The organism is Pseudomonas sp. URMO17WK12:I11, assembly GCF_007677725.1.
In the GTDB taxonomy this organism is placed as follows: Bacteria; Pseudomonadota; Gammaproteobacteria; order Pseudomonadales; family Pseudomonadaceae; genus Aquipseudomonas.
On sequence record NZ_VEDF01000010.1, the window covers coordinates 167,353 to 215,299 of the forward strand.

Genomic DNA, 47,947 nt, shown 5'->3' on the forward strand with positions numbered 1-47,947 from the left:
CTTCATCGATTCGACCGGCAGCGCGCGCTTCGACGATCTGCTGCAACGTCTGGAGCGATTGGAGGCGGATTATCGGTTGCGGCTTGACGAGGCCCTCGGGCGAGGCCTCGAGGCCGATACGGCAGTGTCCCGCGCTGCCCAGGCCAGCCTGGCCACGGTCGCGCAAGCGGCAGGCGTATTCGAGGAGCAGGTCGTCGTGGCGCAGACCTTGGATACCCCATGGCCACGGTTCTACCAGCAGGTCAGCGAGCTGCTGGTGCCGACCGAGCACTTGAACGATGCGCTGCTGGCGCAGCTGCGCGACCAATTGCAGATACGCCTGGACCACCAGCGCCTGCGCATGCTGGCCCTGGCTGCGCTGCTAGGCGGTGTGTTTGTGCTGATCGTCTACCTCTACGGTGGCTTCTACGCCTCGACCCGCACGACCCTGCGCGGCTTGGGCACGGCCATGGGCCAAGTGGCCGCAGGCGACATGACCGTCAGCTTCCGAGCGCGCAGCCGCGATGAGCTGGGCGCGCTCGGCGAGGATTTCAGCGAAACCGTGCGGCGCATTCGAGGGCTGATCGATCAGGTCGGGCAGACGGTGACAGCTGTCGAATTGCAGGCCGGGCAGGTGCTGGCAGTGTCAGCACGCAGCAACCAGGCCATCGGCGGGCAGCGTGAGCAGATCGAACAAGTGGCCACGGCCATGAGCCAGATGAGCGCCACCGTGCAGGCGGTGGCGCGCAGCGCAGCGCTGGCAGCCGATGGGGCGCAGCAGGTGAATCTCGAGAGCGCCAATGGCCGCAGCCTGGTGCAAGGCCAGCAGGACAGCATCGGTCGGCTTGCCGGCGAAATCGACAGCAGTGTGCTGGCGATCAACCGCCTGGCAGACGACAGCCAGGCGATCGGCCAGGTACTGGAGGTGATACGCGGTATTGCCGAGCAGACCAACCTGCTGGCCTTGAATGCGGCCATCGAGGCGGCGCGCGCCGGTGAACAGGGACGCGGTTTTGCCGTGGTGGCCGATGAAGTGCGCACCTTGGCCCGGCGTACGCAGGACTCTACTGCGCAGATCGCGCAGATGATCCAGCGCTTGCGCGAAGGCGTGGCGCAGGCGGTGCAGGCCATGGCCGGTAGTCACCAGATGGCCGCGAGCACGGTCGATGAAGCGCAGCAGGTGCAGCAGGCGCTGGGCACTATTCTTGGCGCCGTGGGTGGGATCGTCGAGCAGAACCAGCAGATTGCCGCCGCGGTCGAGCAGCAGACCGCCGTGGCGCATGACATCGACCGCAACCTTGTGGCGATCAACCTCGCCGCCCAGGACACCAGCCAGGGCGCTTGTCAAACCGAGGACGCCAGCCGCGCCTTGTCGCAACAGGTGATGGAGCTCAAGCGCTTGATCGGTGCGTTCAGGGTGTAGCGCGGTGGCGGCGCTGCACGGCTACCAGCCAAACAGGGCGCAGGCATTGCGAGTGCTGGCCTGCGCCAGCGCGTCGGCGTCGACGCCCAGCAATGGCGCCAGTGCTTGCGCGATCGCCGGCAGGTGCTCGGGGCTGTTGCGCTGGCCGGCGAACATGGCCGGGGCCATGTCGGGCGCATCGGTTTCCAGGACCAGGCCCTCCAGTGGCAGGCGCGCGAGGGTCTTGCGCAGCCGCAGTGCCTGCGGCCAGGTCGCGGCGCCGCCAAGGCCCAGGCGAAAACCCAGCTTGAGGTATTCACGCGCCTCTTCGTAACTGCCGGCGAAGGCGTGGATCACGCCTGCCCGTGCAGGTTTGTAGCGCTTGAGGGTGGCAATCACCTGGGCATGGCTGCGGCGCACGTGCAGCAAGGACGGCAGCTCGAACTCGCAGGCCAGTTGCAGCTGCGCCTCGAACAGGGCCTGCTGGCGCGCTCTGTCCAGGCCCTCGAGGTAATAGTCCAGGCCGTACTCACCGACCGCGCAAAGCCGCTGAGCGCCGTGCAGGCGCTCGAGCCACTGGCGCAGTAGCGCCAGATGCTCAGGCTGGTGCTGGTCCAGGTACACCGGATGCAGGCCCAATGCCGCGTAAACGTTATCGTGCGTACGAGCCAGGTCCCAGACCCGCTGAAGATTGTCTGCATGAACGCCTAGCACCACCACACGCTCGACGCCGGCGGCAGCGGCGTGGGCCAGCACCTGGCTGCGGTCGGCATCGAAGTCGGGGAAGTCCAGGTGGGTGTGCGTGTCGATCAAGCGCATGGTCAGGCCGCGGCGATGCGTTGCTTGAAGGTGCGGCCGATGGCGTGCACACCGGGCTCGTAGCGTTTCTCTTCAATCGCCGCCAACGCAAGCTCCAGGGCGGTGGCGGCGATGGCGCCGTGCTGCTGGGCCATCGCGTTGACCGGCAAGGGCAGGAAATCGAGCAATTGGTTGTCACCGAAAGTGCCCAACTGCAGCTGGCGCGAGTCGGCGGGGCGCGCTTGCAGGGTATCGAATACCCCCTGCAGCAGCACATAGGACGTCGTCACCAACGCGTCCGGCAAGCCGCCGTGTTCCTCGATCAACTGCTGCATCAGGCGTTGCCCGCATTCGCGGCTGAAAGCCTCGCCGGCATAGCGACGCACCACCCCTTGATAGCCCTGCATGGCTTCGTCGAAGCCGCCGGCGCGGGCCTGGCTGACCGACAGCTCCGGGCGTGCGGCTATCAGGGCGATACTGGCGGGCGCAGTGGCCAGCAAGCTACCGGCCAGTTGCCGACTGGCCTCACGGTCATCGCTGATGACCGAGCAGAAATGCCGGGGGTCCAGACGTCGGTCGATGGCGATGACCGGCAGGCCCTTGTCCAGCAGTTCGAGGTAGCTGTCATCCTCAGGGGGCAGGCAGCTGGCGACGAACAGCGCATCGCAGCGGCGGGCGCGGAACAGCTGCTGCAACTGGCGCTCGCTGTCGGGGCGATCATCGCTGCTGGCGATCAGCAGCTGGTAGCCGCGGGCACGCGCCCCTTGCTCGAGCTGTTTGGCGATACGCGCGTAGCTGGGGTTCTCCAGATCCGGGAGAATGAAGCCCAGCGTACGGGTGTGCCGGCTGCGCAGGCCAGCGGCTTGCGGGTTGGGGGTAAAGCCATGGGCCTCGACCACGGCGCGCACGCGCTCGACCGTGCTGGCGCTGATGCGCTGCTGCTCGGCCTTGCCATTGATGACGTAACTGGCAGTGGTCACGGATACACCGGCCAGACGGGCGATATCGCTGAGTTTCACCGAATTTTCCTTGTTATTGCCGGGGCTGGCTACGGCACCAGCCCCGGGTAGTTTGACCGCGAACGGGCGCTGCGCGCAGGCGACCATTGTCGCAATTGTCCGACAGGATGGGGCTTTTGCCTCGGGAGATTATCGAGTAACGTGGCCGCCTGGTCAGATTAAACGTTTCAGCTAGCCCATTTTTCTGCCTCGATGGCGCCTGTGCAAAGCCGTCGAACTGGCTGATTCTGTGAATATCACAACAATACCTCAGTACCTGGCATCAAAATCAAATCCGGGACTGCAAAAGGAGAAGGTCATGCTCGAGCTCGCCACAGGCCAGATAGCCATGGGCCAGACGGCTGTCGACAAGCAGGCGGCATTGCGCTTGCTGGCCGACCGCCTGGTCGCCGATGGCCTGGTCGCCGAAGGTTATCTGCAAGGCCTGCAGGCGCGTGAAGCGCAGGGTTCGACCTTCCTCGGTCAAGGCATCGCGATCCCCCATGGCACGCCGCAGACCCGCGACCTGGTGTTCGCCACCGGTGTGCGGCTGCTGCAGTTCCCCGAGGGCGTGGATTGGGGCGATGGGCAAATCGTCTACCTGGCCATCGGCATCGCTGCGCGGTCCGACGAGCACCTGCGGCTGCTGCAACTGCTGACCCGTGCGCTGGGCGAGACCGACCTGGCCGAGGCATTGCGCCGGGCCAGTTCGGCCGAAGCGTTGCTCAAGCTCCTGCAAGGTGCGCCGCAAGCACTGGCGCTCGATGCGCAACTGGTAGGGTTGAATCTGCCAGCCGAGGATTTCGACGAACTGGCCTGGCGCGGCGCACGCCTGCTGCAGCGCGCAGGATGCGTCGACAATGGCTTTGCCGCAGTGTTGCAGCAGGCCGAACCGTTGCCGTTGGGCGAAGGGTTGTGGTGGCTGCACAGCGAGCGCCAGGTGCGCCAGCCTGGGCTTGCCTTCCTCACCCCACAACAGCCGCTGCGTTACCGCGACCAACCGCTCAATGGCCTGTTCTGCCTGGCCAGCCTTGGCGCTGCGCACCAGGCGCTGCTCGAGCGCTTGTGCGAGGTGCTGATCGAAGGCCGAGGCCAAACCCTTTATCAAGCCACCAGCAGCCGCGCGGTGCTGGAAGTGCTGGGCGGTGAGGCGCCGGCCGACTGGCCGACGGCGCGTATCGTGCTGGCCAACGCCCACGGGCTGCATGCGCGCCCGGCGAAGATTCTCGCGCAGTTGGCCAAGGCCTTCGAGGGCGATATCCGCTTGCGGGTCCTCGACAGCGCGCAGCCGGCGGTGTCGATCAAGAGCCTGAGCAAGCTGCTGAGCCTGGGCGTGCGCCGTGGCCAGGAACTGGAACTGAGCGCCGAGCCGTCGATTGCCGGCGATGCCCTGCCCGCGCTGCTGGCGGCTATCGAGCAAGGCCTGGGTGAAGAGGTCGAAGCGCTACCGCCCACCGCCGGCAGCGAACCCGCAACAGCGGTCGAACATCTTGAGGCGCCGGTGGCAGGCAGCCGCGTCCAGGGTGTCAGCGCTTCGCCCGGGATTGCCAGTGGCCCGGCGCATGTATGCGTCGAGCGCGAGATCGATTACCCGCTGCGCGGTGACTCGCCGGCCCAGGAGCGCGCCAAGCTGCGCGATGCCTTGCAGGCCGTGCATGCAGAGCTGCAAGCCCTTGTCGAACGCAGCGACAAGGCGATTGGTGAAATCTTCGTCACCCACCAGGAGATGCTTGCCGACCCCGCGCTGACTGACGAGGCCGAGCTGCGCCTGGCCCAGGGCGAGAGTGCAGCTGCCGCGTGGATGGCGGTGATCGATGCGGCAGCGCGCCAACAGGAGGCGCTGCACGATGCCCTGCTGGCCGAGCGCGCGGCCGACCTGCGTGACGTCGGTCGCCGGGTGTTGGCCCAGTTGTGCGGGCTGCAGGCGCAAGCCGAACCCGAACAACCCTACGTACTGGTGATGGCGGAGGTCGGCCCGTCCGATGTCGCGCGCCTGGACCCTGCCCGTGTCGCCGGCATCGTCACCGCCTACGGTGGCGCCACTGCACACAGCGCCATCGTCGCCCGGGCCCTGGGCATTCCGGCTGTGGTCGGCGTCGGCCCGGCGGTCCTGCTGCTCGCGGCCGGCACGCCGCTGTTGCTCGATGGACAGCGCGGCGCAGTCACCGTCGCGCCGCCAGCAGAGGTGCTGCAACGGGCATTGGCCGAGCGCGAGCAGCGCGAGCAGCGCCTGCAGGCCGCCTGGGCGAAACGCCACGACCCGGCGGTGACTCGCGATGGCCACGCCGTCGAGGTGTTCGCCAACATTGGCGAAAGCAGCGGCATCGACAAGGTCGTGGAGCAGGGTGCCGAGGGCATTGGCCTGCTGCGCACCGAACTGATCTTCATGGCCCATTCGCAGGCGCCGGACGTCGCTACCCAGGAAGCCGAGTACCGACGCGTGCTCGACGGCCTCGGCGGTCGGCCGCTGGTGGTGCGCACGCTCGATGTAGGCGGTGACAAACCACTGCCGTATTGGCCGATCGCGGCCGAGGAAAACCCGTTTCTCGGGGTGCGTGGCGTGCGCCTGACCCTGCAGCGGCCGCAGATCATGGAGGATCAGCTGCGCGCCCTGTTGCGCGCCGCCGATCAGCGCCCGCTGCGCATCATGTTCCCGATGGTTGGCCAGCTGCATGAGTGGCGCGAGGCCCGCGCCATGGTCGAGCGTCTGCGCCAGGAAACGCCGGTTGCCGACCTGCAGGTCGGCATCATGGTCGAAGTGCCTTCGGCCGCCTTGCTCGCCCCGCAGCTGGCCCGTGAAGTGGACTTCTTCAGCATCGGCACCAACGACCTGACCCAATACACCTTGGCCATCGACCGTGGCCATCCGAGCCTGTCGGCTCAGGCCGACGGCCTCGACCCGGCGGTGCTGAGCCTGATCGACATGACCGTACGCGCAGCCCATGCCCAGGGCAAGTGGGTCGGTGTCTGTGGCGAGCTGGCGGCTGACCCGCAGGCGGTGGCAGTACTGCTGGGCCTGGACGTCGACGAACTGAGCGTGGCCGCCCGCAGTATTGCCGAAGTCAAGGCGTTGGTACGCCAGACCGATCATCAAGCGGCTCGCGCCCTGGCGCGCGAAGCCCTGCAACAAGACAGCGCCGCTGCGGTTCGCGCGCTGGTGGAGCGTTTCTGAATGGCCAAGATCCTCACCCTGACCCTCAACCCGGCACTGGACATCACCGTCAGTCTGGAGCGCTTGCGCCCAGGGCAGGTCAACCGTGCCCAGGCGCAACTCAGCCATGCTGCCGGCAAAGGCCTGAACGTGGCGCAAGTGCTCGCCGACCTGGGGCATGACGTCACCGTCGGCGGCTTTCTGGGCCGCGACAACCTGCAAGCGTTCCAAGCGCTGATCGCTCGTCGTGGCTTTGCCGACTGCTTCGTGCATGTCGACGGCGAAACCCGCAGCAACCTCAAACTGGTCGAGGCCGATGGCCAGGTCACCGACATCAACGGGCCTGGGCCTGTGGTGGATGAAGCGGCCTGCGCCGAGCTGCTGCGCCGCCTTGAACAGGTGGCACCTGGGCATGCGGCAGTGGTGGTGGCCGGAAGCCTGCCGCGAGGCATCAGCCCTGCCTGGCTGCGGCAGTTGCTCGAGCGCTTGCAAGCATTGGGATTGAAGGTGGCGTTGGACAGCAGCGGCGAGGCCCTGCGCGCCGGCTTGCAGAGTGCGCCCTGGTTGGTCAAACCCAACACCGAAGAGCTGGGCGAAGTGCTTGGCCTGAGCGTGCAGAGCGCCGCTGAACAGCGCGCGGCGGCCGAGCGTCTGCTCGCCAGCGGCGTCGAGCATGTGGTGGTGTCGGCCGGCGAGCAGGGTGTGCGCTGGTTCAGCGCCGCTCATGCGCTGCAGGCGCGGCCGCCCAAGGTGTCGGTGGCCAGTACCGTGGGTGCCGGGGATTCGCTGGTAGCTGGCATGCTCCACGGCTTGTTGGCCGAGGAAGACGCGCAGCAGACCTTGCGCCGCGCCACCGCGATCGCCGCCCAAGCCGTGACGCAAATCGGCTTCGGCATCTGCGATCGCCAGCAACTGGCGGCGCTTGAAGCCGCCGTGCAACTGACAGAACAACAAGAGGGTTGCTGATGAACATCGCCATCGTCACCGCCTGCCCCAACGGGCAGGTTTCCAGCGTCCTCAGTGCCCGCCTGCTGGCGGCCGCGGCCCAGCGTCGCGGCTGGAGCACCAGCGTCGAAGTGCTCGATACCGAGCATCCCGAGCGCCAGCTCAGCGCCGCGCAGATCGCCGAGGCCGACTGGGTGTTGGTGATCAGCACCGGCCCGGTGGATCTGGCGCGCTTCGCCGGCAAGCGGGTCTACCAGAGCACGCCTGCACAGGCGCTGGCCGACCGCGAGGGTTTTCTCGACGAAGCGGCAGCCAAGGCCGAGATGCTGACGGCGCAGGCCAGCGCTGCTGCGCCGGTGGCGGCAGTGCGCATGGTTGCGGTCACTGCCTGCCCGACCGGCGTGGCACACACCTTCATGGCTGCCGAGGCACTGCAGCAGGCAGCGCAGCAGTTGGGCTATGAGCTGAGCGTCGAAACCCAGGGCTCGGTGGGTGCGCGCAACCCGCTGTCGGCCGAGACCATCGCCGCTGCCGATGTGGTAGTGCTGGCTGCCGACATCGAAGTGCCGACGGCGCGCTTTGCCGGCAAACGCATCTACCGCTGCGGCACCGGCATTGCGCTCAAGCAGGCGCGTGCCACCTTGGACAAGGCCCTGGCCGAGGCCAAGGTCGAGAGCGCGGCCGACGGTGCCACAGCAGCGCCGGCCAAGGCCGAGAAGGCCGGGGTCTACAAACATCTTTTGACCGGCGTGTCTTTCATGCTGCCGATGGTGGTGGCAGGGGGGCTGTTGATTGCCCTGTCCTTCGTGTTCGGCATCGAAGCCTACAAGGAGGCCGGCAGCTTGCCGGCGGCGCTGATGCAGATCGGCGGCGAGGCGGCCTTCAAGCTGATGGTGCCGCTGCTGGCGGGCTACATCGCCTGGTCGATCGCCGACCGACCGGGCCTGGCGCCGGGCATGATCGGTGGTCTGCTGGCCAGTACCCTGGGCGCCGGCTTCATTGGCGGCATCGTCGCCGGTTTTCTTGCCGGCTACAGCGCCAAGGCCATTGCCCGCTGGGCGCGCCTGCCGAGCAGCCTGGAGGCGCTCAAGCCGATTCTGATCATTCCACTGCTGGCCAGCCTGTTCACCGGCCTGGTGATGATCTATGTGGTCGGCCAACCGGTGGCAGCGATGCTCGAGGGGCTGACGCAGTTTCTCGACAGCATGGGCACCACCAACGCCATCCTGCTCGGGCTGCTGCTTGGCGGCATGATGTGCGTGGACCTCGGTGGGCCTATCAACAAGGCCGCCTACGCCTTCTCGGTGGGGCTGCTGGCGTCGTCCAGCTACGCGCCAATGGCGGCGACCATGGCAGCGGGCATGGTGCCCCCGATCGGTCTGGGTATTGCCACCTTCCTGGCCCGGCGCAAGTTCGCCCAGAGCGAGCGCGAAGCCGGCAAGGCCGCGTTGGCCCTGGGCCTGTGCTTCATTTCGGAGGGGGCGATTCCGTTCGCCGCGAAGGACCCGCTGCGGGTCATCCCCGCCAGCATCGCCGGGGGCGCGTTGACCGGTGCATTGTCGATGTATTTCGGCTGCAAGCTGATGGCGCCGCACGGCGGGCTGTTCGTGCTGCTCATTCCTAATGCGATCAATCACGCGCTGTTGTATCTGTTGGCGATCGTCGCCGGTAGCCTGGTGACGGCAGTGGTGTACGCCGTCATCAAGAAAAGCGAACAGGTGGAGCTGGCCGTGGCACCGGCGAAGGGCTGAAACCTGCTCACGCTCTGCGATCGCCCTGTCGTCGCGTGAAACCGCTGCGATAGGGCGTTTTCGATCAGCCTCGGCGCTTGTGCCGCAATGGCACGAGCAAGTCACCCAGGCCGTTGTGGTCGATCTCATGCATCAACGCCAACAGTCCGCCCAACTCGCCGGCTGGAAAGCCCTTGCGGGCGAACCATGCCAGGTAGTCACCCGGCAAATCCGCAATCAATCGCCCTTGGTATTTGCCGAAGGGCATGTTGCGCGTCACCAGCAGTTCCAGTATCTCAGGTTTCATCACCAGCCTCTTCATCGAGCGGGTGGCGACGATACTGCAATCTGCACGGTCCTCCCAGGGCAATCATGCAGAAAACCGTGCCAAGCGGGTTTTTATGAGTAGCTAAATCGCTGATTTATATAGAAATTAACTTTATAGCCGATTTGGCACGATGCCTGCTCCTCTCCTAGTGACTATCACCTGCCACGGAGTTTGTGCGATGAGCAATGCAAACAAAGAAGTGATCGATATCCTCAACGACCTGATCGAGTACAGCAAGGACGGTGAAAAAGGCTTCAAAGAATCGGCCGATGATGTCAAGAACTCGGAACTCAAGGCGTTCTTCGTACAGCGTGCCGGCGCCTGCGCCAACGCAGCGGCTGAACTGCAGGCTGAAGTGCGTCGCCTGGGCGGCGATCCAGAGACTTCCACCAGCGTGACCGCCGACCTGCACCGCGGTTGGGTCAACCTGAAGTCCATGCTGACCGGCAAGGACGAAGAGTCTGTGCTCAATGAAGTGGAACGCGGTGAAGACCACGCGCTGAGGGCTTACAAAGAAGCCCGTGAGAAGCTGGTCAAGCACGGCCACGCTGCCGGTAACTCGACTTATGCGCTGGTCGAAAAGCAACTGCAAGGCGTGCAGCAGAATCACGACCAAGTCAAGGCGCTGCGTGACGCGGCCCGCGCTCGTTCCTAATCGAGCGGTCCTTCTACCCGGTCGCGGCCGTTAGCCTTGGCCCGGTAGAGGGCTTCATCTGCGGCGCTCAGCAGCTGAGTCAAATCGTGCTGAGTGCCGGGGGTGAAGACTCCAATGCCTACGCTTACCGTTATGCCCTGGCTGTCACCCTCGAACGGCGTTAGCGCTGCCACTTCGGCACGGATCTTTTCAGCCAGTACCCTGGCGCCAGCCAAGCCCGTCTCCGGCAACACCACCTGAAATTCCTCGCCACCATACCGTGCAGCCAAATCGGCTGGACGCCTGATGCAACGCCCCAGGGTTCTGGCGACGTTGTGCAGTGCCTTGTCGCCGCCCGCATGCCCATGGCGTTGATTGAACGCTTTGAAGTGATCGACATCCACCATCAGCACTGCCAAAGGTTGGCGATTGCGTTGGGCGCGTGCCCATTCCAGACGCAGCACCTGGTCGAGCTGGCGTCGATTGGCCAGACCGGTCAGGCTGTCGGTGGCCGCAAGCGCTACCAGCCCCTGTTCGGCGTGATGCCGACGACGCAGCTCGCGTCCCAGCAGCAATGTCAGCCAGACGATGCCGATGCACAGGACTCCGGTGGCCACACTCACCAGAATCGCGGTACGGCGCCATGACTGAAACACTTCATCGCTTGAATTGATCACCAGTACGACCAGGGGCAAGTCGCCGACCCTGGCGAAGGTGTACATCTTCTGGCGCTGCGTGACGCTGGAGCGGGCCGTGAAGCTGCCCTCGGTTTGGCTGAGAATGCGCCGGAAGTTGGGCCGCTGTGCATAAGATGCGCCGACCGCGGCGTCTTGCGCAGGGGCTGGCTCACGGGCCAGCAGTTGGCCGTTGACGTTGAGCAGGTTGATGCTGCTGTCGGCGCCGATGTCCAAGCGTTTGAACAGCTCGCTGAAATACGACAGACGCAGGGCGCCTGCTGCCAGTCCGGCGAAATTGCCGTGGGCGTCGTCGATGCGCCGACTGAAACTGATGCACCAGTCCAGATCCCCTAGCCTGGCCTTGAATGGGGGGCCCACCAGCAAACCCAGCCGTGGGTCATTCAGGTGTGCCTGGAAGTCGCCGGTCTCGGCGAAGTTGGCCTGGCGCGGCACCGCGCTGCTGGAATCGCCGACCACGTTGCCCTGCTTGTCCAGCCACAACACATCGCCACGCTGATGGTCGACCAAGGCGTCATTGAACAGCAGGCGCTGGCGCAACGGCTGCGGCAGGCGGGTCAGCTCTGGCCGGCTGACGGCCCAGATCAGGCCCTTGAGCGATCGATCGTATAACTCGACGTTGCGCAGGATGTCGCTTTCGATCAACTGCACGATATTGTTGGCAGCACGTACCGCCGACTGCTCGACGCTCTCGCGCTCGCGGCCGAGCAGGTAGCTGACGATGGCGACGATGGCGAGCACGGCAAGGCAACTGCCCAGGTTGAGGAACAGCTCGGGGTGCGACCGGTAGAAGGCGGGGGACGACAGTCGGTTGGGCATGCGCGCTACTGCTGAGGCAGGGCCATTTTCGGCGGCGACATTCTAGGGAAGCGGTGATTGTCGGACAAGATTTGTCCGACGGAAACATCGCCAATGGCGCTTGGAAAGGGGCGGGAAGACGAGTTCCGCCCCTTGCGCCATAGCCGGTTGCGAATCAGAAGACGTTCAGTGGGTAGTCGACGATCACGCGCAGCTCATCATTGTCGCTGTTGCTGTCGATCGAAGCATAGCCCTGGCCACCGCGGTGGGTTGCGTAGCGCACCTGTACTGCGAGGTCCTTGAAGTCACCCTCCTGGAACACGTACTTGACGTCCAGATCGCGCTCCCAGTGCGTGGCATGCTTGCCGTCGGCGCGGTAGTAGTCGTAGTGGGTGGTGTCCTGGGTGGCCTTGGTCAGGTCTGCTTCGCCGCGCGAATACGACAGGGATGTGCTCAGGCCCGGAATACCAATGCCGGCGAAGTTGTAGTCGTACTGCAGTTTCCACGAGCGTTCATTGGGTGCGTTGAAGTCCGAATACATCCGCGAGTTGTCGAGATAGACGCTGTCGCCCAGATTGATGTAGTCGAAGGGCGTATTGCCGTTGACCCGTTGATACGCGGCCGTGAGGCTGTGATAGCCGGCGTTGACGGTGAAGTGCAGGCTGTAGGTGTTGTTGTCGATCTTGCCCAGCAGCGCCTGGCCGGTGTCCTGGGTGTGATAGAAGTGCGCGCCAGGGTTGAGGCTGACCAGGTCGTTGACCACGTAGGTGTAGTCGAAGTCAGCGTAGTACTGGTTCCAGATGTCCTTGAGCTCGGCGGCATACAGGCTGGTGGTGATGCTCTCGGTGCCGCTCCAGGTGGCGCCTGCCCAGTTCAGGTGCTTGCTCTTGGCGCGCTCGTCGAGGCTGCCGTAGTAGGTGTCGATACGACGGTGGCCGCTCTGGTTGTAGGGATGGGTGAAGCTCACCTGGCCGCCTTCGAGCAAGAGGCCGTCGATGCTGGTGTTGGTCAGGCTGATACCGCGGAAGGTCTGCGGCAGCATTCGCGTTTCGCCACCGGCAATGACCGGGTTGGTCAGAAACAGATCGCCGGCCTTGAGCTCGGTGTCAAAAGCCTTGAACTTGAGCGCAGCACCGGCGGTGGAGAACGAGCGGGGAGCAGCGCCTAGTTCGCCGTCGTCCTTGATGTGCTCAGGCAAGATGCTGGTGCCCGCGTGACCGCCGCCGCCGTCGAGCTTCAGGCCCAGCATGGCATGGGCGTCGACGCCGACGCCGACCACACCTGGGGTATAACCGGATTCGAAGCGTGCCACTGCGCCCTGGCCCCACTCGCGGGTGTCGCGCACGTCGCTGTTGTGGTTGTTGCGGTTGAAGTAGGCATTGCGAAAATGCAGGTTGAACGACGCGCCGTCGATGAAGCCATCAGCCTTGTCTTCATCGGCCTGGGCGGCGAACGGCATCGTTGCAGTCAATGCAATGAACAGCGGGGTAAAACGAAACGCGGAAGGCACCGGGACTAGCTCCTTTGGTCTGACGGGTGTGACTGTTTTTGTTTTTCAATGCGCGTCTATTTATATCGATACGTGACAGCTGGGCTGATGGCGAGCGCACATAAAAAAAGCCGCTGATTGGCAGCGGCTTTAAAAGGCTAACATATCGACACCAACGGTGCCCATGGTCTAGCCGGGGGAAAGATGCGGCGTGCTTGAGCTGCACTCAGCTGTCGGCGGCGGTGTCGCTGGAGGCTTTCGATGCGGTCTGCTGCGCGTCTTTGGCGGCGTCGGCCTGATTGGCCAAGGCTTCGCGAGACTGCTGCTGAGTGGCCGCGAGTTGTGCGTTGCGGGCGACGAAAGCCGGGGATTCTTCGGCCATGGCCAGGGGCGACAACAACAGGGACGACAGGACGAAAACGCTGGCAATACCCATACTGTTGGACATGTTGAAACTACCTTCTTGCGGGGCAAGTGCTAATGAGGACGGGGTTAACGTTAATCCGCCCAAGCGCCCGGAAACAGGCTGATTATCGATAATCACTATTGCGCGAAAGGTAAGGATTCACCCGATGACGGTGGCATAGGCGCTCCAGAGCCAGGTAGATCACCGGCGTGGTGAACAGGGTCAACGCCTGGCTCACCAGCAGCCCGCCCACCACAGCAATGCCCAAAGGTTGGCGCAACTCTGCGCCAGCGCCGAAGCCGAACATCAGCGGCACCGCGCCGAGCAGGGCGGCGAGGGTGGTCATGACGATCGGACGCAAACGCGTCATGCACGCCTGGTGTATCGCCTGCTCAGGGGAGGCGCCCTGATCGCGCTGAGCGGCCAGGGCGAAGTCGATCAGCAGGATGCCGTTCTTCTTGACGATACCGATCAGCAGGACCACGCCGATCAAGCCCATGATGCTGAAGTCCTGGCCCATGGCCCAAAGCAGAATCAGGGCGCCCAGCCCTGCCGAAGGCAGCGTCGAAATGATCGTCAACGGGTGCACGAAGCTCTCGTAGAGCACGCCAAGAATGATGTAAACCGCCACCAGCGCCGCCAGAATCAGCCAGGGCTGGCTCGCCAGCGAGCTCTGAAAGGCCTGGGCTGCCCCCTGAAAATTGCCGCTGATCGCGTCAGGCATGCCCAGTTCACGCTGGGTGCGTTCAAGGATTGTCACCGCATCGCCCAAGGCGACGCCGGGTGCTAGATTGAACGACAGATTGGCGGCCGGGAACAGGCCGTCATGGCTGATCGACAGCGGGCCGGTGCTGGGCGGCGCGACATGCGCCACTGCCGAGAGTGGCACCATTTCATTGCTCAACGGCGAGCGCAGGTAGAAGCAGTTCAGGCTTTCGGCTTTGCCTCGCTGCTGGGCGTCCAGCTCCAGGATCACCTTGTACTGGTTGGTCTCGGTCTGAAACTCACTGATCTGCCGCTGGCCGAAGGCGTCGTACAGCGCCTGGTCGACATCGGCGGTAGTCAGGCCGAAGCGCGCGGCGGCCTGGCGGTCGATGTCGATGCGGGTAACGCTGGCGCCCAGCTGCAGGTCGTTGGACAAATCACGAAAGGCCGGCTCTTCGCGCAGGCGGTCGGTCAGACGCTGGGTCCACAGGTTCAGTGCCACGCCGTCGTTGCTTTTGAGCACGTATTGATACTGCGTGCGCGATGGACCGGAACTGAGGTTGATATCCTGGCCGGCGCGCAGGTACAGCACCACCCCCGGTATCTGGGCAAGCTTGGGCCGCAGCCGGTCGATCAGCTCGCTGGCCGAGACGTCGCGTTCTGCGCGCGGTTTGAGGGCGATCCAGAAGCGGCCGTTGGCGATGGTCTGATTGTTTCCGGTAACGCCCACCGCATGGGAATAGGCCTGCACCGCAGGGTCCTGGGCGATGATCGCCGCCAGCGCCTGGTGCTTGTCGATCATCGCCGGGTACGACACGTCTGCCGCTGCCTCGCTGGTGCCGAGCACGAAGCCGGTGTCCTGCTGCGGGAAAAAGCCCTTGGGAATGCCGATGTAGCCTGCCACTGCCAGGGCCAGCGTCAGGAAGAATACGCCAAGGGTCAGGCGTTGATGGGCCAACGCCTGGTTCAGGCCTTTCTCGTAACCCTTGAGCAAACGCGCGCCAATACCACCGTGCTGCTCCTGCAGCGGGCGGCGCATGAACAACGCACAGAGCGTCGGCGCCAGGGTCAACGAGACCACCACCGAAACCAGGATGGTCGCGGTAGCGGTGAGGGCGAACTCCTTGAACAAGCGCCCGACCACGCCACCCATGAACAACAGTGGGATGAAGGCGGCGATCAGCGAGAAGCTGATCGAGATCACCGTGAAACCAATCTCGCCTGCGCCCTTGAGCGCCGCCGTGCGGCTGTCGTCGCCGGCTTCCAGGTGGCGGTGGATGTTCTCGACCACGACGATGGCGTCGTCCACCACGAAACCCACGGCGATGACGATGGCGACCAAGGTCAGGTTGTTCAGGCTGAAACCGAACAGGTCCATCATCGCGCAGCTGGCGATCAGCGACACGCCAAGCACGCTGGACACCACCAGGGTCGCCGACCGCTGGCGCAGAAACAGCGCCATCACCCCGATGACCAGCGCCACCGCGATCAGCAGGGTCAGTTCGACTTCGTGCAGGGAGGCGCGAATGGTCTGCGTGCGGTCCTGCAAGACCGACACCTCGACCGAGGCCGGTAGCATCTCCTGTAATTTCGGCAGCGCGGCCATGACGCGATCGACCGTGTCGACGATATTCGCCCCTGGTTGGCGAAACACCACCAGGTTCAGACCCGGTTGCTCGCCGGACCAGGCCTTGACGTAGGCGTTCTCGGCGCCGTTGATCACCGTGGCGACATCCTGCAACTGCACCGCTGCGCCGTCACGGTAAGCGACGATGAGCCGGGCGTAGTCCTCCGGGTGGAACAGCTGGTCGTTGGCGGCAAGGGTCGACACGCTGTGCTCGCCGTACAACGCGCCTTTGGCAAGGTTGAGGCTGGTCTGTTGAATGGCCAGGCGCAGGTCGGCCAAGGTGAGGCTTACCGCGGCCAGTTTTTCTGGCTGCGCCTGCACGCGAATGGCGGGGCGCAGTTGCCCGGTGATGTTGATCAAGCCGACCCCGTCGACCTGGCTCAACTGGCGTGCCAGCAGGGTCTCGGCATAGTCGCTCAGTTCGCTGCCGGGCATTTGTGCGGAGCTTACGCTCAGCACCAGCACTGGGCTATCGGCCGGGTTGACCTTGCGCCAGGTGGGCGGGGTGGGCAAGTCCCGCGGCAGGCGGGCGGTGGCGGTGTTGATCGCTGCCTGGACTTCCTGGGCGGCCGTGTCGATGTTCTTGTCGAGGCTGAACTGCAGGATCAGCGTGGTCGAGCCCAGTGCGCTGCTGCTGGTCATCTGGGTCATGCCGGGTATTGCGCTGAATTGCACCTCCAATGGCGTCGCTACCGATGAAGCCATGGTCTCAGGGCTTGCCCCTGGCAACTGCGTGGTGACCTGAATGGTCGGAAAATCCGCTTCCGGCAGCGGCGCCACCGGCAGCCGCGCAAAGCCGATAAGCCCCAGCAATACCAAGGCGAAGGTCAGCAGCAGGGTTGCCACTGGGTGATCGATGCACCAGGCAGAGACGCCGTTGCGGGTGTTCATGGCTGGCGCCGCAGGTCAGCGGGTGGCGGCGTCGAGGCGGCATCGCTGATGACGTCGACGCGCGCCCCGGGCTTGAGGCGTGACTGGCCGTCGAGCACCAGGCGTTCGCCGGGCTTGACCCCGGTGATGACCATCAGGCTGCTGTCCTGGTGCACGACATGCACCGCGACGCTGGTCACCGTGTCGCCATCCAGACGATAGACGAAGTGGCCGTCGACAGCGCGCTGCACCACTGGCGGTGGTACCACCAGGGCGTCGCGCGCGATGGCGGTGCGCAAGCGCAAGGTGACCAGTTGCCCCGGCCATAGGCTGCCATCGTGGTTGTCGAACTCGGCCTTGACCCGCACCGTGCCGGTACTGGGCGAAACCTGGTTGTCGATCAACGCCAGGTGCCCCTCGCCAAGCAGGGCGCGGTCACCGTCGACGTCCATGTAGGCCTGCACCAGCGCTGGGTCAGGCGCCTTGAGCAGCGCCTGCAGGGTGGGCAGTAGCTGCTGCGGCAGGCTGAACTGCACCGCGATCGGGTCGAGCTGGGTGACACTGAACAGGCCTTGCGTATCGCTACTGCGCACCAGGTTGCCGGGGTCGACATTGCGAATGCCGACGCGTCCGGTCACCGGGGAGTGTATCTGCGTGTAGGAAAGCTGCACCTGGGCATTGGCGATCGCCGCCTGGTTGCCCTTGACCGTGGCCTGCAACTGGTTGACCAGGGCCTGCTGCTGGTCGAGGGTCTGCTGGGACACGCCATTGTCGCTGCTGAGCAGACGGTAGCGCCTGAGGTCCAACGCCGCCACTTGAAGTTGCGCCTGGCTCTGGCCGAGCTGGGCGCGCGCCTGATCGAGGCTGGCGCGAATGGCCCGGTCATCGAGGGTAGCGAGCAGGTCGCCGCGGTGGACCGATTGGCCTTCCTTGACCCGTACCTCCGTCAGAATCCCGTCCACTTGCGGACGTATCTGCACACTGTGCAACGACTGCACGGCGCCGATGGCACTGGCATAGCGCGGCACGTCTTGCTCGACGACGCTGACCACCCTGACCGGAATGGCCGCCTGCGCCCGCGGCGCAATGCCTGGCTGGCGCTGTCCAAACCAGAACGCCACGGCCAATAAGGCGAACAGTGCGCAAGCGGCAAGCACAACAGCTCGAGAACGACGTCGCATTGGCGCAGGCACCTTGGCCGATGGGGTAGCTGTGCAGATTATCGGGATGCGCGGAGCAATCCACGCTTTTTTGCGCACCTGGCATCAGAAACCAATGAAGGCATAGAAGACCGGCGCTTGCGCCGTGGTGTGCAAGCCCAGCGCCTGCAACTCATCTACCCGTTCAGGTTGCTCCACGTGCAGCGTCCAGCCTAGCCCGATAGGCGCTGCGCGGGGCGCCTGCGTGGCAGCGGCGAACGCGCTCATCTGCGGCAGATAGGCGGTAAAGCCGTTGCCTTTGAGGGCGCTGGTGGTCATTTCCAGCGCCTCGCAGATGGCAACCTTGGCGGCAATGTCAGCGCGATCCGCCTGCCGTGAAGCGTGCACCAGCGCCTGCAGCGCGGCGTCCACCGGCAGCGATCCATGGATCAGCTCAGGGCCTTGCTGCCAGGCCTCTGCAGGGCAGTCCTTGTGCTCTGGGCGCAGCGCGATGTGCGGATTGATTTCCACCGGATAGATGCGGCAAACCAGCGGCCGCTGGTCGTAGATCGAGCACAGGTCGTCAGCATCGAGGTGACGGCAGCGCCCCGGATTGAAGGCGGCGAAGGTCACCGCGACCCGCGCCTCGGCGCTGCCACACGGTACCGGGTAGGAACGGCGCATGACATGCTCGCGCTGTTCGACCGGCATGCCGGGCCCGTCGCTGACGAATGCCTCGATCAGCACGATCACCTGGCCGCCTGAAACAGCCCATTGCCGTGCTTCATCCAGGGTCAGTGGTACATGGTGGCCGGTGCAGCATTTACCGCAGCCAGTGCAGGCGAAGCGCAAGGGGTCGTTCACTTGGCCTGGGGGTTCCATTCGCTGACGAAGGCCTGCTGTTGGCGGCGATCATACAGGCACAGCTCGCTACCGGTGCGCTGCTTCATGTGCTTCTGCGCATAGGTGCCTTCGATCAGCAACGCGCTGAAGCCCACCCGGTCGTCGAACTCGGCGGGCTTGCCGCGGGCATGTGCGTGCTTGAACTGGCTGGCTTTGAGGCAGGCATTGAGCATCTGCTGGCGCTGGTCGTTCCAGGCCTGGGTGCTGGAAGCCTGGGCGGCACTGCTGAACAGCGTGCAGGCGATCACAAGGGAGCTAAGAAACTTCATACGCGGTTCCAGGATTTCATCCGAGGGGCGCGAATCATGCCCGAGCGCCCCTGGCGTCACGCCAGGGAGTTTGTCGCTGAATATAAAAACACGAGCATCAACGCTCGGCAAATACCACTGTGCGTGCAGCAGTTACCAGGCAATCGGTCAAGTCAGGCGAGGAAAACTTGGTAAGGATCGAATTGGCCCCGGCCTGGCGGGCTTTTTCGCTGCTCATGGCGCTGTCCAGCGAGGTGTGCAACAGCACATACAGGTGCTGGAAGTCGGGCGTCTCACGCAGGGTTCGGGTGAACGCATAGCCGTCCATTTCCGACATCTCGATGTCCGAGACAATGATATTGATCTCCTGGGCTGTGCCTTGCAGTTCCAGCAGCACGTTGATGGCATCCTTGGCGCTGCGCGCGGTATGGCAGTCGATGCCTAGGTTGCGCAGGGTGTGCACCGACTGCTGCAAGGCCACCTGGCTGTCATCGACCACCAGAATGTTCGCGGCAGCCAGCAGGCTGGCGTCCTCTTCGCTCAACTCGCCCGGCTGTGGCTCGTGCGCAGGCGGAGCGATGCCGTGGATGACCTTTTCGATGTCGAGCACCTGCACCAGGGTGTTGTCGACCCGCGTCACGCCGGTGATGAACGAGCGGTTGCCCGAGCCGAACGGCGGCGGCTTGATGTCGGTGCTCAGGCAGTGGACGATGCGGCTTACCGCCTGCACGTGCAGACCTTGGCGTGAGCGGCTGATCTCGGTGACGATCAGGCAGCCGCCATTCGGGTCTGCCAGCGGGCGCTCGCCGATGGCCCGCGACAGGTCGATGACCGACAGCGAGTTGCCGCGCAGTGTCGCCACGCCCTTCACGTGCGGATGTGATTCAGGCAGCTTGGTCAGCGGCGGGCAGGGGATGATTTCGCTTACCTTGAGCAGGTTGATTGCCATCAGCTTGCCGCTGCGCAGGGTGAACAGGAGCAGCGACAGCGAATCCGCGCGGGCTTTATGCGTGGCCATGGTGATCTTCGTGAGGCACAGGGGATGCCGGGTTATCGGCCTGATCAGGCAAGGCTTTAGCGTTTGCAGATCCCCGCGCATGAATTGTGCAAGCCACTGTCTTGCTATTCAAAACCGAGCGCGATCAGGCAGATCGCGCTGGAGTCCAGTGCAGGATGAATCTGCCAATCACCGCTCGCGCAGGGCCTCCTTGGCTCGGTTCAGGGGTTTGATCAGGTAGTCGAGGATGGTTTTCTCGCCGGTGCGGATATCCACCGTGGCGATCATCCCCGGCACGATCGCGAAATGCTTGCCGGCCTTGTTGGTCAGGCGGTCCTGCTCGGTGCGGATGAACACCCGGTAATAGTAGATCTCTGGTTTGACTTCATCTTGCAGAGTATCGGGCGAGATCCCGACGACCTTGCCTTCCAGCCCGCCATACACCGAATAGTCATAGGCGCTGATCTTGACCTTGGCCGCCTGATCAGGATGGATGAAGGCAATGTCGCGCGGGGCGATCCGTGTCTCGATCAGCAAACGCTCGTCCATCGGCACGATCTTCATCACCTGCCCGCCCGGCTGCACCACGCCGCCCAAGGTGTTGACCTCGATATCCTTGACGATCCCGCGCACCGGCGAACGCAAGGTCAGGCGGGTCAGCGAATCGCTGCGCCCGCGGATCACTTCCGACAGGCTGTCAGCTTCGGCGCTGGCCTTGGCCAGTTCCTCGCGGGCGCGTACCAGGTATTCGGAGCGAGCTTCGTTGGCCTTGAGCTCCAGTTCCGAGCGCTGGCGGTTCAGGCGTATTACCTCGACCCGGCTGGAAGCGCCCATCTTGGCCAGGTTCTCGGTGATCTTCAGCTCTGCTCGCACCAGGCGCAGCGAGTCCTCGATGCCGGCCAGGGTCTGCTCCAGGCCACGCCGGCGCGTCTCGTAGAGCGCGGTTTCGGCGTCGATCAGCTCGGGCGAATCGCGCAGGCTGTCCGGGAACTTCAGCGGCTTGCCAGTCACCTCCGCGCGCAGTCGCGCTACGCTGGCCTTGGCGGCGCGGAACTTGGCTTCGCTTTCGCCGACGCTGGAGGCGGTCTTGGTGGGGTCGAGCTGGGCGAGCACCTGGCCGCGCTCGACCAGGTCGCCTTCGGCCACGTTCATCTGCGCGACGATGCCGCCTTCGAACGACTGAATCACCTGTTCGCGGGAGCTGGGAATGACCTTGCCGGTACCGGTGGACACCTCGGTCACTTCGAACCAGGCCGCCCAGGCCAGGAAAGCGGCCAGCATCAAGGCACATAAGGTGATGACGCGCCCGGCGCGCAGCACCGCCTGATCATCCTGGCCATCCAGGTACGAGGCGGGAAGTTCGTGGTTGCTCATGCCTGCGCTCCTTGCAGCTTGGCCAGGGCGGCATCACGCTTGTCGTCGATGACGATGCGCCCGTTGTCCAGCACGATGATTCGCTCTACCCGCTGCAACACACTCAAGCGGTGCGTGGCGATCACCAGCGTGCGGCCCTGGCAGAAGCGATCAAGATTATCCAGCAGCTTGCGCTCGGTGATGTCGTCCAGCGATGCGGTCGGCTCATCGAGCAACAATACCTGCGGCTGGCGCACCAGCAGGCGTGACAGGACCAAGGCCTGGCGCTGGCCACCGGAGAGGCCTTGGCCGCCCTCCAGGATCAAGTGGTCGAGCCCCTTGGGCAGGCGCCGGACGAACTCCAGGGCGCCGGTCGCGGCCAGCGCTGCTACCAGTTCCTGGTCGCTGGCCTGGCCGGCGCCGAGGGTGAGGTTCTCGCGCAGGGTGCCGTGGAACAGGCGCGCATACTGGGCCAGCACGCCCACGTCGCGGCGCAGGTCGGCGGGGTCGAGGTGCGCCATGGCGATGCCGTCCAGGGTGACTTCGCCCTGGCTCAGGTCCATGGCGCCTGCGAGCGCCTGCAACAGGGTCGATTTGCCGGCACCGTTGCGCCCCAGCACGGCGATGCGTTCGCCAGGCTGGATATCCAGTTGGCCGATGCTCAGTACCGGTGGCGCCTCTGGGTTATAGCCGAAGGTGGCCTGGCGCAAGGTGTATTCGCCGCGAATCGCGGGCAGATGCACCCGCGCTTCACCTTCAGGGTGATCGACCGGTGCCTGCATCAGCTTGTCCAGCCCTTGCAAGGCGACCTTGGCCTGCTGCCAGCGGGTCAACACGTGGGTCAGCTGTGCCAGCGGCGCCATCATGCGCGATGACAGCATCGAGGCAGCCACCAGGCTCCCGGTGGTCAGGTCGCCGGCGATCACCATCGGTGCGCCGATCACGATGACCACGGCGAACACCGCACCCTGCACGTTCTGCGTCCAGGTCACCAGGCCATTGGTGAGTGTGCGCAGGCGCAGGTTGGTGTGTGCGCAGGCGGCGTTGTACTGGTTCCACTGGCGCTCGAAGCGCGCCTCGGCCTGCAAGGCCTTGATCTCGTCCAGGCCCTGGATGCTTTCCACCAGCATGGCATTGCGCAGCGACGACTCGCGCATCGAGGCGTTGGCCAGCACCGCCAGGCGTCGTTGTGCGAGCAAGCCGGGAACGACCATGGCCAGCAGCGCCACCAGCGGGATGAACACCAGCACGCCGCCGATCAGCCAGAACACGAACAGGAACAACAGGAAGAATGGCAAGTCGGCCAGCGCCGTGGCCGTGCTCGAGGTAATCAGGTCACGGATCGATTCCAGTTCGCGCAATTGCGAGATGAACGAGCCGGTCGATTTCGGCCGCGCCGAATTGCGCAGGCGCAGGGCATGCCCGTACACCAGGTCCGATACCCGCAGGTCGGCCCGCTTGCCTAGCAGATCGGTGACCTTCAAGCGCAGCAGGCGCATGCTGAAGTCGAACACCAGCGCCAGCACCACACCGCCGAACAGCACATACAGCGTGGGCAACGACTCGGCCGGGATGACCCGGTCGTAGACCTGCATGGAAAACAGCACCCCCGCCAGGGCGAGCACGTTGGCTACCAGTGAGGCGACCATCACCTGCCCATAGGGGCGCAGGTCGCGCCAGACGATGCGGGCGAACCAGTGACGATCGTAAGGCGCCGTGTAGTCATCGGTACGCACATCGCGCAGCGGCCGCGCCGGGCGCATCAGCGCCACGCGGTTGATCCTGCCTTCGAGCGCATCGCGTGGCAGACGCGAAGTCAAGCGCTGGTCACCTGCGAACACCACCGCCAGCTGATCGTCTTCGGTCACCGCCTCGACCGTGGCCAGCTGGCCGTCGTCGAGCTCCAGCACCAGCGGCGTGCGCCACTGGCGCAGGGCTTTGGCGTCGTAACGCACGAAGCGCAGGGTCAGGCCGGCCTGGCGCGCCATGTGGCGCAGGATCTCATCCAACGGGCGGGCATCCTCGACTGCTGCCAGGCGGATACGCTGGGGCGAGACATCCAGACGATAGTGGTGGGCGACCTGCAGCATCACTTCCAGCCACGGGCCAAGATCGGGCCGTGGCTCCACGGCATGCTCAGGGGGTTGTGCCTGACTGGCCTGGGCCAGGTTGACGGTATCGTTCATGGCGCGATTTCCACCCCTTGCAGGTTGCGCCCTTCCAGCCCGAAGGCGGTTCGCAGGGCACCGGTGTTGTACAGGCAGTCGACATCCAGGCGCAGCAGGTCGGAGCGGGTGCCAGCGAGTTCGAAGCGCGACTGATAGATTTCCTGCTCGGCGTTGAGCAGGTCGAGCAGGGGCCGGGTACCGAGGTCCAGGTATTGCCGTCCATACAGCACGCGGGCCTCCTGAATGCTGCTTTGGCGGGCCTCGAGCGAGCTCAGGCGACGGCCCAGGCCGGAGGTTTGCGCCACCGCCTCGGCCAAGCCGCGACGCGCTTGCAGGCGCGCTGCGTCTTCGGCGGAATCAGCGGCGGTCAGGGCATGCCCCGCAGCGCGGCTGCGCGCGCTGGTGGCGCCGCCTTGGTAGATCGGCACCTCGACGTTCAGATAGATGCCCGCCTGGGTGCGGTCCAGGCGCGAGTTGTCGCGGTTGTAGTCGTCGTCCAGGTAATGATTGACCTGCGGCTGCAATGACAAGGTCGGATAAGCTTCGGCCTTGGCCTGGGCCAACTCAGCCTGGGATTGGGCGCGCAGGGCCAGGGCCATGAGTACGGCCGGTAGTCGGTCGGCAGCGCTGGCGGGTCGCTTGCACGCCTGGTTCAGCTCAGGCGGGGCGTGTTCGGCCAGCGCCGGCGGCTCGGCGCGACCGAGCAATTCGGCCAGGGTCGAGCGCCAGCGCTCGTACTGCGCCTGGTATTCCTCGAGGGTCGCGCGGGCGCCCTCGACGCGCGACTCGGCCTGGACCACATCGGAGCGGGTACTGGCGCCCATGTCGCTGCGCTGGCGAGCCATGTCGGCAATCGATCCGACGCCGCGGATCTGATCGCGGGCGATGACCATCAGTTGCTCGTAGCGGCGCGTCTCGATCCAGGCATAGGCGGTATCGCGCGCCAGGTCGTCGACCACCAGCAGGATATTGGCCTGCGCCCGCGTGGCGGCGGCCTGGGCGGCGCTCACGGCGCTATCGACCTTGCCGAAATCGTAGAGCATCTGCTTGAGCGACAGGTTCAGCGCCTGGCTGCTGCGATCACCGCCGTAACCGGTGTCGTAGCCGGTACGCAGGCCACCGGAAATCTGTGGGTAGTAACCGGCGCGGGCAACGTTGATGCCTTCGCCCTGCTTGTAGAGGTTGCCGATCGCCTCGGCAATGCTGGGATGCCACTGGGCAGCGGTGAGTACTGCCTCGGCCAGCCCTAATCGGTCGCCGCTGACGGCACCTTGACCGGCAAATGGGCGAGCGGAAATGGCATCGGGCGCGTCACGCATCAATGACGGCCCGATGGTGCGCAATCTGGGGTCAATGTCGTCGGCTGCCTGGACAACCGGGTTGAGGTTCAATGCCAGGAGCCCGAGGGCTCCCAGCCACAGCGGTGATAGCGGACTGCTTCGCTTCACGAAATTCCCTTACTGCTACTCGTCCTTGTCGCCGGGCGTTACGCCCGGCGGGTTACAGCGGCCTCAGACTACATGGATGCTGTTCTGCACCCAGAGGTGGTGGCTCGGATCTTCCTGGGCCGTGTATTGGTTATAGTCGATCCCCTCGGCGCTGTGGTTGCCGACCAGGTTCCAGTTGTCGGTCATGTGCAGCGTGTCATTGTTGTCCCCCTTGATGATCAGCGTGTCATTGCCAGGCTCGGTGACCGCTACCACGTCGGCCAGGTTGAGGGTCAGCGCCACCGCGCTGGTGTCGTTGAGGTCGATGACCTCGATGTTGTGGATACGCTCGGCCAGGGCCCCCAGGTCGATGCTGGCATCGCCACCGCCCCAGAGCAGGGTGTCGGTGCCGCTGCCACCGTCGACGCTGGCGAAGTTCTGGTCGATCACCTCAAGCGTGTCGTTGCCCGCGCCGCCCTCCAGGGTGACCTGCCCACCCTGGCTCGCCACCAGGTGATCGTCAGCGTCGCTGCCCAGCAACGCTTCACTGCCGGCCGCTGCCGCAACGCTGGCCAGGGCCACATGATCGTCGTCAGTATCGGCTACCAGGGCGGAGAAGGCCCGAGCGCCACTGGCGTTGTTCAGGTTGACGGTCAGCGTGGCGGTGTCGGTGGTGCCGTTGGGGTGGGTCAGCTCATAGGTGAAGACGTCCTGTTTGCCAACGGCGACCGAGGTCAGGCCGCTTTTCAGGGTATAGGTGTAACTGCCGTCGGCCTGCACCAGCAGCGTGCCGTAGGTACCGGTCACACTGACCCCGTTGTAGCCCGGAATGGCATAGGTGCCGGCTGCGGTCAGCACGCTCAGCACGGTCAACGCAGAGCCGAGGTTATCGGCGCCGGTGGGGTCGGTGATCAGGTTGCCGGTAACCGGCGTGTAGCCGCTGACCACGAACTCGTTGAGGTGCGTGGTAGTGGCGTTGACGCTGGTGGTGATGGAGCTGGCCAAGCCGATACCACCGGCTGTCACCCGTACCTGGTAAGCGCCGGCTGCCTGGTTCTGGAAGGTGTAGCCTGCGCCGCCGCCCAGCAAACTGACCAGCGATGCGCCGCCGACCGACTGCACCACGACATACTGCCCAGTCGCCGGGTTGAGCTTGAGCAGGTCGATGGTGGTGCCGTTGAGCAGCGCCAGCAGGTTGGTGGAGTTGACTACCACCTGCAGGTTGGCCGTGGTGTCGGCGGCAACCGTGGTGGTGTAGGTGGCCGAGCGGCTGCCGATCACCGGCAAGGCCAAGGTACCGAGCGTGCTGCTGCTGGTGTCGACGCGGTTGGCCAAGGTGATGCTGGTGCTGTCGATATCGTTGACCGCATCGACGACCGTGGCTGGCGCGCCGAGGTTGCCGTTGTTCCAGATTTCGTTGGCTTGCGGGCTGTCGATGCGCACATACAGGTTGGCGCCGTCCGACAAGCCGTTGGGGTGCACCAACTGGTAGTTGAACACGTCTACCTTGCCCACGCTGGCAGGGCTGCCATTGGGGGTGTAGGTGTAGCTGCCATCGGCGTTGATCAGCAGCGTGCCGTACTGGCCCTGCACCGTGGTGCCGCTGCCGGCAGCGACATAGACGCCGTTTTTCAACACCTGCAGTACGGCGCCGCTGTCCGGCCCGCGGGCATCGACCGTGCCATCCGTGCCTGGATCGGTGACCACGTTGCCCGACACCGCCGTGCCGACCCCGGTGAACTGAGTCAGGCTGGTGGCAGCGATATCCAGGGTGGTGGTGACCTGGGTAACCAGGCCGATACCACCGCTGGCCACGGTCAGGCGGTAGTCGCCCGCTTGCAGGCTGCCGATGTCCACCTGCAGGCCGATCGGCAGGATGATCAGGTCGAGCAAGCCTTGGGTGTTGCCGACGGCGAGGTTGACCCAGGCGCCGCTGGCATTCTTGACCTGCAAGGTAAAGGTGGCGTTGTTCAGCAGCGCCAGCACGCTATTGGTGGTGAGCGTCAGCGTTGGGTCGACCGTAGTGCCTGCGCCCACCGTCCAGGTAAAGGTTTTGCTGAAGCCGGACAGCAGCGTGGTGAAGCTGTCGCTGTAGGTCTGCGTAGCCGTGACCGGTGCCAGGTTGACGGTAGCGGTGGCAAGGTTGTCGCTGGCGACGACAGGCGCATTGGCATCCACATCCGGGGCGGTGATGTTGACGTTGCCGGAGACATTGCTGCGCGGGTCGGTGAGCGTTACCGAGAGCACCTGGCCGTTGTCTTGCGGCGGGTTCAGGGTCACGCTGAAGCTGCCATTGGGCTGCACCACGGCGGTTTGCAACACGGTGCCAGTGGCGCTGCGCACGGTGACCGTGGCACCGACCTCGCCAGTGCCGGTCAAGGTGCTGCCGTCGGCACTGATGACCAAATTGGCGGCGTTGGCCGGCGGGGTGAAGTCGGGCGCGGTCAGCGGCGTGGCAGTCGAGGTGTTGCCGGCGGCGTCGGTGAGGGTGACGCTCAGGGCCTGGTTATCGATCTGCGCGGCGCTGAGGCTAACCACGAACAGGCCGTTGCTGCCAACCGTGGCAGTGCCCAGCACGGCGCCTGCGCTGTTGCGCACGGTGACGGTGCTGCCGACCTCGCCGGCGCCTGTGACTGCCGTGCCGTTGGCATTGATGGCAGCCACCGGCGCGGTCGGTGGTGTGGTATCGGGCGCGGTGATGCCAGTGCTGCCCGATTGGTTGCCGGCAGCGTCAGCCTGGCGTACCAGCAATGTCTGGCCGTTAGCCTGAGCGCTGCTCAGTGCCACGGTGAAGCTGCCGTCGGGCTGCACGACAGCTGTGCCCAATGGGCCGCCCGGGCCTTGCACCGTAACGGTTGCACCAGGTTCACCAGTGCCGGTCAGCAAGGTGCCGCCCGCGCTGAGCTGCAAGTTGGTCGGCGCCAGCGGCGCCTGGGTATCAGGGGCGGTGAACGCGGTGCTGCCCGAGACGTTGGATGCCGCATCGGCCTGGGTCAGGCTCAGCACCTGACCATTGAGCTGGGCGCTGCTCAAGTTGATGGCGAAGCCGCCGGCACCGTTGACCAGGCCGCTGCCCAGCACATTGCCGGCGGCGTCCCGTACGGTGACCGTGGCGCCTGCTTCACCGGTGCCGCTGAGCACCAAGCCGTTGGCCGACAAGGCGGTGACCACTGGATTGGCTGGTGGGGTGATGTCAGCAGCGGTGATGAACACCGGCTGCGACTCGCCGCCGAGCAGCGATCCGGCTGTTACCGAGAGGTTTTCGCCGTTGAGCTGCGGGGTGTTGAGGGTGATCGAAAAACCGCCATTGCCGATGTTGGCGCTGCCACTGCCGATCAGGTTGCCAGCGGCGTCGTAGACCCGGATGGACGCACCCGTGGTGGCCGTGCCCGTCAGGGTCAGGCCGTCAGCAGCCAGTGTGACGTTCAAGGGTGACGCCGGTGGAGGCACCAGTGGCGTCAGGTAAGTCTCCACCGCCGAGGTGTTATTGGCAGCATCGGTCTGGGTCACGGCGAGCGAGGCGCCCGAGCCTGGCGCAGGTTGCAGCGGGATCGAGAAATTGCCACCGCTGTCGACCTGGCCGGTACCGATGACACCACCATTGAAACTGACGGTCACGGTTGCGCCTGGTTCGCCGCGACCGGTGAGGATGTCATAGGTGGTGTTGACCCCCAGGTTGGTGACGATCTCTGGCGGCAGGGTGTCGAGGGTTTGGTACTCGGCAGGGATCGAGGTGTTGCCGGCGGCGTCGGTGGCAATGACCGTCAGCAGCTGGCCGTTGTTCTGCGCAGGCGTCAGGGTCACAGTGAACGTCCCGCCGTCGGGCACGGTAACGGTACCGACCACCGTACCGGCGGGGTTGCGCACGCTGATGACACTGCCCACTTCGCCAGTGCCGCTGAGCAACGTGCCGTTGCCAGTGAGGGTCAGGTTGGCAGGCTGCGGCGGCGGCACCAGGTCGGGCGCGGTCAATTGCAGCGGCGCCGATGGATTGCCAGTCGCGTCCTGGGCAATCACCGTGAGGACCTGGCCATTGATCTGCGGCGTGTCGAGGTTGAGCACCAAGGTGCCGTCGGGGTCGATGGTGCCTTGGCCAACCAGATTGCCCTGGTTGTCGATCACCGTAACGCGCGCGCCGGCCTCACCGGTACCGATCAACTGGGTGCCGCTGCCGTTGAGCGTGGCCACGACCGTGGCCGGCGGAGTGCTGTCCACAGCCAGCACCGTGCTGATCGGCGAGACGTTGCCGCTTGCGTCCTCCAGGGTCACTTGCAGGGTTTGGCCATTGAGCTGGGCTGCGTCCAGGTCGACCAGGAAGGTGCCGTTGGCCGCGACCGTGGTGGTGCCGATTTCAGTGGTGCCGACATACACCCGAACGGTGCTGCCGGGTTCCCCGGTGCCGCCCAGCTGGTCGCCAGCGGCGTTGAGCCGCAGGTTCAAGGCTGCCTCCGGAGGCGTCAGATCAGGTGCATTGACCGTGACCGGCGCGCTGATGTTGCCAGGTGGGTCGGCCTGCTGCACCGACAGCACCTGCTGATTGATCTGCGCCGGCGTGAGCTCGACGCGGAAGCTGCCATCGGCCAGCACCACGGTCGTCCCCAGTACCACGCCCGCGGCGTCGCTGACGGTGACGGTCGCGCCGACCTCGCCGCGACCACTGACCACGCTGCCGTCGGCGTTGATGACGACATCGGTGAGGGCATCGGGTGGCGTGAAGTCGGGCGTTTGCAAACTGCTCGGTGGCGACACGTTGCCGGCAGCGTCGGCTTGGGTGAGGCTGAGCACTTCGGCATTGCCCAGCGCAGGGCTGAGGGTCACGGTGAAGTCGCCGCTGGCCTCGACGGTGGCGGTGCCGATCGGATCGCCTGCGCCATTGCGCACGGTGACCAGCGCACCCGGCTCGCCGCGTCCGGTCAAGGTCACGCCGTCGCTGGAGATCGCAAGCTCTGCTGGCGCGGCCGGTGGCGTGATATCAGGCGCGATCACGGTGCCTGGGGTCGACTGATTGCCGGCGGCATCGGTCAGAATCACCTGCACCTGCTCACCGTTGGCTTGCGCGGGGCTCAGAGTCACTTGGAAGGTGCCGTTGTCGCGCACCACGGCCGTACCCAGAACGGTGCCATCGGTGGCTACCACGCGCACACTGGCGCCGGCTTCGCCGCTGCCGTCGAGCAGGCTGCCGCCGCTGGAGAAGGCCAATCCGCCAGGGGCGTCGGGGGCGATGCGGTCCGGGGCGGTCAGGCTGACGCTGTTGGACTCGTTACCTGCCGCGTCGGCCTGGGCGGCGCTGAGCAATTCACCGTTGAGCTGCGCGGTGGCCAGGGTGATGCTGAAGTTGCCACTGGCATCGACCACGCCAGTGCCCAGCTCGATGCCACCCTGACCCAGCACGGTCACGTTCGCGCCGGCTTCGCCACGGCCGCTCAAGACCAGGCCGTCGCTGGACAAGACAAGGTTGCTCAGCGGTTGCGGCGCGGTGGTATCGGGCGCCTGCAGGTCCGCAGGCAGCGAAGCACTGCCGTCGCTGCCCACGGCGCTCACCTGCAGCAGCTCGCCATTGGCCTGAACGCTGCCGAGGTTGACGCTGAAGGTGCCGTCAAGGGCGGTCGGCGACGAACCCAGCAATACACCGCCAGGGCCGTAGACATTGACCGTGCTGCCCAGCGCGGCGGTTCCGCTGACGACCAGGCCGTCGGCGGACAGCAGCAGGTTGTCTGGCGCGTCGGGCACCAGCGCGCCCGGTGCCAGGATGCTCTGTGCAGGCGAGACGTTTTGCGCCGCGTCGGCCTGTACCACGCTCACGCGTTCGCCGGTGATCGCGGCAGGGACAAGGGCGACGCTGAAGCGGCCATCGGCGCCGACGACCGCGGTGCCCAGGGGGCTACCATCGGCGGCACGCACCGTGACCGTAGCGCCTGCTTCACCGGTGCCAGTCAGCGTCGCGCCATCGGCCGAGACTGCCAGGTTGGTCACTGCCTCAGGCGCCGTGGTGTCCGCTGCGGTGTAGGCGGCGGCGGGCGATACATTGCCCGCAGCGTCGGTCGCCGTCACCTGCAAGGTCTGACCGTTGGTCTGGGCGCTGGCCAGGGTGACCTGGAAGGTGCCGTTGCTGGCGGCCACTGCAGTGCCCAGCACGGTCCCGGCAGCATTGCGGACCGTCACTGTGCTGCCGGCCTCGGCGGTACCGCTCAGTTGCAGGCCGGTCGCCGCCAGGGCCAGTGCAGTCGGTGCTGCAGGCGCGGTGAAGTCAGGGGCCGTTACCGCAACGGCAGCCGAGGTATTGTTGCCGGCGTCGGTCTGCGTCACGCTCAGGCGCTGGGCATTGAGTTGGGCGCTGTCCAGGGTCAGGGTGAAGCTGCCGTTGGCGGCGACCTGGCCAGTACCGATGATGGTGCCATCGGGACCGCGCACGGTCACGCTGGCACCGGCTTCGCCCAGCCCGGTCAGCGTCAGGCCGTTGTTGTTGAGCACGACGTTGCTCAGGGCGGCGGGGGCGGTGAGGTCCGGGGTCGTTACACTCACGGCCGGCGACACGTTACCGGCTGCATCCACCTGGCTCACACCGAGGGCGCGGCCATCGGCTTGCGCGGTGGCGAAGTTCACGGTGAAGCGGCCATCGGCGCCTACCGTTGCGCTGCCCAGCACGCTGCCAGCGGCATCGCGCACCTGCACGGTGGCACCCACCTCGCCGCTGCCGGAAAGCTGGCGGCCATCGGCGCTCAGCACCGGGTCGGTGACCGCAGCCGGCGGCGTGCGATCTGGCGTGGCCAGGCTGGCCGGGCCGGAGACATTACCTGCGGCATCGCTCAAGGTCACCTGCAGCGCGCTGCCGGTGGTTTGTGCGCTGGGCAGGGTGATCTGGAATTGCCCGCTCTGGTTGACCGTGCCGGTGGCCAGGATCGCCCCGCTGGCATCGCGCACCGTGACCAGCGCCCCCGCTTCGCCTTGGCCACTGACCACGGTGGCGGCGTTGTTCAGGCTCAGCCCGGTGGCGGCGCCCGGCGCTTGCAGGTCCGCAGCCTGGACGGTGGCGGCCAGCGAGACATTGCCGGCGGCATCGGCCTGGGTGATGGTGAGGTTCTGGGCATTGGCCTGCGCAGGCACCAAGGTCACGTTGAACAGGCCGTTGCTGCCCACCACGGCGGTGCCGAGCAATGTCCCGCTGGCATCGCTGACGCTGACCGTTGCGCCTACTTCACCACGGCCAGTCACCAGGCTGCCGCTGCGGTTGATCGCAACGTCCGCAGGCGCATCGGGCGGCGTGGTGTCTGCCGCAACGATGGTGGCGGGCACCGAAGGCGCGCCGCTTGCCGAGGCGCGCGCCGTGACGTTCAGGGTTTGGGCGTTGAGCAGGGCATTGGCGAAGAAGATGCGGAAGATGCCGTCGCTGCCCACCGTGGCACTGCCCAGTGTGGTGCCGGCAGAGGTGACGGTAATCAGGCTGCCGACCGTGCCTTCACCGGTCAGCAGGAAGCCATCGGCGCTCAGGCTGAGGTTGCTTGGTGCAGCCAGTTCAGCGCCGGTTGGCCCCGCTACGTTGATGCCAGTTTCATTGTTGCCGCCGTCGCGCACCACCAGTTGCACGTTGTCGCCCGCTTGCAGCGGCGGATCCACCGTGACCACGAACGAGCCGTCCGCTGCCACGACCGCTGTACCCAGCTCGGTCGTGCCATCGCGCACGATGACCGTGGTGCCGGCCTCGGCGGTGCCGCTGATGAGGGCGCCATCCGGGCTCACGGCGATGTCCGTGGCCGCCGCTGGCGGTGTGGTGTCCGCAGCGCTGACCGGGGTCGGCAGGGTGCTGTTGCCGGCGGCATCGGTAACCACCACGGTGACGGTTTCGCCATTGAGCAACGCAGGCGTCAACGGCACGCTGAAGCTGCCGTCAGGGTTGACTGCCTGCGTGGTCTCGACGCCAGTTGGGCTGATTACCGTGACCGACGCTGCGCCGGGCGCAGTGCCGGTCAGGGCCAGGCCATCGGCGCTGATCGCAAGGTCGCCCGGCACTGCGGGCGGGGTCAGGTCAGGCGCAGTGGCCTGGCCGGCAGCCGATGCGATGCCCTGGGCGTCGACCTGGATGACGGAGAGGACCTCGCCATCCAGTTGTGGCGGGGTCAACGCGACGCTGAAACTGCCCCCGGCCGGCACTACGACGCTGCCCAGCAAATCGCCAGCCGCGTTGCGCACCTGCACGGTGGCGCCCACTTCACCGCTGCCCAGCACAAGGGTGCCGTCGGCGCTGACCTGCAAAGCGCCAGGGACGTCTGGGCCGCTGGTGTCGGCGGCAGTGTACGGTGTCGAGCCGGAGGCATTGCCAGCGGCATCGGTCAGTACCACGGACACGGTCTGGCCGTTGGTCTGCGCAGGCGTGAGCGTGACGCTGAAGTTGCCGTCGGCGTCGACCACGTCGCTGCCGAGCAACTGCCCGGCAGCATCGCGCACCTGCACCGTGGCGCCAGGTTCGCCCTGGCCGCTCAGCACCAGGCCATCGCCACTCAGGGCAAGGCCTTGCGCAGGTGCCGGCGGCTGCAGGTCGGCGGCCGTGATGGTATTGACTGGGGAGACGTTGTTGCCGCCATCGACCTGCACCACGGTCAAGGTCTGGCCGTTGAGCTGGGGAGGATCGAGGGTCACGCTGAAACTGCCATCGGCCTGCACCACGGCGCTGCCCAGGACGGCGCCGTCGGCGCCGGTCACCTGGACCTGCGCGCCGGCCTCACCGGTGCCGCTGAGCAGCGCACCATCGCTGGACAGCGCCAGGTCGGCGGTGCTGACTGGCGCGGTGGTGTCTGGCGCCGCCAGAGCGACGCTGACCGACACGTTGCCAGTCGGATCGCGTTGTTCGACGGTCAGGGCCTGGCCGTTGTTCTGCGCGCTGTCGAGGGTCACGCTGAAGTTGCCATCGACGCCGACCACAGCGGTGCCCAGCACAGCGCCGTTCGGGCCCCGTACGGTAACCGTTGCACCCGCTTCGCCGGTCCCGGTGACGGTGCTGCCGGTGCCATCGATGGCCGGCGTGCCGACCGCTTGCGGCGCGGTGGTGTCCGGTGCGATGAAGGTGACCGGCCCGGCACTGTTGCCCTGGCTGTCGGTAGCCTCCACCGACAGGCTTTCGCCGTTGCGCTGGGGCTGGCTGAGGGTGACATTGAAACGCCCGTCGGCGCCCACCGTGGTGGTACCCAGCACTGTGCCGTCGGCAGCGCGCACGGTGACGATCGAGCCAGCCTGGCCCTCACCGGTGAGTTGCAGGCCGGTCACATCCACGGCCAAGGCCGAAGGCTGCAGCGGGCCGTCCAGATCAGGTGCGGTGAAGGGCGCGCTCGAGCTGTTGCCGGCGCCGTCGCGCAGCACCACGTCCAGAACCTGGCCATCGGTCTGAGGCGCGTCGAGGATGACCGTGAAGGTGCCATTGGGGGCCACCACGCCAGTGCCCAGCAGCACCCCTTGGGCGTTGGTGACCTCGACCGTCGCACCGATTTCGCCACGGCCGGTCAGGGTCACGCCATCGGCGGCGAGCTGCAGATCGCTGGCTTGGTTCGGCGCGGTGATGTCGGGCGCGCCTATCTGGGTGGGCAGCGAGCTGTTGCCATCGGTGTCGATCGCCACCACATCGAGCAGTTCGCCATTGGCCTGGGCCGGGGTGAGTGGCAGGGTGAAGGTGCCGTCATTACCTACCTGGACGCTGCCGATCACCGCACCGCTGGCATCGCGGACCTCTACCAGGCTACCGGCCGGCGCGGTGCCGGTCAGGCTGCTGCCGTCAGGGCTCAGTAGCAGATCGGCTGGGCTTTGCGGTACCGCGGCAGCCGGTACGATCACGGTGAGCGGGTCCGAAGGGTTGCCTGCTGGGTCGGTCTGCACCAGAACGACCGTTTGACCCGCGCTGACTGGGCCACTCAGCTCGACCAGGAAGGTGCCATTGGCCGTCACCACGCCGCTGCCGAGCACGGCGCCATCGGCATCGCGCACTTGCACGGTAGCACCCGGTTCACCGCGACCGCTGACTACCACGCTGCCGTTGCCGATGATCACGTTGCTGATGATCGCAGGTGGCGTGGTATCCGGGACGGTGTAATCGAGCGGGGCAGAGCTGTTGCCGGCCGCGTCGGTCACGGTGACGGCCAGGTGTTCACCGTCGGTTTGCGCAGGGTTCAAGGTGAGGCTGAAGCTGCCATCGGCAGCGACGATGGCGCTGCCAATCAGCGTGCCGTTGACATCGCGCACTTCCACGCGTGCACCGGGCTCCGCCGTACCGGTCAGGGTCACGCCATCGGCGAGGGCCAGCCCGGTCGGTTGCCCGGGCGCCTGCAGGTCAGGCGCAGTCAGCGGGCTGGCAGCCGATACGTTGCCGTCGGCATCGGTCAACGTCACTTGCAGCGACGAGCCGTCGGTCACGGGTGTGGTCAGTTGCAGGTTGAACGTGCCATCGGCTTGCACCGTGCCTGTGCCGATCACCTGGCCCTGGTCGTTGAGCACAGTGACCGTCGTGCCTGCCTCACCGCGCCCCGAGACGGTGCGGCCATCGGCGCTGATGAGCAGATCGCTGGCGGGCTGGGGAGGGGTGGTGTCGGGTGGGTTGCCGAGGCCGTCGTCAGGGGCAGTGATCACGGTGCCGCTGGAAACGTTACCTGCCGTGTCGGTGATGGTCACCTGCAAGGCCTGACCGTCGGTCTGGGGCGGCTGCAAGGTGACGCTGAACTGGCCATCGGCGCCAGCAACCGCGCTGCCCAGTAGCGCGCCGTCGGCACCGCGCACCTCGACGGTGGCGCCGGGCTCGGTGCGGCCAGTGACCGTGTCGCCTTGCGGGCTGACAGCGAGATCGGTCGGTGCGACCGGTGCGGTGGTATCGGGTGCGGTGACGGTGCCGGCTTGCGACGTGTTGCCGGCCGCATCGGTGAGGCTGACCGTGAGATTCTCGCCGTTGGCCTGAGGGCTGCTGAGGGCGACGTCGAAGCTGCCGTCGGCATTCACCGTGCCGGTTCCGATCAGATTGCCCGCTGGATCGAAGACATTCACCCGCGCCCCGGCTTCGCCGCGGCCGCTCAGGCGCAGGCCATCGGGCGATACCAGCAGGTCGATCGGCGTGGCGGGGGCCGTCGTGTCGCCTGGTGCACCACCGCCGCCGCCGCCACCACCACCGCCGCTTGCCGCTGCCGCTACGCCGCCTGCGCCTAGCAGGCCAAGCGCGGCAAAGGCGAAGGTCGATGTTTCGTTGCCTGCCGTGCCGATGCCAGCCACCAACTCGTCGAGCGATTTCACCTCATCGAAGGTAAAGCCGGTAAAGGCCGTCGAATCGTAGTTGGCGTGCCACAGGGTGCCGTCTTCGCCGACGAAGACCATGTCGCTGGCAACCCCTGCCTGGTCAACGGCGAAGAAGTTGCCGACGGTGACCTTCTCTCCGGACTTGAGCGTGACGATCAGGTCCTGCCCGCGCCGGGTGACGGTGGCCACCTGGTCGGGCGCTACGGGCATCTGCACCACGCCAGGGCTGTTGAGGGTGATGTTGCCCCAGGCATTCTGGGTGGCTACGGCGGATTGCTTATCGGCGACGACGATGTTGTCCATGACTGCTCCCTGCTGGATTTCGGCACACAGGCTCGACTTCGGCGATCCTTGACCCGCGCAACGCGCCAGGCATGACGCGGTACACAGGGCCGGCCAGGGTGATGGCCGTGTAACCGGAGATTAGGGAGATATAGCAGTCCAGAAAATCGCCACCAGATGGCTTTGGCGGTAGTCGTTTAGTTAATGAACTTAGGCCTTAGTCCTTTCGTAGAAGGGTCAACGCAGCCCCAGACGACGAGCCAAACGGCTTAGATTGGCGCGGTCCAGACCCAGCTCGCGGGCTGCTGCCGACCAGCTGTGCTGGTGCCTTTGCAGGCACGCGGCAACCAACTGACGCTGATAGTCGTCGAGGGCCTCGCGCAGGCCACCAGGCGGCAGTCGCTCAGGCACCTGCGGGCCTGACGCGGGTGCACCAGGGGAGGGCGCTTGGGCCAGCTGCAGGTCCAGGTCGCTGGCTTCCAGGGTAAGGATGCGCGGGCGCTGCGGATGTCGACCCATGGCCTTGAGGGCAGAGCGGCCGATCAAGTGCTCCAGCTCGCGCACGTTGCCGGGCCAGTCGTAGGTCAGCAGTGCTGTCTGGGCCTCGCTGCTCAGGCGCAAGCTGTTCAAACCCAGCCGCGATCGATTCTGTTCGAGGAAAAAGCCTGCCAGCAGCAGCACATCCCGGCCTCGTTCACGCAGCGGCGGTACGTGCAACGGGTAAACGCTCAGGCGGTGATAAAAATCGGCGCGGTAGTTGCCGGCACGTACTTCGGCAGAGAGGTCACGGTTGGTTGCGGCGATCAGGCGCACATCGACCCGGTGCTCGCGGTCCGACCCCAGGCGCTGCAGCTGACCGCTCTGCAACACCCGCAGCAGCTTGGCCTGCACGGTAAGTGGCAATTCGCCCACTTCGTCGAGAAACAGCGTGCCGCCGTTGGCCAGTTCGAATTTGCCGCGACGCTCGCCGTGGGCGCCTGTGAAGGCGCCGCGAACATGCCCGAACAGCTCGCTTTCAACCAGGGTGTCGGGCAGGGCGGCGCAATTCAAGCTGACCAAGGGCTTGTCGGCTCGGTTGCTGGCCTGGTGCAAGGCCATCGCCACCAGTTCCTTGCCGACGCCGGTTTCGCCGGTGATGAGCACCGTCAGGTCGCTGCTGCCGACCAGGCGGATTTCCTCGAGCAGGCGCTTGTGCGCAGGGCTTTGGCCAATCAATTGCCTGTCCAGGCCGCTGGCCTGTCGATACACCTCTGCACGGTGGCGTTCGTCTTCGGCGCGCAGCGCCAGATGCTCGATGCGCTCGGCCACGGTGACGGTGGCTGCCGCAAGGCTGGCAAACGCCTGCAAGGCATCGAGCTCCAGGCTCTGGAACTGCCCGGGCGTCAATGCGTCCAGGGTCAACAGGCCCCAGGGCCGTTCCTCGACCATCAACGGGCAACCCATGCAGTCGTGTACCTCGAGGGTGGCCTGCGGGGTATTGACCAGCCCGTCATACGGATCCGGCAGCTCCGAGTCGCTGGCGAAACGGGTTGGCTGCGGGTTGCTCAGCAGAATCTGAAAACGTGGATGTTCGCTGACCTTGAAGCGCCGACCCAGGGTATCGGGCGCCAGTCCGTCTACCGCCAGCGGTACCAGCCACTCGCCATCCAGGCGCAACAGTGCAGCGGCGTCGCAGGGCAGCAGGCTGCGCATGGCTTGCAGCAACCGGCGGTAGCGTTCACGGTCTGGCAGATCGCGCGACAGGTCGCTGACCAGTGGCAGAAGGGCAGTGAGCAGGGGCTTTGCAGTCATAAGGACTCCTTTTGGTCATAATGACTATACGCGCCGGCAGGTCAATTTGACATGTTTAGGCCTAAAGCACTGATTTTGCTGAATAAAAAAGTTGGCATGAAAGCTGTAATCCCTAAGGCATTCATATCAAGCCACTGGCTCAGGAGTTACCTGAATGCTCACCGCCGAACAACGCGCAATCATCAAAGCCACCGTGCCCCTGCTGGAAACGGGCGGCGAGGCACTGACCACGCATTTTTACAACATGATGCTCAGCGAGTATCCCGAAGTGCGCCCGCTGTTCAACCAGGCCCACCAGGCCAGTGGCGACCAGCCACGGGCATTGGCCAATGGCGTACTCATGTATGCGCGGCACATCGATCGCCTGGACCAGCTCGGTGGCCTGGTCGGTCAGATCATCAACAAACATGTCGCCTTGCAGATTCTGCCGGAACATTACCCCATCGTCGGCCGCTGCCTGCTGCGGGCCATCGAGGAGGTGCTGGGCACGGAAGTCGCCACCGCTGAAGTGGTGGCGGCCTGGGCTGCGGCGTATGGCCAGCTTGCCGACATCCTGATCGGCGCCGAGGAAAACCTCTACCAGCGCAAGCAAGAGGCGGTTGGCGGCTGGCGCGGGACGCGGGAGTTCCGCCTGGTGCGCCGTGAGCAGGAGAGCGACGAGATCACCTCGTTGTATTTCGCTCCGCTGGACGGCCAGGCGGTACTCGCCGCCGAGCCCGGCCAGTACATTGGCTTGCAGCTGTTCATCGACGGTGCCGAGCATCGGCGCAATTACTCGCTGTCGGCGCTGTGCGATGGTCGTCAATACCGCATCAGCGTCAAGCGCGAAGCCAATGGCAAGGTCTCCAATTATCTGCATGACCGGCTGGCGGTCGGCGACAGTCTGCAGCTGTTCCCGCCCTCAGGCGAGTTCACCCTGGCCGCCAGCGCCAAGCCGCTGGTACTGATCAGCGGTGGGGTAGGCATCACGCCAACCCTGGCGATGCTCGAAGCGGCGCTGCAGACCGAGCGGCCTGTGCACTTCATCCACTGTGCCCGTAATGCCGCCGTGCACGCCTTCAGCGATTGGGTGGATGGCCTGGCCGCACGCCATCCGCAGCTCAAGCGCTTCTATTGCTATGCCGAGCCAGACACAGCGAAGCGCGCGCACGCCGTCGGTCAGCTGTCTGAAGCATTGCTGGAAGAATGGTTGCCGCGCGAGCGCGACGTCGATGTGTATTTCCTCGGGCCCAAAGGGTTCATGGCGTCCGTCAAACGCCAGTTGAAGAAGCTTGGTATTCCCGAGGTGCAAAGCCGTTACGAGTTCTTCGGGCCGGCCGCCGCACTGGAATGAGCCAGCATCCGTCAGGTAATACTTCCTGCCTATATAAAAGGAAAGATGAAAGGCGCCTGTGCACCTTTCATCTTTAATCCTGGTTTAATCGCTGTATCCTTCACTCCCGGATGTCGAGGGCTGGTCCCTGCCTGACATTCGGGCAGCCCCTCGCTGGCCACCGTGGAACTATCTCGCGCTAGCCTGTCTTACTTCTCCGGATCTCGCGCAAGAAGGTCGTAACGGTTCCTCGACGCCTAGCACGCCGTGCCTGTGTAGAATCGCGCCAGGCAGGCGGGTCACGCTGCCATCTACTCATCGAAGGAATCGGCAATGAACGAAGAATCATCGCGCCTGAACCGCGAACGGCGCTTTCTGGTGCTGCTGGGCGTCATCTGCCTGGCGCTGATCGGCGGCGCGCTGTACATGCAGGTGGTGCTGGGCGAGGCCCCGTGCCCGCTGTGTATCCTGCAACGCTACGCCTTGCTCTTTATCGCCCTGTTCGCCTTCATCGCCGCTGCCATGCCCGGACGCCGCAGCCTGACGCTGTTCGAAGGGCTGGTCGTGCTCAGCGCTATTGGGGGAATCGTTGCAGCCGGCAACCATGTGTATATACTCGCCAACCCCATGGTCAGTTGCGGCATCGATACGTTGCAGCCGATCGTCGATGACTTGCCGCTGGCCAAGCTCTGGCCACTGGCCTTCCAGGTCGACGGCTTCTGCAGCACGCCCTACCCACCGGTGCTGGGGTTGTCGCTGGCGCAGTGGGCTTTGGTGGCCTTCGTGCTGACTGCCGTTCTGGTGCCGCTGGGCATCTACCGCAACCGGCGCCAGGGTTAGACCAAAGTCACGATTTCGCTGGGGTCTTTTGCGCCGGCTGTGAAGAGTAAAAAGTCGCCTCCCGCTTGATCTGGATCAACCTCAAGCCCTTGCAATAGAAGGCTTGCAGCGCTAGCAAGCGGGGTGCGACAAACTGTCGCGAAGTTGATTTTCCTCCCGTCATTGTTGCAGATCCTGTAAAAGACTGTTGCTCAATAAGTCATAGTCAAGGGTTTGCGACCTATCTACAATCGCCCCCAATTTCCGTTCGGCACTGCTTGCGAGTCGCAGGATTGAAGGAAGCCCCAGCGCTCCTTTTTGCTGACTTCGTCAAGTTTCGCCCAACGGCGAGACCGGGCGGACCCCCCTCCGCGTTTTCCCGCACCAAATGGACTTGGTCTGAAGTACAGGCCTGTTGCCTACGAAACCACACGCACCGCTAACCCGCTTGACGCCAAGGTCCTGCAGTCGGACCCCCGGCAGGAGCGAGTACGGGCGCGCAATGCCTCACTTGGCAGGACGAAGTGTTGGCTACCAAAACACAAATTGCATTGAAGCAAGCTGATCTAGAGGTCGTGAGATGAGTAAAAAGCGTTACCCCAGACTGTTTGGCATATTGCCCTTTTTAGGCATGCTTTTACTCAGTGGGTGCAACTGGACCCTGCTCGACCCGAAAGGTCAGGTCGGCATTGAGCAAAAGAACCTGATCCTGATCGCCACCGGCCTGATGCTGCTGGTGGTCATTCCGGTGATCATCATGACCGTGGCGTTCGCCTGGAAGTATCGCGCTTCCAACAAGGCTGCCACCTACACCCCCGACTGGTCGCACTCGACCAAGATCGAGGCTGCGGTGTGGATCATCCCGATCATCATCATCATTGCCCTGGGCTACGTCACCTACAAGTCGACCCACAAGCTGGACCCGTACCGTCCGCTGGATTCCGATGTGAAGCCGGTGCAGATCGACGTGGTCGCGCTGGACTGGAAATGGCTGTTCATCTATCCCGAGCAGGGCATTGCCACGGTCAACAAGATCGTCTTCCCGGCTAACACTCCGGTCAACTTCCGCGTGACCTCCGACGCCGTGATGAACTCGTTCTTCATCCCAGGCCTGGGCGGCCAGATCTACGCGATGGCGGGCATGACCACCAAGCTGCACCTGATCGCCAACGAAAATGGCGAGTTCGACGGTATCAGCGCCAACTACAGCGGTGCTGGCTTCACCGGCATGAAATTCAAGGCCACTGCCACCTCCCAGGAAGACTTCGACAAGTGGGTCGCCGAGGTCAAGCAGTCGCCGAAGAAGTTGGACAAGGCTACCTACGACGCCTTGGCCAAACCAAGCGAAAACAACCCAGTCGAGCTGTACAGCGAGGCTTCGCCTGACCAGTTCCAGCTCATCGTCGACAAGTACGAAGGCATGAACCGCGGTCGTCCGAGCCACGAAGAAGCAGGCAGCAAAGACCTGGCCACTACCAAGGGTGTGGAATCGACTATGCAACCAGCTGCCGGTGCAGAGGAGTAAGAGATGTTCGGTAAATTAACCCTGGAGGCGGTGCCCTTCCACGAGCCGATAGTCATGGTGACGCTCGCCATGATTGCGCTCGGGGGTATCGCTGTCGTTGGTGCTATCACCTATTTCCGCAAGTGGAGTTACTTGTGGACCGAGTGGTTGACCACCGTCGACCACAAGAAAATCGGGGTGATGTATATCGTCGTCGCGATGGTCATGCTGCTGCGCGGCTTTGCCGACGCGATCATGATGCGTACTCAGCTGGCGGTTGCTACCGGCGGCTCCGAAGGCTATCTGCCGCCTGAACACTATGACCAGATCTTCACCGCCCACGGTGTGATCATGATCATCTTCATGGCGATGCCGTTCTTCACCGGCCTGATGAACCTTGCGGTTCCGCTGCAGATCGGTGCACGTGACGTTGCCTTCCCGTTCCTGAACTCCCTGAGCTTCTACCTGCTGCTGGCAGGCGTGCTGCTGGTCAACATCTCGCTGGGCGTTGGTGAATTCGCCAAGACCGGCTGGGTTGCCTATCCGCCGCTCGCAGGCATTCAGTACAGCCCCGGAGTCGGTGTCGACTATTACATCTGGGCGCTACAGTTATCAGGCCTGGGTACGACACTGACCGGCGTCAACTTCCTCGTCACCGTGATGAAGATGCGCGCCCCTGGCATGAAGCTGATGGACATGCCGATCTTCACCTGGACCTGCACTTGGGCCAACGTGCTGATCGTGGCTTCGTTCCCGATCCTGACCGCTGCACTCGCGCTGCTGACCGTTGACCGTTATCTGGACTTCCACATTTTCACCAACGAGCTTGGTGGGAACCCGATGATGTACGTCAACCTGTTCTGGGCGTGGGGTCACCCTGAGGTTTACATCCTGATCCTGCCGGCCTTCGGCGTGTTCTCGGAAGTGACTTCGACGTTCTCTGGCAAGCGTCTGTTCGGCCACCACTCGATGATCTACGCATCGGGGGCCATCGCCGTGCTGGGCTTCGCCGTTTGGCTGCACCACTTCTTCACCATGGGTGCCGGCGCCAGCGTCAACACCTTCTTCGGCCTGGCGACGATGCTGATCTCCATTCCGACCGGTGTGAAGCTGTTCAACTGGCTGTTCACCATGTACCAGGGCCGCGTGCGCTTCACTGCGCCAATGCTGTGGACCCTGGGCTTCATGATCACCTTCTCCATCGGTGGCATGACTGGCGTCCTGCTGGCTGTACCTGGCGCTGACTTTGTGCTGCACAACAGCCTGTTCGTTATCGCTCACTTCCACAACGTGATCATCGGTGGTGCGGTATTCGGCTACATCGCCGGCTTCGCCTACTGGTGGCCAAAAGCGTTCGGCTTCAAGCTGAACGAGAAGTGGGGCAAGGCTGCGTTCTGGTTCTGGATCTCGGGCTTCTACGTGGCGTTCATGCCGTTGTACGCCTTGGGCTTCATGGGCATGACTCGTCGTCTGAACCACTCCGACAACCCGCTGTGGGAACCCTACCTGTACGTGGCCGTGGTCGGCGCCGTGCTGATCCTGTGCGGTATCGCTTGCCAGCTGATCCAGATCTTCGTCTCGATCCGCGATCGCGAGCAGAACCTGGACGTGACCGGCGACCCATGGGGCGGCCGTACCCTGGAGTGGTCGACTTCCTCGCCACCGCCGTTCTACAACTTCGCCCACATGCCAGAGAAAGTTGGCCTGGACTGCTGGAACGAAGCCAAGGAAGCCGGTGTTGCCTACAAGGTGCCTGGCAAGTACGAGCCGATCCACATGCCGAACAACACCGCTACTGGTCTGTTCATGGGTATGTTCCTGACCGTGTTCGGCTTCGCCTTCATCTGGCACATCTGGTGGCTGGTAGGCGCGAGCCTGTTGGCAACCATCGCAGTCTTCGTCCGCCACGCTGCACGTGACGACCAGGGCTACATGGTTCCAGCCGAAGAAGTTGCGCGCATCGAAGGCGAGCGTCTCAAAGCGCTGGCCAATGCAGGTGCTCTGCCTGCCGGCGCACGTGTCGAATCGTTTGAACGGGTGTAATCAATGTCCAGCCAAGTAATCCACGGTGGCGCGCATGGTCATGACCATGCTCACGATGACCACCACCACGACTCGGGTCAGATGACCGTATTCGGTTTCTGGCTGTACCTGATGACCGACTGCATCCTGTTTGCGTCGCTCTTCGCCACCTACGCGGTGCTGTCCGGCAGTTTTGCCGGCGGCCCGTCGGGTCACGACATCTTCCAGCTCGATTTCGTAGCGGTTGAAACGCTGTTCCTGCTGCTGTCCTCGATCACTTTTGGCTTCGCCATGCTGAAGATGTTCGATGGCAAGAAAGCAGGCGTACTGGGCTGGTTGGCCGTGACCTTCCTGTTCGGTGCAGGCTTCATCGCGATGGAAATCTACGAGTTCCATCACCTGATCGGCGAGGGCTTCGGCCCTCAGCGCAGTGGCTTCCTGTCGGGCTTCTTCGCCCTGGTAGGTACCCACGGTCTGCACGTGACCGCCGGCCTGATCTGGATGGCGATCATGATGTACCAGATCAACAAGCACGGCATCACGCCGACCGCCAAGACCCGCATGAGCTGCCTGAGCCTGTTCTGGCACTTCCTGGACGTGGTCTGGATCTGCGTATTCACCGTCGTCTACCTGCTGGGGGTTCTGTAATGGCTAACGCACACGACACTCATCACGAAGGCGGTCACGGTAGCGTTCGCTCGTACATGATCGGCTTCGTACTGTCGATCATCCTGACCGCGATTCCATTCGGCCTGGTGATGTTCCCGAGCCTGCCGAAGAACCTGACCGTTCTGATCGTTGTCGCCATGGCGGTGATCCAGGTAGTGGTACACCTGGTGTACTTCCTGCACATGGACCGCTCGAAAGAGCAACGCAACAACGTATCGACGTTCCTGTTCACCACCCTGGTGATCGCTCTGCTGGTCGGCCTGTCGCTGTGGATCATGTTCAGCATCCACTTCGAAATGATGGCCAAGTGAGGTAAGACTGCATGTCCGTTAAGCACTTTATCCAAATCACCAAACCGGGGATCATTTTCGGTAACGTGCTTTCCGTGGCAGGCGGCTTCTTCCTTGCCTCGAAGGGCCATGTGGACTTCGCCCTGTTCCTGGCGGTGGCGATCGGTACTTCGCTGGTGGTGGCGTCCGGATGCGTGTTCAACAACTGCATCGACCGTGACATCGACCACAAGATGGAGCGCACCAAGAACCGCGTCATGGTTCAGGGCGGCATGTCGCTGACCCTCGCGCTGGTCTACGCCACCCTGCTCGGTGTGGCGGGCTTCAGCTTGCTGTATGTCCAGGCCAACCCGCTGGCGGCGTACTGCGCATTGGCAGGTTTCATCGTCTATGTCGGTTTCTACAGCCTGTGGCTCAAGCGCAAGTCGGTCCACGGCACCTTGGTCGGTAGCCTGTCGGGGGCCATGCCTCCGGTGATCGGTTACTGCGCCGTGAGCAACAGCTTCGACATGGCGGCAGTGACCCTGCTGGTGATGTTCAGCCTGTGGCAGATGCCTCACAGCTTTGCCATCGCGATCTTCCGCTTCAAGGACTATAGCGCGGCCAATATCCCGGTCTTGCCGGTGGCCCGCGGCATCCTCGCGGCGAAGAAGCAGATCGTGCTTTACGTACTGGCCTTCGTCCTCGCTTGCGTGATGCTGACCCTGGGCGGCTATGCCGGCCTTGGTTACCTGGCGGTGGCCGCTGCCATGGGCCTGTACTGGCTGTACATGGCGTGGGGCGGCTACAAGGCTGAGGATGACAGCAAGTGGGCACGCAAGGTCTTCGGCTTCTCGATCCTCACCGTCATGGCCTTGAGCCTGATGATGGGCGTCGACAGCCAGACCGCTGCTGATGTGCTGATGACCTACGCGCGCTGATCGAGGCGAGTGCTTCACCCGAAAACCCGGCCTGGCGTCGGGTTTTTTTTCGCCCGGAATTTAAGGGCTGCGCACCAAGCCTAAAAAGTGCGTTTTCAACAATAAAGCCTGAAAATTCTGGCTAAAACAGGAGATCACCCTTTACAGAATACTCATTTCGGCATTATCGTCTGAATCCGGCCGCTAGGTCGGCCAGCGTCGCTCGGACGGTTCCGGGCGCTTACGTCTTCAGAGGTTTCCATGGCTAATCCAGGTTCGCCGCGCCGCTTCGCGCGTATCGATCGTCTGCCCCCTTACGTGTTCAACATCACTGCCGAGCTCAAGATGGCCGCACGCCGCCGTGGCGAGGACATCATCGACTTGAGCATGGGCAATCCCGATGGCGCGACTCCGGCGCATATCGTCGAGAAACTGGTGCAGGTCGCCCAGCGCGATGACACCCACGGTTACTCCACCTCCCGGGGCATCCCGCGCCTGCGGCGGGCCATCGCCAACTGGTACGAGCGACGCTACGAGGTCGATATCGACCCAGAGAGCGAGGCCATCGTCACCATCGGTTCGAAAGAGGGCCTTGCGCACCTGATGCTCGGCACCCTTGACCACGGCGACACCGTTCTGGTGCCCAACCCCAGTTATCCGATCCACATCTACGGCGCGGTGATCGCCGGCGCCCAGGTACGCTCCGTGCCCCTGGTGCCAGGCGTGGACTTCTTCAACGAGCTGGAGCGGGCGATACGCGAGTCGATCCCCAAACCGAAGATGATGATTCTCGGGTTCCCGTCCAACCCTACCGCCCAGTGCGTGGAGCTGGACTTCTTCGAACGCGTGGTGGCCCTGGCCAAGCAGTACGACGTGCTGGTGGTGCACGACCTGGCCTATGCCGATATCGTCTACGACGGCTGGAAGGCCCCGTCGATCATGCAGGTTCCGGGCGCCAAGGACATTGCGGTTGAGTTCTTCACCCTGTCCAAGAGCTACAACATGGCCGGCTGGCGGATCGGCTTCATGGTCGGCAACCCCGAGCTGGTCAGCGCTCTGGCGCGGATCAAGAGTTACCACGACTACGGCACCTTCACGCCATTGCAGGTGGCAGCCATCGCCGCCCTCGAAGGCGATCAGCAGTGCGTGCGCGACATCGCCGAGCAGTACCGGCAGCGCCGTAACCTGCTGGTCAAGGGGCTGCACGAGCTGGGCTGGATGGTCGAGAACCCCAAGGCGTCAATGTACGTGTGGGCGAAGATTCCGGAGCAGTACGCGCACTTGGGCTCGCTCGAGTTCTCCAAGAAGTTGCTGGCCGATGCCAAGGTCTGTGTGTCGCCGGGCATCGGTTTTGGTGATTACGGCGACGACCATGTGCGCTTCGCCCTCATCGAGAACCAGGACCGCATTCGCCAGGCGATACGTGGAATTCGTCAGATGTTCCGGGCCGATGGTCTGACTCAAAAGTAACGCGTTTCCCGGGCCCGCCTTGGCGGGCCCGGGCTTGCCGGATCAATGGCAAACTATTTTTGCGTTACCCCTCTTCTCAGCCGACCTGGCTTCGATTACAAATGGCGCGCGGGCCCAGCCCCGATAACAACAACCTTCCCTCCGTGCCATCATGTCCGAATATAACCCTTGCCTTGACTGCGGCGCCTGCTGCGGGTACTTCCGTGTGTCGTTCTTCTGGGGCGAATGCCAGTCTGCCGGCGGCCTTGTGCCGGATGGCCTGGTGGTACAGATCAACCCCACCCGCGTTGCCATGATCGGCACCGACGCCAAGCCTTGCCGCTGCGTGAGCTTGCAAGGCGAGATCGGTACCGAGGTGGCGTGCACCATCTACGCCAACCGTTCCAGCCCGTGCCGTGAGTTCGAGGCATCGTGGGAGGGTGGGGTGCATAATCCCAGCTGTGATGATGCGCGGGCGGTCTATGGGCTGCCGCCGCTGACTCCGCCGGGGGCCAACGAGCCGCATTGGCCGGATGATGGAGCGGAGGTGGCCTGAGCCATTTTCGTTGGCCTGTGCCGGCCCTTTCGCGGGCACGCCCGCTCCCCGTTGCAGTGCTCTTGAGATCGAGCGCCGCCCGCGCGGCGCATCGCGAGCTGCGCTCGCTCCTACGTTTGTTTCGGGCCAGTGACGCCTGTGACAGAAGCGCGCGACCGCCTTGTTGGTACGACGCGATATCGCGCCATGCGCCAAGGCCCCGCGCGCTAATTCCTCAGGAATAATTGGCCCGAAACAAACGTAGGAGCGAGCGCAGCTCGCGATGCGCCGCGCGGGCGGCGCTCGATATCCGCCCCACCCCA

At 64.6% G+C, this 47,947-nt stretch carries 29 protein-coding genes and 1 pseudogene; 14 read left to right on the plus strand and 16 right to left on the minus strand.

Translation table 11 applies throughout. The annotated features are described in order from the left end of the window. The first annotated feature begins 697 nt into the window (after positions 1-697). Positions 698-1,402, plus strand: coding sequence for a methyl-accepting chemotaxis protein (locus FS665_RS23990; protein WP_371921295.1), 705 nt, complete (start codon positions 698-700; stop codon positions 1,400-1,402). A 21-nt stretch (positions 1,403-1,423) separates the two neighbouring features. On the opposite strand, the gene FS665_RS18990 is transcribed toward FS665_RS23990, so the two are convergent. Further along, on the minus strand, positions 1,424-2,200 hold the full coding sequence (locus tag FS665_RS18990) for a TatD family hydrolase (RefSeq protein WP_145191878.1): 777 nt from the start codon (positions 2,198-2,200) through the stop codon (positions 1,424-1,426). A gap of 2 nt (positions 2,201-2,202) precedes the next feature. After that, positions 2,203-3,198, minus strand: a complete 996-nt coding sequence (gene cra, locus FS665_RS18995) for a catabolite repressor/activator (RefSeq protein WP_145191881.1) — start codon at positions 3,196-3,198, stop codon at positions 2,203-2,205. Positions 3,199-3,496: 298 nt separating this feature from the next. Here cra and ptsP point away from each other — a divergent pair, with 298 nt between their 5' ends. The 3 genes from ptsP to FS665_RS19010 are packed head-to-tail and all read left to right on the plus strand — an operon-like array spanning position 3,497 to position 9,024. Further along, entirely contained in the window at positions 3,497-6,349 is a 2,853-nt protein-coding gene (ptsP, locus tag FS665_RS19000) for a phosphoenolpyruvate--protein phosphotransferase (protein WP_145191884.1), read from the plus strand. Next, complete coding sequence (gene pfkB / locus FS665_RS19005; RefSeq protein ID WP_145191887.1) at positions 6,350-7,294, plus strand: 1-phosphofructokinase; 945 nt, start codon at positions 6,350-6,352, stop codon at positions 7,292-7,294. It abuts the gene before it with no gap. After that, on the plus strand, positions 7,294-9,024 hold the full coding sequence (locus tag FS665_RS19010) for a PTS fructose-like transporter subunit IIB (protein ID WP_145191890.1): 1,731 nt from the start codon (positions 7,294-7,296) through the stop codon (positions 9,022-9,024). Before pfkB ends, FS665_RS19010 begins: the two co-directional genes overlap by 1 nt. Positions 9,025-9,088: 64 nt before the next feature. Here the strand turns inward: FS665_RS19010 and FS665_RS19015 are convergent, their stop codons facing one another. Continuing rightward, entirely contained in the window at positions 9,089-9,310 is a 222-nt protein-coding gene (locus FS665_RS19015; protein ID WP_145191894.1) for a DUF3820 family protein, read from the minus strand. Positions 9,311-9,509: 199 nt separating this feature from the next. Between FS665_RS19015 and FS665_RS19020 the strand changes: the two genes are divergently transcribed. Then, entirely contained in the window at positions 9,510-9,986 is a 477-nt protein-coding gene (locus tag FS665_RS19020; RefSeq protein WP_145191897.1) for a PA2169 family four-helix-bundle protein, read from the plus strand. Here the strand turns inward: FS665_RS19020 and FS665_RS19025 are convergent. The 13 genes and pseudogenes from FS665_RS19025 to norR all read right to left on the minus strand — a co-directional run bounded on the left by FS665_RS19025 (position 9,983) and on the right by norR (position 38,125). Then, positions 9,983-11,479 carry a diguanylate cyclase gene (locus FS665_RS19025; RefSeq protein ID WP_145191900.1) on the minus strand — a complete coding sequence of 499 codons (1,497 nt, stop codon included), beginning with the start codon at positions 11,477-11,479 and terminating at the stop codon, positions 9,983-9,985. The two genes, FS665_RS19020 and FS665_RS19025, sit on opposite strands and share 4 nt — an antisense overlap. A gap of 154 nt (positions 11,480-11,633) precedes the next feature. After that, complete coding sequence (locus FS665_RS19030) at positions 11,634-12,968, minus strand: OprD family porin (RefSeq protein ID WP_145191903.1); 1,335 nt, start codon at positions 12,966-12,968, stop codon at positions 11,634-11,636. A gap of 205 nt (positions 12,969-13,173) precedes the next feature. Then, complete coding sequence (locus FS665_RS19035; protein ID WP_145191905.1) at positions 13,174-13,395, minus strand: hypothetical protein; 222 nt, start codon at positions 13,393-13,395, stop codon at positions 13,174-13,176. Positions 13,396-13,477: 82 nt separating this feature from the next. Next, positions 13,478-16,576 carry a multidrug efflux RND transporter permease subunit gene (locus tag FS665_RS19040; RefSeq protein WP_145191909.1) on the minus strand — a complete coding sequence of 1,033 codons (3,099 nt, stop codon included), beginning with the start codon at positions 16,574-16,576 and terminating at the stop codon, positions 13,478-13,480. Further along, on the minus strand, positions 16,573-17,736 hold the full coding sequence (locus FS665_RS19045; RefSeq protein ID WP_145191912.1) for an efflux RND transporter periplasmic adaptor subunit: 1,164 nt from the start codon (positions 17,734-17,736) through the stop codon (positions 16,573-16,575). The genes FS665_RS19040 and FS665_RS19045 overlap by 4 nt, the downstream gene beginning before the upstream one ends. Before the next feature lie 84 nt (positions 17,737-17,820). Continuing rightward, positions 17,821-18,558, minus strand: a complete 738-nt coding sequence (locus FS665_RS19050) for a YkgJ family cysteine cluster protein (RefSeq protein ID WP_145191915.1) — start codon at positions 18,556-18,558, stop codon at positions 17,821-17,823. Continuing rightward, positions 18,555-18,866 carry a hypothetical protein gene (locus tag FS665_RS19055; protein WP_145191918.1) on the minus strand — a complete coding sequence of 104 codons (312 nt, stop codon included), beginning with the start codon at positions 18,864-18,866 and terminating at the stop codon, positions 18,555-18,557. The genes FS665_RS19050 and FS665_RS19055 overlap by 4 nt, the downstream gene beginning before the upstream one ends. A 97-nt stretch (positions 18,867-18,963) precedes the next feature. Continuing rightward, positions 18,964-19,863: a chemotaxis protein gene (locus FS665_RS19060; RefSeq protein WP_145191921.1), complete on the minus strand. Its 900-nt coding sequence runs from the start codon at positions 19,861-19,863 to the stop codon at positions 18,964-18,966. A 168-nt stretch (positions 19,864-20,031) separates the two neighbouring features. Beyond that, positions 20,032-21,216 (minus strand): HlyD family type I secretion periplasmic adaptor subunit, encoded by a 1,185-nt coding sequence (locus FS665_RS19065; protein WP_145191924.1) that lies wholly within the window; start codon positions 21,214-21,216, stop codon positions 20,032-20,034. Next, positions 21,213-23,381 carry a type I secretion system permease/ATPase gene (locus tag FS665_RS19070; RefSeq protein ID WP_145191927.1) on the minus strand — a complete coding sequence of 723 codons (2,169 nt, stop codon included), beginning with the start codon at positions 23,379-23,381 and terminating at the stop codon, positions 21,213-21,215. The genes FS665_RS19065 and FS665_RS19070 overlap by 4 nt, the downstream gene beginning before the upstream one ends. Next, a complete protein-coding gene (locus FS665_RS19075; RefSeq protein WP_145191930.1) occupies positions 23,378-24,811 on the minus strand; it encodes a TolC family outer membrane protein in 1,434 nt (477 codons plus the stop codon). The genes FS665_RS19070 and FS665_RS19075 overlap by 4 nt, the downstream gene beginning before the upstream one ends. Positions 24,812-24,874: 63 nt before the next feature. Further along, positions 24,875-36,355, minus strand: a pseudogene (locus FS665_RS19080) (BapA/Bap/LapF family large adhesin); the annotation flags it as partial. Between the two features lie 216 nt (positions 36,356-36,571). Beyond that, the gene (gene norR / locus FS665_RS19085; protein ID WP_145191936.1) at positions 36,572-38,125 is read right to left on the minus strand and encodes a nitric oxide reductase transcriptional regulator NorR; all 1,554 of its coding nucleotides are present in this window, start codon (positions 38,123-38,125) and stop codon (positions 36,572-36,574) included. Positions 38,126-38,279: 154 nt separating this feature from the next. On the opposite strand from norR, the gene hmpA reads away from it, so the two are divergent. The 9 genes from hmpA (at position 38,280) to FS665_RS19135 (ending at position 47,645) form a co-directional block, all read left to right on the plus strand. Beyond that, the gene (gene hmpA / locus FS665_RS19090) at positions 38,280-39,458 is read left to right on the plus strand and encodes an NO-inducible flavohemoprotein (protein WP_145191939.1); all 1,179 of its coding nucleotides are present in this window, start codon (positions 38,280-38,282) and stop codon (positions 39,456-39,458) included. A gap of 312 nt (positions 39,459-39,770) precedes the next feature. Beyond that, the gene (locus FS665_RS19095; protein WP_145191942.1) at positions 39,771-40,277 is read left to right on the plus strand and encodes a disulfide bond formation protein B; all 507 of its coding nucleotides are present in this window, start codon (positions 39,771-39,773) and stop codon (positions 40,275-40,277) included. Positions 40,278-40,836: 559 nt separating this feature from the next. Beyond that, positions 40,837-41,781 (plus strand): ubiquinol oxidase subunit II, encoded by a 945-nt coding sequence (cyoA, locus tag FS665_RS19105; protein WP_145191948.1) that lies wholly within the window; start codon positions 40,837-40,839, stop codon positions 41,779-41,781. A gap of 3 nt (positions 41,782-41,784) precedes the next feature. Beyond that, on the plus strand, positions 41,785-43,803 hold the full coding sequence (cyoB, locus tag FS665_RS19110) for a cytochrome o ubiquinol oxidase subunit I (RefSeq protein ID WP_145191951.1): 2,019 nt from the start codon (positions 41,785-41,787) through the stop codon (positions 43,801-43,803). A gap of 3 nt (positions 43,804-43,806) precedes the next feature. Next, a complete protein-coding gene (gene cyoC, locus FS665_RS19115) occupies positions 43,807-44,430 on the plus strand; it encodes a cytochrome o ubiquinol oxidase subunit III (RefSeq protein ID WP_145191954.1) in 624 nt (207 codons plus the stop codon). Then, the gene (gene cyoD, locus FS665_RS19120; protein ID WP_145191957.1) at positions 44,430-44,762 is read left to right on the plus strand and encodes a cytochrome o ubiquinol oxidase subunit IV; all 333 of its coding nucleotides are present in this window, start codon (positions 44,430-44,432) and stop codon (positions 44,760-44,762) included. The genes cyoC and cyoD overlap by 1 nt, the downstream gene beginning before the upstream one ends. An 11-nt stretch (positions 44,763-44,773) precedes the next feature. Beyond that, the gene (gene cyoE, locus FS665_RS19125; RefSeq protein ID WP_145191960.1) at positions 44,774-45,661 is read left to right on the plus strand and encodes a heme o synthase; all 888 of its coding nucleotides are present in this window, start codon (positions 44,774-44,776) and stop codon (positions 45,659-45,661) included. A 240-nt stretch (positions 45,662-45,901) separates the two neighbouring features. Further along, positions 45,902-47,110: an alanine transaminase gene (gene alaC, locus FS665_RS19130; RefSeq protein ID WP_145191963.1), complete on the plus strand. Its 1,209-nt coding sequence runs from the start codon at positions 45,902-45,904 to the stop codon at positions 47,108-47,110. Positions 47,111-47,261: 151 nt separating this feature from the next. Beyond that, positions 47,262-47,645: a YkgJ family cysteine cluster protein gene (locus tag FS665_RS19135; protein ID WP_145191966.1), complete on the plus strand. Its 384-nt coding sequence runs from the start codon at positions 47,262-47,264 to the stop codon at positions 47,643-47,645. Positions 47,646-47,947: the final 302 nt, after the last annotated feature.

What these genes read in the sequence shown, in the direction of transcription:
- FS665_RS23990 (WP_371921295.1), top strand. Translation starts at nt 698, where the DNA reads ATGAGCGCCACCGTGCAGGCGGTGGCGCGCAGCGCAGCGCTGGCAGCC.
- FS665_RS18990 (WP_145191878.1), bottom strand. Translation starts at nt 2,200, where the DNA reads ATGCGCTTGATCGACACGCACACCCACCTGGACTTCCCCGACTTCGAT.
- ptsP (WP_145191884.1), top strand. Translation starts at nt 3,497, where the DNA reads ATGCTCGAGCTCGCCACAGGCCAGATAGCCATGGGCCAGACGGCTGTC.
- pfkB (WP_145191887.1), top strand. Translation starts at nt 6,350, where the DNA reads ATGGCCAAGATCCTCACCCTGACCCTCAACCCGGCACTGGACATCACC.
- FS665_RS19010 (WP_145191890.1), top strand. Translation starts at nt 7,294, where the DNA reads ATGAACATCGCCATCGTCACCGCCTGCCCCAACGGGCAGGTTTCCAGC.
- FS665_RS19015 (WP_145191894.1), bottom strand. Translation starts at nt 9,310, where the DNA reads ATGAAACCTGAGATACTGGAACTGCTGGTGACGCGCAACATGCCCTTC.
- FS665_RS19020 (WP_145191897.1), top strand. Translation starts at nt 9,510, where the DNA reads ATGAGCAATGCAAACAAAGAAGTGATCGATATCCTCAACGACCTGATC.
- FS665_RS19025 (WP_145191900.1), bottom strand. Translation starts at nt 11,479, where the DNA reads ATGCCCAACCGACTGTCGTCCCCCGCCTTCTACCGGTCGCACCCCGAG.
- FS665_RS19035 (WP_145191905.1), bottom strand. Translation starts at nt 13,395, where the DNA reads ATGTCCAACAGTATGGGTATTGCCAGCGTTTTCGTCCTGTCGTCCCTG.
- FS665_RS19040 (WP_145191909.1), bottom strand. Translation starts at nt 16,576, where the DNA reads ATGAACACCCGCAACGGCGTCTCTGCCTGGTGCATCGATCACCCAGTG.
- FS665_RS19045 (WP_145191912.1), bottom strand. Translation starts at nt 17,736, where the DNA reads ATGCGACGTCGTTCTCGAGCTGTTGTGCTTGCCGCTTGCGCACTGTTC.
- FS665_RS19055 (WP_145191918.1), bottom strand. Translation starts at nt 18,866, where the DNA reads ATGAAGTTTCTTAGCTCCCTTGTGATCGCCTGCACGCTGTTCAGCAGT.
- FS665_RS19060 (WP_145191921.1), bottom strand. Translation starts at nt 19,863, where the DNA reads ATGGCCACGCATAAAGCCCGCGCGGATTCGCTGTCGCTGCTCCTGTTC.
- FS665_RS19065 (WP_145191924.1), bottom strand. Translation starts at nt 21,216, where the DNA reads ATGAGCAACCACGAACTTCCCGCCTCGTACCTGGATGGCCAGGATGAT.
- FS665_RS19070 (WP_145191927.1), bottom strand. Translation starts at nt 23,381, where the DNA reads ATGAACGATACCGTCAACCTGGCCCAGGCCAGTCAGGCACAACCCCCT.
- norR (WP_145191936.1), bottom strand. Translation starts at nt 38,125, where the DNA reads ATGACTGCAAAGCCCCTGCTCACTGCCCTTCTGCCACTGGTCAGCGAC.
- hmpA (WP_145191939.1), top strand. Translation starts at nt 38,280, where the DNA reads ATGCTCACCGCCGAACAACGCGCAATCATCAAAGCCACCGTGCCCCTG.
- FS665_RS19095 (WP_145191942.1), top strand. Translation starts at nt 39,771, where the DNA reads ATGAACGAAGAATCATCGCGCCTGAACCGCGAACGGCGCTTTCTGGTG.
- cyoA (WP_145191948.1), top strand. Translation starts at nt 40,837, where the DNA reads ATGAGTAAAAAGCGTTACCCCAGACTGTTTGGCATATTGCCCTTTTTA.
- cyoB (WP_145191951.1), top strand. Translation starts at nt 41,785, where the DNA reads ATGTTCGGTAAATTAACCCTGGAGGCGGTGCCCTTCCACGAGCCGATA.
- cyoC (WP_145191954.1), top strand. Translation starts at nt 43,807, where the DNA reads ATGTCCAGCCAAGTAATCCACGGTGGCGCGCATGGTCATGACCATGCT.
- cyoD (WP_145191957.1), top strand. Translation starts at nt 44,430, where the DNA reads ATGGCTAACGCACACGACACTCATCACGAAGGCGGTCACGGTAGCGTT.
- cyoE (WP_145191960.1), top strand. Translation starts at nt 44,774, where the DNA reads ATGTCCGTTAAGCACTTTATCCAAATCACCAAACCGGGGATCATTTTC.
- alaC (WP_145191963.1), top strand. Translation starts at nt 45,902, where the DNA reads ATGGCTAATCCAGGTTCGCCGCGCCGCTTCGCGCGTATCGATCGTCTG.
- FS665_RS19135 (WP_145191966.1), top strand. Translation starts at nt 47,262, where the DNA reads ATGTCCGAATATAACCCTTGCCTTGACTGCGGCGCCTGCTGCGGGTAC.